44 protein-coding genes and 2 pseudogenes (1 of these 46 only partly in view) are annotated in these 57,671 nt (G+C 71.3%); 15 read left to right on the top strand and 31 right to left on the bottom strand.

Annotated features, from left to right (window positions below):
* Both ASE20_RS03925 and ASE20_RS03920 read right to left on the bottom strand, forming a co-directional pair.
* On the bottom strand, window positions 1–1,122 hold the 5' portion of the coding sequence (locus ASE20_RS03925) for a DUF429 domain-containing protein (protein WP_056893235.1). 609 nt of this gene lie to the left of the window's left edge; the window shows 1,122 of its 1,731 coding nt (coding positions 1–1,122); it begins with the start codon at window positions 1,120–1,122; the stop codon falls past the left edge of the window.
* 3 nt (window positions 1,123–1,125) lie between these two features.
* Window positions 1,126–1,467 (bottom strand): DUF1801 domain-containing protein, encoded by a 342-nt coding sequence (locus ASE20_RS03920; RefSeq protein WP_056893234.1) that lies wholly within the window; start codon window positions 1,465–1,467, stop codon window positions 1,126–1,128.
* Between the two features lie 120 nt (window positions 1,468–1,587).
* On the opposite strand from ASE20_RS03920, the gene ASE20_RS03915 reads away from it, so the two are divergent.
* Complete coding sequence (locus ASE20_RS03915) at window positions 1,588–2,982, top strand: purine-cytosine permease family protein (RefSeq protein WP_056893233.1); 1,395 nt, start codon at window positions 1,588–1,590, stop codon at window positions 2,980–2,982.
* 31 nt (window positions 2,983–3,013) lie between these two features.
* Here the strand turns inward: ASE20_RS03915 and ASE20_RS03910 are convergent, their stop codons facing one another.
* Genes ASE20_RS03910 through ASE20_RS03890 form a run of 5 tightly spaced genes read right to left on the bottom strand, consistent with a single transcriptional unit; the run spans window position 3,014 to window position 7,626 of the window.
* Complete coding sequence (locus ASE20_RS03910; RefSeq protein ID WP_056893232.1) at window positions 3,014–3,931, bottom strand: LysR family transcriptional regulator; 918 nt, start codon at window positions 3,929–3,931, stop codon at window positions 3,014–3,016.
* Window positions 3,932–3,951: 20 nt separating this feature from the next.
* Complete coding sequence (locus ASE20_RS03905; RefSeq protein ID WP_056893231.1) at window positions 3,952–5,382, bottom strand: aspartate ammonia-lyase; 1,431 nt, start codon at window positions 5,380–5,382, stop codon at window positions 3,952–3,954.
* A complete protein-coding gene (locus ASE20_RS03900) occupies window positions 5,379–6,509 on the bottom strand; it encodes a M20 family metallopeptidase (protein ID WP_056893230.1) in 1,131 nt (376 codons plus the stop codon). The genes ASE20_RS03905 and ASE20_RS03900 overlap by 4 nt, the downstream gene beginning before the upstream one ends.
* Window positions 6,510–6,511: 2 nt before the next feature.
* On the bottom strand, window positions 6,512–7,180 hold the full coding sequence (locus ASE20_RS03895) for a DUF1028 domain-containing protein (protein ID WP_056893229.1): 669 nt from the start codon (window positions 7,178–7,180) through the stop codon (window positions 6,512–6,514).
* Window positions 7,177–7,626, bottom strand: a complete 450-nt coding sequence (locus ASE20_RS03890; protein WP_056893228.1) for a RidA family protein — start codon at window positions 7,624–7,626, stop codon at window positions 7,177–7,179. The genes ASE20_RS03895 and ASE20_RS03890 overlap by 4 nt, the downstream gene beginning before the upstream one ends.
* Before the next feature lie 169 nt (window positions 7,627–7,795).
* Here ASE20_RS03890 and ASE20_RS03885 point away from each other — a divergent pair, with 169 nt between their 5' ends.
* The gene (locus ASE20_RS03885; protein ID WP_056893227.1) at window positions 7,796–9,043 is read left to right on the top strand and encodes a flavin-containing monooxygenase; all 1,248 of its coding nucleotides are present in this window, start codon (window positions 7,796–7,798) and stop codon (window positions 9,041–9,043) included.
* Between the two features lie 101 nt (window positions 9,044–9,144).
* On the opposite strand, the gene ASE20_RS03880 is transcribed toward ASE20_RS03885, so the two are convergent.
* From ASE20_RS03880 to ASE20_RS03865, 4 genes are all read right to left on the bottom strand, one after another.
* Window positions 9,145–10,131, bottom strand: a complete 987-nt coding sequence (locus ASE20_RS03880; protein WP_056893226.1) for a hypothetical protein — start codon at window positions 10,129–10,131, stop codon at window positions 9,145–9,147.
* Window positions 10,132–10,413: 282 nt separating this feature from the next.
* Entirely contained in the window at window positions 10,414–12,486 is a 2,073-nt protein-coding gene (locus ASE20_RS03875) for an FAD-dependent oxidoreductase (RefSeq protein ID WP_056893225.1), read from the bottom strand.
* On the bottom strand, window positions 12,483–14,009 hold the full coding sequence (locus ASE20_RS03870) for an APC family permease (protein WP_056893224.1): 1,527 nt from the start codon (window positions 14,007–14,009) through the stop codon (window positions 12,483–12,485). The genes ASE20_RS03875 and ASE20_RS03870 overlap by 4 nt, the downstream gene beginning before the upstream one ends.
* A 34-nt stretch (window positions 14,010–14,043) precedes the next feature.
* Window positions 14,044–15,528 carry an aldehyde dehydrogenase gene (locus ASE20_RS03865; RefSeq protein WP_056893223.1) on the bottom strand — a complete coding sequence of 495 codons (1,485 nt, stop codon included), beginning with the start codon at window positions 15,526–15,528 and terminating at the stop codon, window positions 14,044–14,046.
* Between the two features lie 99 nt (window positions 15,529–15,627).
* Between ASE20_RS03865 and ASE20_RS03860 the strand changes: the two genes are divergently transcribed.
* Window positions 15,628–16,266: a TetR/AcrR family transcriptional regulator gene (locus tag ASE20_RS03860; RefSeq protein WP_056893222.1), complete on the top strand. Its 639-nt coding sequence runs from the start codon at window positions 15,628–15,630 to the stop codon at window positions 16,264–16,266.
* 90 nt (window positions 16,267–16,356) lie between these two features.
* On the opposite strand, the gene ASE20_RS03855 is transcribed toward ASE20_RS03860, so the two are convergent.
* Entirely contained in the window at window positions 16,357–19,782 is a 3,426-nt protein-coding gene (locus ASE20_RS03855) for a glycosylhydrolase-like jelly roll fold domain-containing protein (RefSeq protein WP_056893221.1), read from the bottom strand.
* A 141-nt stretch (window positions 19,783–19,923) separates the two neighbouring features.
* Window positions 19,924–20,364, bottom strand: a complete 441-nt coding sequence (locus ASE20_RS03850; RefSeq protein WP_412778606.1) for an Lrp/AsnC family transcriptional regulator — start codon at window positions 20,362–20,364, stop codon at window positions 19,924–19,926.
* Between the two features lie 167 nt (window positions 20,365–20,531).
* Between ASE20_RS03850 and ASE20_RS03845 the strand changes: the two genes are divergently transcribed.
* The 4 genes and pseudogenes from ASE20_RS03845 to ASE20_RS25430 form a co-directional block, all read left to right on the top strand.
* The gene (locus ASE20_RS03845) at window positions 20,532–21,701 is read left to right on the top strand and encodes a spermidine/putrescine ABC transporter substrate-binding protein (protein WP_225869206.1); all 1,170 of its coding nucleotides are present in this window, start codon (window positions 20,532–20,534) and stop codon (window positions 21,699–21,701) included.
* Complete coding sequence (locus ASE20_RS03840) at window positions 21,685–22,833, top strand: ABC transporter ATP-binding protein (protein WP_056893218.1); 1,149 nt, start codon at window positions 21,685–21,687, stop codon at window positions 22,831–22,833. Before ASE20_RS03845 ends, ASE20_RS03840 begins: the two co-directional genes overlap by 17 nt.
* Window positions 22,833–23,681, top strand: a complete 849-nt coding sequence (locus ASE20_RS03835) for an ABC transporter permease (protein ID WP_056893217.1) — start codon at window positions 22,833–22,835, stop codon at window positions 23,679–23,681. The genes ASE20_RS03840 and ASE20_RS03835 overlap by 1 nt, the downstream gene beginning before the upstream one ends.
* A gap of 74 nt (window positions 23,682–23,755) precedes the next feature.
* Window positions 23,756–24,462: pseudogene (locus tag ASE20_RS25430) on the top strand (ABC transporter permease); the annotation flags it as partial.
* A 129-nt stretch (window positions 24,463–24,591) separates the two neighbouring features.
* On the opposite strand, the gene ASE20_RS03825 reads toward ASE20_RS25430, so the two are convergent.
* Window positions 24,592–25,986 (bottom strand): aspartate aminotransferase family protein, encoded by a 1,395-nt coding sequence (locus ASE20_RS03825; protein WP_225869204.1) that lies wholly within the window; start codon window positions 25,984–25,986, stop codon window positions 24,592–24,594.
* 124 nt (window positions 25,987–26,110) lie between these two features.
* Between ASE20_RS03825 and ASE20_RS03820 the strand changes: the two genes are divergently transcribed.
* The 3 genes from ASE20_RS03820 to ASE20_RS03810 are packed head-to-tail and all read left to right on the top strand — an operon-like array spanning window position 26,111 to window position 30,155.
* Complete coding sequence (locus ASE20_RS03820; protein WP_056893216.1) at window positions 26,111–27,550, top strand: gamma-aminobutyraldehyde dehydrogenase; 1,440 nt, start codon at window positions 26,111–26,113, stop codon at window positions 27,548–27,550.
* Between the two features lie 5 nt (window positions 27,551–27,555).
* On the top strand, window positions 27,556–28,782 hold the full coding sequence (locus ASE20_RS03815; protein WP_056893215.1) for a saccharopine dehydrogenase family protein: 1,227 nt from the start codon (window positions 27,556–27,558) through the stop codon (window positions 28,780–28,782).
* Window positions 28,779–30,155: an NAD(P)/FAD-dependent oxidoreductase gene (locus ASE20_RS03810; protein WP_056893214.1), complete on the top strand. Its 1,377-nt coding sequence runs from the start codon at window positions 28,779–28,781 to the stop codon at window positions 30,153–30,155. Before ASE20_RS03815 ends, ASE20_RS03810 begins: the two co-directional genes overlap by 4 nt.
* 14 nt (window positions 30,156–30,169) lie before the next feature.
* Here the strand turns inward: ASE20_RS03810 and ASE20_RS03805 are convergent, their stop codons facing one another.
* Together ASE20_RS03805 and ASE20_RS03800 are read right to left on the bottom strand one after the other, a co-directional pair.
* The gene (locus tag ASE20_RS03805) at window positions 30,170–31,534 is read right to left on the bottom strand and encodes an aspartate aminotransferase family protein (protein WP_056893213.1); all 1,365 of its coding nucleotides are present in this window, start codon (window positions 31,532–31,534) and stop codon (window positions 30,170–30,172) included.
* A gap of 11 nt (window positions 31,535–31,545) precedes the next feature.
* On the bottom strand, window positions 31,546–33,036 hold the full coding sequence (locus tag ASE20_RS03800) for a CoA-acylating methylmalonate-semialdehyde dehydrogenase (RefSeq protein ID WP_056893212.1): 1,491 nt from the start codon (window positions 33,034–33,036) through the stop codon (window positions 31,546–31,548).
* Between the two features lie 59 nt (window positions 33,037–33,095).
* Between ASE20_RS03800 and ASE20_RS03795 the strand changes: the two genes are divergently transcribed.
* The gene (locus tag ASE20_RS03795; RefSeq protein ID WP_162261035.1) at window positions 33,096–34,442 is read left to right on the top strand and encodes a PLP-dependent aminotransferase family protein; all 1,347 of its coding nucleotides are present in this window, start codon (window positions 33,096–33,098) and stop codon (window positions 34,440–34,442) included.
* Here ASE20_RS03795 and ASE20_RS03790 read toward each other — a convergent pair whose 3' ends face one another.
* From ASE20_RS03790 to ASE20_RS03745, 10 genes are all read right to left on the bottom strand, one after another.
* On the bottom strand, window positions 34,443–35,024 hold the full coding sequence (locus ASE20_RS03790; protein ID WP_056893210.1) for a zeta toxin family protein: 582 nt from the start codon (window positions 35,022–35,024) through the stop codon (window positions 34,443–34,445).
* Window positions 35,021–35,362 (bottom strand): TA system antitoxin ParD family protein, encoded by a 342-nt coding sequence (locus ASE20_RS03785; protein ID WP_200954856.1) that lies wholly within the window; start codon window positions 35,360–35,362, stop codon window positions 35,021–35,023. Before ASE20_RS03785 ends, ASE20_RS03790 begins: the two co-directional genes overlap by 4 nt.
* A gap of 42 nt (window positions 35,363–35,404) precedes the next feature.
* Window positions 35,405–36,556 carry a DUF3322 and DUF2220 domain-containing protein gene (locus tag ASE20_RS03780; protein ID WP_162261034.1) on the bottom strand — a complete coding sequence of 384 codons (1,152 nt, stop codon included), beginning with the start codon at window positions 36,554–36,556 and terminating at the stop codon, window positions 35,405–35,407.
* Window positions 36,553–40,002, bottom strand: a complete 3,450-nt coding sequence (locus tag ASE20_RS03775) for an ATP-binding protein (protein WP_056893208.1) — start codon at window positions 40,000–40,002, stop codon at window positions 36,553–36,555. The genes ASE20_RS03780 and ASE20_RS03775 overlap by 4 nt, the downstream gene beginning before the upstream one ends.
* Window positions 39,999–40,700 carry a DUF4194 domain-containing protein gene (locus ASE20_RS03770; protein ID WP_056893207.1) on the bottom strand — a complete coding sequence of 234 codons (702 nt, stop codon included), beginning with the start codon at window positions 40,698–40,700 and terminating at the stop codon, window positions 39,999–40,001. Before ASE20_RS03770 ends, ASE20_RS03775 begins: the two co-directional genes overlap by 4 nt.
* The gene (locus tag ASE20_RS03765) at window positions 40,697–42,202 is read right to left on the bottom strand and encodes a DUF3375 domain-containing protein (RefSeq protein WP_056893206.1); all 1,506 of its coding nucleotides are present in this window, start codon (window positions 42,200–42,202) and stop codon (window positions 40,697–40,699) included. Before ASE20_RS03765 ends, ASE20_RS03770 begins: the two co-directional genes overlap by 4 nt.
* Before the next feature lie 123 nt (window positions 42,203–42,325).
* Window positions 42,326–44,662, bottom strand: coding sequence for a DUF262 domain-containing protein (locus ASE20_RS03760; RefSeq protein WP_056893205.1), 2,337 nt, complete (start codon window positions 44,660–44,662; stop codon window positions 42,326–42,328).
* Window positions 44,659–46,458 (bottom strand): DUF262 domain-containing protein, encoded by a 1,800-nt coding sequence (locus ASE20_RS03755; protein WP_164483663.1) that lies wholly within the window; start codon window positions 46,456–46,458, stop codon window positions 44,659–44,661. The genes ASE20_RS03760 and ASE20_RS03755 overlap by 4 nt, the downstream gene beginning before the upstream one ends.
* A gap of 90 nt (window positions 46,459–46,548) precedes the next feature.
* Window positions 46,549–47,994 carry an ADP-ribosylglycohydrolase family protein gene (locus ASE20_RS03750; RefSeq protein ID WP_056893204.1) on the bottom strand — a complete coding sequence of 482 codons (1,446 nt, stop codon included), beginning with the start codon at window positions 47,992–47,994 and terminating at the stop codon, window positions 46,549–46,551.
* A complete protein-coding gene (locus ASE20_RS03745) occupies window positions 47,994–48,947 on the bottom strand; it encodes a TY-Chap domain-containing protein (RefSeq protein WP_056893203.1) in 954 nt (317 codons plus the stop codon). Before ASE20_RS03745 ends, ASE20_RS03750 begins: the two co-directional genes overlap by 1 nt.
* A gap of 65 nt (window positions 48,948–49,012) precedes the next feature.
* Here ASE20_RS03745 and ASE20_RS03740 point away from each other — a divergent pair, with 65 nt between their 5' ends.
* Window positions 49,013–49,714: an NUDIX hydrolase gene (locus tag ASE20_RS03740; protein WP_056893202.1), complete on the top strand. Its 702-nt coding sequence runs from the start codon at window positions 49,013–49,015 to the stop codon at window positions 49,712–49,714.
* Window positions 49,715–49,763: 49 nt separating this feature from the next.
* On the opposite strand, the gene ASE20_RS03735 is transcribed toward ASE20_RS03740, so the two are convergent.
* On the bottom strand, window positions 49,764–50,960 hold the full coding sequence (locus ASE20_RS03735; RefSeq protein ID WP_056893201.1) for an esterase-like activity of phytase family protein: 1,197 nt from the start codon (window positions 50,958–50,960) through the stop codon (window positions 49,764–49,766).
* Between the two features lie 10 nt (window positions 50,961–50,970).
* Window positions 50,971–51,402, bottom strand: coding sequence for a hypothetical protein (locus ASE20_RS03730; RefSeq protein ID WP_056893200.1), 432 nt, complete (start codon window positions 51,400–51,402; stop codon window positions 50,971–50,973).
* 119 nt (window positions 51,403–51,521) lie between these two features.
* Between ASE20_RS03730 and ASE20_RS03725 the strand changes: the two genes are divergently transcribed.
* Window positions 51,522–53,642 carry a fibronectin type III domain-containing protein gene (locus ASE20_RS03725; protein ID WP_082612130.1) on the top strand — a complete coding sequence of 707 codons (2,121 nt, stop codon included), beginning with the start codon at window positions 51,522–51,524 and terminating at the stop codon, window positions 53,640–53,642.
* On the opposite strand, the gene ASE20_RS03720 is transcribed toward ASE20_RS03725, so the two are convergent.
* The 3 genes from ASE20_RS03720 to ASE20_RS03710 are packed head-to-tail and all read right to left on the bottom strand — an operon-like array spanning window position 53,639 to window position 55,484.
* On the bottom strand, window positions 53,639–54,361 hold the full coding sequence (locus tag ASE20_RS03720) for a lysophospholipid acyltransferase family protein (protein WP_056893198.1): 723 nt from the start codon (window positions 54,359–54,361) through the stop codon (window positions 53,639–53,641). The genes ASE20_RS03725 and ASE20_RS03720 overlap by 4 nt on opposite strands.
* The gene (locus ASE20_RS03715) at window positions 54,361–54,717 is read right to left on the bottom strand and encodes a UBP-type zinc finger domain-containing protein (protein ID WP_056893197.1); all 357 of its coding nucleotides are present in this window, start codon (window positions 54,715–54,717) and stop codon (window positions 54,361–54,363) included. The genes ASE20_RS03720 and ASE20_RS03715 overlap by 1 nt, the downstream gene beginning before the upstream one ends.
* A 26-nt stretch (window positions 54,718–54,743) precedes the next feature.
* Entirely contained in the window at window positions 54,744–55,484 is a 741-nt protein-coding gene (locus ASE20_RS03710) for an endo alpha-1,4 polygalactosaminidase (protein WP_056893196.1), read from the bottom strand.
* Between the two features lie 109 nt (window positions 55,485–55,593).
* Between ASE20_RS03710 and ASE20_RS03705 the strand changes: the two genes are divergently transcribed.
* Both ASE20_RS03705 and ASE20_RS24950 read left to right on the top strand, forming a co-directional pair.
* Window positions 55,594–56,598: a 5'-3' exonuclease gene (locus tag ASE20_RS03705; RefSeq protein WP_082612129.1), complete on the top strand. Its 1,005-nt coding sequence runs from the start codon at window positions 55,594–55,596 to the stop codon at window positions 56,596–56,598.
* Between the two features lie 311 nt (window positions 56,599–56,909).
* Window positions 56,910–57,671 (top strand): annotated as a pseudogene (locus ASE20_RS24950) (13E12 repeat family protein); the annotation flags it as partial.

Below are 57,671 nucleotides of genomic sequence, written 5' to 3'. Positions count from 1 at the left end.
CTCGCTCGCGGTCTCGCGCCCCATGTCGCGGTCGTCGAGCACCACGACCTGGTCGGCCAACAGCTCGGCGACCGCCTGGACGTCGCTGTGCACGTAGGTGATGACGCGGATGCCGATCTGGTCGGTGATCTCGGCCAGCGGGTCGGAGAACACCGGGTGGCCGCCGCTGGTGCGGGCGGCCTTCGCGGCGAAGGAGGTGATCGACTTCGCGCGCCCGGTGACGGTCAGGTAGTTGATGCCGGCCTCGTCGAGGATGCTCGTCACGAGGCGGACGTAGTCGTCGGTCGCTGCCCGCACCTCGGCCCAGCCGTCGGCGTACGCGCGGACGGCGGCGCCGATGTCGGGGCCGGCCGGCGTGGTGGCGGTCCGCTTGCGGCGCGGCGTCGGCGCCAGGTCGTCGGGCAGCGCGGGGGTGACGATGTAGCCGGACTCGAGGTCGCCGTACACGACCGTGTCGTTGCGCCGCAGGTCGGCGAACATCGCGACATAGGCGCACACGACGGCATCGACCTGGTCCTCGACCACGCGCAGCTCGCTCTTGCGGGCGGCGTCTGCGACGCCCTGGCGCAGCGCGCGCCACGCGGGGACGTCGACGTGCAGGGCCGGCTCGGCGCTGGCGAGCCCCTCGACCAGCCGCATCAGCACGAACAGCTCGGCGCGCAGCTGCTCGAGGTCGCGGCCGGGCTTGTCCTTGTACTTCAGCGTCCGGCCGAGCCGGAACAGCGCGACGGTGGCGGGGTGCGGGTAGACCTCGATCCCCCGTCGCTGCCGGCCCGACCACGGGTTGATGTCGAGCCCGAGCAGCGCCGCGACCCGCGCCGCGCGCGGCTGCTCGGCGAACTCCGGCTTGCCCGTGTTGGACGGGTGCGCGCCGGCGTCGAAGCGCGCGAAGTCCTTGTTGAGCTGCTTCTCCGCGGGCCGGTTGCCCGTGGGGTTGCGGACGATCAGCGGGGCGTCGATCGCGACCAGGCACTCCTCGGCGACGTACGGCGCCAGCGCGGCCACGATCTCCTCGTCGGTCCGCACCGCGCTCACCGCCAGCAGGTGCCCGGTGGCGTCCAGCACCGCGAGTCCGGTGGGCTTGCGCTCACCCCAGGCGAGGTCGACCCCGACGTAGTGCACGGGTCACCCGCGGTTGAGCGCGACGGCCTCGCGCACCAGCGCGACCAGCGCGTCGCCGTCGAGCTCCTCGCCCTCGAAGACGTCGATCGCGCGGCGGGTGCCGGCGTCGAGGCTGGCGTTGAACAGCCCGGTCGGATCGGCGAGCGAGGCGCCCTTGGCGAAGGTCAGCTTGACCTTGTCCTTGTAGGTCTCCACGGTGCAGATCAGGCCGTCCGCGCTGAAGGTCGGGACGCCGTCGGGATTGGAGGCCTTCTTCCACTTGGCCTCCTCGACGACGGCGGGCTCCGCCTCGACGATGAGGGACCGCACCCGGTCGACCAGGTCGCTGCGCCAGTCGTTGCTCATGCCCTGAACCCTAGTAGGCATCACCAGAACCGATGACTTGCGCCAAAAGGATTCGTTTGCCAGAGGACCGGGACCGTCACGACCATGGGTGGTGCGCCTCACACCCCTTGGAGAACAACCATGACCGACCAGTCCGTCGTCGAGAAGCACACCATCGGCTACGTCCCACCGGAGGACCGCCACGGCAAGGTGCGCGACCTCTTCACCCTGTGGTTCGGGACGAACATCGCTCCCCTGCCCGTCGTCACCGGCGCCGCCGGTGTCACCGTCTTCGGCCTCGACCTGTTCTGGTGCCTCGTCGCCATCGTCGTCGGCCACCTCGTCGGCGGCGTCTTCATGGCGCTGCACTCGGCCCAGGGCCCGCAGATGGGCATCCCTCAGATGATCCAGAGCCGCGGCCAGTTCGGCTCGTTCGGCGCCCTGATCGTCGTGGTGATCGCCGCGGTCATGTACCTCGCGTTCTTCGCCTCGAACATCGTGCTGGCGGGCCAGTCCCTGCACGGCATCACCGACCCGGTCCCCGTGGAGGCGGGCATCGTGCTCGGCGCGCTGGGCTCCGGCCTGATCGCCGTCATCGGCTACAAGGTGATCCACTCGCTCAACAAGGTCGCCACCTGGGTGCTCGGCGTCGGCATCGTGCTCGGCACCGCCGCGATCTTCGTCGCCGGCGTCCCGGCGGGCTTCTGGACGCAGGGCGGCTACAGCACCGCCGGCTTCCTCGCGACCGTCTCGCTCGGCGCCCTGTGGCAGATCGCCTTCGCACCGTACGTCTCCGACTACTCGCGCTACCTGCCCGCCGACGTGGGCGTCCGCGCGACCTTCAACGCGACCTACCTGGGCTGCACGCTCGGCTCGATCCTGCCCTTCGCCTTCGGCGCGATCGTCGCCCTGGCCATGAAGCCCGGCGTCGAGGTGATGACCGGCGTCCGCGACACCACCGGCGCCTTCGGCACCCCGCTGCTGGTCCTGTTCCTGCTCTCGGTCATCAGCCACAACGCGCTGAACCTGTACGGCACGGTGCTCTCGATCATCACCTGCGTGCAGACCTTCGTCGCCCGCTGGATCCCGACGGCGCGCAGCCGCGCGGTCCTGTCGGTCGTCGTGATGGCCGCGTCGACGTACTTCGCGATCGGCGTCTCCGGTGACTTCATCGGGCACTTCGTCGACATCGTGCTCGCGCTGCTCGTCGTGCTGGTGCCGTGGACCGCGATCAACCTGATCGACTTCTACCTGATCCACCGCGGCAACTACGACCTCGACTCGATCTTCGCAGCCGACGGCGGCATCTACGGCCGGTTCAACGGCCAGGCGATCCTCGCCTACGTCATCGGCATCCTGGTCCAGATCCCGTTCATGGCCACGCCGCTCTACACCGGCCCGATCGCCGACAGGCTCGACGGCGCCGACCTGAGCTGGATCATCGGCCTGGTCGCGACTGCTCCGGTCTACTGGTTCCTGGCCCGCGGCCGGAAGCTGGCCCCGAGCGAGCTGCACCCGGTCGCCGCACCCGCCTGATCACCAGCAACAGCCCGGAGGGCAGGTCGCGTCAGCGGCCTGCCCTTCGTCGCGCCTCCCGGGTCGAGGAGCGCACGAACGCCTGCGCCCGCGCGGTCAGCCGGACGCCCTTCATCGACGCCAGCACGATCTCGAGCGGCTCGACCGGGTCGGTGATCTCGAGCGTGACGACCTCCGCGCCGTCGTACGTCGTGGGGCTGGCGGGCCGCTGGTTGAGGACGGACCAGCCCTGACCGTTGGCGACCATCGCCCGGACCGTCTCGAACCCGGCGGTGCGGTGCCGGATCTCCGGTCGTACGCCGGCGGACTCGACGATGCGCTCGAGGTACTGCCCGCTGTGCGGGAGGTCGAGCAGCACCATCGGCTCCCCCGCGAGGTCGGCGAGCGCGACCTTCTTGCGGCGGGCGAGGCGGTGCCCCCTGCCGACGAGGACGTACGGCGCCGCGACGCCGATCCGCACGTGGTCGATGTCGTCGTCGAGGTCGTAGCCGTAGAGCAGCGCGAGCTCGATCCGGCCCGAGCGCAGCGCGTGCTTGAGCGCGGCGTGCTCGTCCTCGACGACGGAGACGTGGATGCCCGGGTGGTCGGCCTCGCAGGCCGCGAGCAGGCGCGGCAGCTCGAACGGGCCGAGGGTCGTGAAGCAGCCGACGGCGAGGTCCCCGACGAGCGCCTGGCCTGCCGAGCGGGCGACCTCGACCAGCTCGGTCGTGTGGACGAGGTAGCTGCGCAGCTCGCGGTAGAACTCCTCGCCCGCGGACGTCAGCGTCAGCCCGCGCGCGTGGTGGCGCAGCAGCAGCTGGACGCCGAGCTCCTTCTCCAGCTGCGCGACCGCCGTCGAGACCGCGGACTGGGAGACCATGAGCTGCTTCGAGGCGGCGGTCATGGACCCCAGCTCCGCGGCCGCGGCGAAGTACCGCAGCTGGGTCAGGGTGAAGGACGGGTCCGCCATGGCGGCCATCCTGCCGGATGTCACGCTCCGGCGGGGCCCGGCGCGTCCAGGTTGGCCAGCACCTCGGGCCGCAGCAGCGCGTCGAGAACGGCCGCGTCGAGCCCACCCGTGGCGAGGGCGAGGTCGCGGACCGCACCGGCGCCGCTGAGCGCGGCCTTGGCGATCTCCGCGGACCGTACGTAGCCGAGCAGCGGGGTGAGTGCGGTGGCGAGGCCGGCATTCGCGGCCGCCGCGGCGGCGAGCTTGGGCGCGTCGACGGTGATGCCGTCGACGCACAGCGTGCGCAGCGAGTCGAAGGCGGCAGCGGTCCAGGTGAAGCCCTGGAGCAGGCCGTGGCCCATCACCGGCTCGAAGGCGTTGAGCTGGAGCTGTCCGGCCTCCGCGGCCATCGTCACGGTGACGTCGTTGCCGATCACCCAGAAGGCGACCTGGTTGACCATCTCGGGGATGACCGGGTTCACCTTGCCGGGCATGATGCTCGACCCCGCCTGGCGCGCGGGCAGCTGCAGCTCCGCCAGGCCGGCCTGTGGTCCGGAGCCCAACAGCCGCAGGTCGTTGCAGATCTTCGAGGCCTTGACGACGATCCGCTTGAGCACGCTGGAGACCTGCACGAACGCGCCCGTGTCGCTGGTCGCCTCGACCAGGTCGCCGGCGCCCACGACGGGCAGGCCGGTGATCTCGGCGAGGTGCTGGACCGCGAGCCGGCGGTAGTCCGGGTGCGCGGTGATGCCGGTGCCGATCGCGGTGGCACCGAGGTTGATCTCGCAGAGCAGGCGGCGGGAGTCGGCCAGCCGGGCCAGCTCCTCGCGCAGCGTCGTCGCGAAGGCGCCCAGCTCCTGGCCGACCGTCATCGGTACGGCGTCCTGCAGCTGCGTGCGGCCGATCTTCGGCACCGCGCGGAACTCGGTCGCCTTGCGCGCGAACGCGCCGGCCAGCTCCTCCGTCGCCACCGCGAGACGGTCGATCGCCGCCACCAGCGCCAGCCGTACGGCGGTCGGGTACACGTCGTTCGTCGACTGGCAGCGGTTCACGTGGTCGAGCGGGTGGATCTCGTCGTAGCTGCCGAACGGCAGCCCGAGGAGCTCCAACGCCCGGTTGGCGACGACCTCGTTGGCGTTCATGTTGGTCGACGTACCGGCACCGCCCTGGATCACGTCGACGACGAACTCGCCGTCGAGGCGGCCGTCGCGGACCTCCTGCGCCGCCGCGGCGATCGCGTCGTGGCGGCGGTCGTCGAGCAGGCCGAGGTCGTGGTTGGCGCGTGCGGCGGCGAGCTTGACCGCGCCGAGCGCGGCGACCAGCTCGCGGTGGGCGCCGACCGGGGTGCCGCTGATCGGGAAGTTCTGCACGGCCCGGGCCGTGTGGACGCCCCAGTACGCCGTGGCCGGCACCTCGTGCGGGCCGAGCGAGTCGTGCTCGGTGCGGGTGGTCGGAGCGTCGGTGGTGGTCATCGTGCGGTCGCCTCCCCGGCGACGTCGAGCGCGGTCCACGCCAGTGCGGTGGCGGCGTCGAGGATCGCCTTCTCGGCGTCCCCGCCCACGCAGTGCGCGGCGAACTCGGGCTGGTGGTTGAGGGCGGACCCGGAGTTGATGCCGATGTAGGGGTGGATGGCCGGCACGACCTGCGACACGTTGCCCATGTCGGTCGAGGCGCGGTTCATCCGGCGCGCGGGGGTGCCCGGGTCGAAGACGCGACCCAGCTCCTCGGCGTTGCGCCGGTACGACGCCAGCGCGGGCGCGAAGGTGCGGAACTCGGCGTACGGCTTGCTCTCCGGCTCGACCGTGAGCGTGGCGCCGGTCGCGAGCGCGCCGGCCTCGAAGCAGCGCCAGACCTTCTCCTCGGTCTCGGCGAGCTGGGCGAGGCTCTCGGCGCGGACGTACCAGCGGCCCTCGGTCAGCGCGGGGATCGCGTTGGGCGCCTCTCCCCCGTTGGTCATCACGCCGTGGACGCGGACGGTCGGCGGGAGCTGCTGGCGCAGCAGCCCGATCGCGACCTGCGCGATGGTGAAGGCGTCGGCAGCGTTGACCCCCTGCTCGGGGTACGCCGCCGCGTGGGCCGCCTTGCCGCGGTACTCCACGTGCGAGTGCGACACGGCGAACGGCTCGGCCTCTGCGACGTCGACCGGCGCGGGGTGGGCCATCATCGCGAGGTCCAGGCCGGCGAAGGCGCCGCGCTCGAGCAGCTCGATCTTGCCGCCGCCGCCCTCCTCGGCGGGCGTGCCGTAGACCTCGATGGTCAGGCCCGCGTCGTCGGCCAGCGGCGCCAGGGCGCGCGCGGCGCCGACCGTGATCGCGGAGATCAGGTTGTGGCCGCAGGCATGGCCCAGACCCGGCAGGGCGTCGTACTCGGCGCAGAGGCCGAGGCGGAACGGGCCGCTGCCGAAGGTCGCGAGGAAGGCGGTCTCCAGCCCGAGGTGGCCCGGGGTCACGGTGAACCCGGCCTCCTCGAGCGACTCCGCGACCCAGCGCGAGGAGTTGTGCTCCTGCCAGCCGGTCTCGGGGTGGGCGTGCAGCTGCTCGGAGAGCCGGATGAGGCGCTCGGCGTCGCTGCGGACGGTCGCGGCGGCGTGTTCCTTCACGGTCACTCGTCCCCCGGCACGCCGTACGACGGCGCGGTGGTCGGGTCGAGACCGCGAGTCACGTAGTCGTCGCGCTGCGGGAGCCAGACCTCGACCAGGTCGCGGAGGTCCTCGATCGGCCGGTCGCTCCAGTCGACGCGCAGGTCGGTGACCCGCCAGGCGACGTCGCGGACGACGGACAGGCCGGCCGAGCGGACCGGTCCGGCTTCGCCGCCGGCGGCCAGGCCGGCCTCGAGCGCGGCGAGCAGCCGCTCCTCGAGCTCGCCGGTGGCGGTCGTGAACGCCGCGGCGACGGCGTCCACGACCGCGGTACCGGCCAGCAGGTTGCCGGCCGCCACCACGTCGGGCGCAACGACGTGGTGGTGGACCCCGAGCGAGCCGGTGCCACTGAACGCGGCGCCGGTGCCGTCCGGGGAGAGCACGGTGAGCTGCCGGTGCTCGACGTGCTCGCGTCCCTCGGTCACCGCGGCGAGCGCGGCACGCGGGTCGAGCCCGCTCTCGAGGGCGTCGAGCAGCGCGGTGCCCAGGCGCGGGTCGGTGATGTTCTGCGAGGACGCCCCGCCGACGCCGGGCCGCAGGTGGATGCAGCGCGCCGCCACCGCCGGGCTCGAGGAGGTGACCGCGATGCCGACGGCGCCGCGGCCGTCGGTGCCGAGGACGGAGAAGGTCACTTCGTGTCCTCTGCGGCGTCGTCGTCGGGGATGACGGCGATCGCGTCGACCTCGACCAGCCACTCGGGGCGGGCCAGGGCGGAGACGACGATGCCGGTGGAGATCGGGTGCACGCCCTTCGTCCAGCGACCGATGGTGCGGTAGACGGCCTCCCGGTAGCGCGGGTCGACGATGTAGATGGTGAGCTTGACCAGGTGCTCCATGCGGGCGCCGGCCTCCTCGAGAAGCATCTTGATGTTGCCCATCGCCTGCTCGGTCTGGGCCTCGACGTCGCCGATGCCGACGGACTCGCTGGTGTCGAGGTCCTGGCCGATCTGGCCGCGCACGTAGACGGTGTTGCCCGCCACGACGGCCTGGCACAGGTCGTTGTCGAGGTTCTGCTCCGGGTACGTGACGCTGGTGTTGAACGGACGGATGCGGGTGTGGCCGCCGACGACGATGCTCATGCGTCCCAGTGGACCCGAACGGGCAGCCATGTGTCCAACAGATGTTTCCGAGGACCTGCATTGACTGGATCGATGCAACTCGACCCGCGTCGATTGCATCGGTTGAACCGATGCAGAAGGCCGCCAACATCTGTTGGACAGGTGGCTTCCGGGGCCGCAGGATCGAGGCATGACCACCGAACAGATCGAGGTCCTCGTCGTCGGCGCCGGCCAGGCCGGTGTGGCGATGAGCGAGCACCTGAGCGACAACGGCGTCCCCCACCTCGTGCTCGAGCGCGACCGGATCGCCGAGCGCTGGCGCACCATGCGCTGGGACTCGCTGGTCGCCAACGGCCCGGCCTGGCACGACCGCTTCCCCGGCCTGGAGTTCCAGGACGTGGGTGCCGACGAGTTCGCCACCAAGGAGCAGGTCGCGGCCTACTTCGAGGCCTACGCCGAGAAGATCAACGCCCCGATCCGCACCGGCGTCGAGGTCACCTCGGTGACCCGCCACGAGGGTCGTCCCGGCTTCCTGGTCGAGACCTCCGCGGGCACCATCGACGCGCGGTACGTCGTCGCCGCGACCGGCCCGTTCCAGCGCCCGGTCGTCCCACCGATCGTCCCCGACGGCGCCGTCCCGGTGCAGATCCACTCCAGCGACTACCGCAATCCCGCGCAGCTCCCCGAGGGCAATGTCCTCGTCGTGGGCGCGGGCTCCTCCGGCGTACAGATCGCGGACGAGCTGCAGCGCTCCGGCCGCCAGGTCCACCTCTCCGTCGGCCCGCACGACCGTCCCCCGCGCAGCTACCGCGGCCGCGACTTCTGCTGGTGGCTCGGCGTCCTCAACCTCTGGGACCTCGAGACCCCTCCAGCCGGCGCCGAGCACGTCACGATCGCCGTCAGCGGCGCCCGCGGCGGCCACACCGTCGACTTCCGCGCGCTCGCCGCCATCGGCATCCAGCTCGTCGGCCTGACCGACGCCTACGACGACGGCGTGCTGAGCTTCCGCGAGGACCTCGCCACCAACATCACCGCCGGCGACGCCAACTACCTCGCCCTGCTCCAGGCCGCCGACGCCTACGTCGAGCGCAACGGCCTCGACCTCCCCGAGGAGCCGCAGGCCCACATCCTCGGCCCCGACCCGGTCGCCGCGACCGACCCGTTGCTCTCCGTCGACCTCGTCGAGGCCGGCATCACCTCGATCGTGTGGGCCACCGGCTTCGCGCTCGACTACGGATGGCTGCAGGTCGACGCCTTCGACGAGGCCGGCCGGCCCGCCCACCGCCGCGGCGTCTCCGCCGAGCCCGGCATCTACTTCCTCGGCCTGCCCTGGCTCTCCCGCCGTGGTTCCAGCTTCATCTGGGGCGTGTGGCACGACGCGAAGCACATCGCCGGCCACATCGCCACCCAGCGCAGCTACCTCACCTACGGCGGCTGACNCCACGAACCGTGCCTNCATGGCACCACGAACCGTGCCTCATGGCACCACGAACCGTGCCTCATGGCACCACGAACCGTGGGTGACGTACGGCGACCTGCCTATCGCCGCCGACGACGCCGCCATCGGTACGACGGATCGTCCGGCCCCCGGGCGTAGACCCGCTTCGCGGGTCGTTCCGGACAACGCCGGGCGATGGCCTCCTCGAGCTCGGCCAGCCAGGCCTCACGCTCGCGGGGCCCGAGGTCGCGCTTGGTGATCACCAGGATGATCCAGTCCTCGACATCCACCAGGTGCCCACGCCGGTCGTCGTCGTGCTCCACGTCGTCGTCCGAGGTGTGGTTCTCCTCGCCGTCGTACTCGACCCCGATGCGAAGAGCGGCATACGCGTTCTCGATCTTGAACCGTCGCCCGTCGGGCAGCCGCACCCACACCTGCGCCGCCGGCACAGGCAGCCCCGCGTCGTGGATGATGAGACGGATCCACGACTCGGGCGGCGAATCTGCCTCGTCAGTCGACAACGGGATCAGCTCGCGCAGCTGCCGACATCCGCGCCTTCTCCTGTAGCGCGGCAACATCAGGGTGAGGTCCAACATCGTGATGCCGTGCGCGCGACGAAAGGCATCCAGGACCGCGATCGCCCGCCAACGTCCCTTGAGGCACGCGAGGTCACACGCGGTCCTGATCGGCGTCGTGACACGGACCCCGCGCACGGTCATGATCTCGGACGGCAGGAGATCGCGCTCCCCTCCGAACACGTGCGATCGGGTCGACGCGTTCCCACCGGCTTCCGAGACGACGTCGATCGCCGGCAGTACGTCGTGCTCGGCCAATTCGAAGACATCGACGCCGTGCAGCCACGCGGCGGTCCGGTCGCACAGGACCGCGTGCGGAGCCATCACGCACGACACCGCGGCCACGCGCAGCTCGATCGTGTCGGGCGCGGTCGCATCGACGTACACGCCGATCAGCATGCGCCGCACCACGCCGTCCGCCAGCCAGGTGCGGAGCTGACCACGAGTGACACCGTGCTCGCGCGCGGTCGCCGTCGTGAAGGGCCGGCCTGCGGCCCACTCCAGGAAATCCATGCGCCCGACCGTCCAAGAACGACGTCCACCCCGCCAGCGACGTCGAGCCGTCCTGTGGACGACACCCGCCCTCCACAACCGCCGGCGCGCGCCACGGCCGTCCGAGCGACCGCTGTGAACCACGGAGGGCTGCTCGCGGAGCCATCTCCCACGGTTCGTGGTGCCACTACGCACGGTTCGTGGTGCCACTACGCACGGTTCGTGGGGAAATGCACCACACCCCGGGCTCCTGCGGAGGAGTCCCGGGGTGTGGCTCTGAGCCCCAGCTGGCACGGTTGCGCCTCACGCCAGCTGGGTGACCTCTCGCCGGAAGGGTACGACGTCGTTCGAAGGCAGCACGGCGTCGAACTCCTCGGCGGCGCGGCGCCCCGACCACACGGCGGCGGCGATGGTGCCGGGCGCCCAGGCGTCGCCGATGCCGCGGACCGAGAGCAGCTCGCCGGCGTCGCGACGCGCGACGAGCTCGAGGTAGAGCTCCTCCTTGGGCAGGCGGGCGGTGACCATCACGACGGCGTCGCAGTCGAGGTCGCGCTCCACGCCGGCGTAGACGTCGCGGACCGTCACGCCACCCGCGCCGACGGCGACCACGGCGTGGTCGGTGACGCGGGTGACGCCGTTCTCGATGAGGCGGCGCTGGATCCGGTTGACCTCGAAGGTGTTGTTGGTCCACGCCGAGACCTGCGAGGCGGTGGTGACGATCGAGACCTCGTGGCCCTTCTGGGCGAGCAGTTCGGCGACGACGCCGCCGAGGTAGTAGTGGTCGTCGTCGTAGACGACGACCTTCTTCCCGGACGGGAGCCGGCCGGCGAAGAGGTCGTCGGGCCCGAGCACCTGGGCGCCCTCGGCGATCGGGAGCGGCGTGGTGTGGAAGCGGGCCACGCCGTCGGTGCGCCAGGTGGAGCCGGTGGCGACCAGCACGTGCTGGAACCCGAACTCGACGATGTCGTCGGCGCTCATCGGGCTCTCGCGGTAGATCTCCACGTTCGGGAGCTCGGCCAGGGCCGCCTCGCGGTACTCCCTGACCCGGCCCCACGCGGACAGCCCGGGCAGTGCCGACTCCTGGGTGACCCGGCCGCCGAGGTCGCGGCGCGCCTCGACCAGCGCGACGTCGTACCCGCGGACGCCGAGGGCACGCGCGGCCTCGAGCCCGGCCGGGCCGGCGCCGACGACGAGGACCTGGCTGTCGCTCTCCTTGGCGCGGATCCGCTCGGGGTGCCAGCCCCGGCGCCACTCCTCGCCCATGCTCGGGTTCTGGGTGCAGCGGATCGGCGACATGGTGAGGTCGCCGGAGACGCAGATGTTGCAGCCGATGCACTCGCGGATGAGGTTGAGCTTGCCGTCGCGGATCTTGTTCGGCAGGAACGGGTCCGCGATCGACGGGCGCGCGGCGCCGATCAGGTCGAGGATCCCGGCCTTGATCTGGCGCACCATCGCGTCCGGCGACGTGAACCGGCCGACGCCGACCACTGGCTTGGTGGTGAGCTTCTTCAGGCCGGCGACGAACTCCTCCTGGCGGCCCTCGGGCGCGAACCGCGAGGTGACCGAGTCGCCCTCCCAGCTGCCCATCGCGAAGTCCCACAGGTCCGGCAGCTCGCCGAGCTCGCGCAGCACGCCCTCGATGTCCTCGCGGGTGATGCCGCCGTCGATCTCCTCCTCGACCGTGATCCGGCAGGCCACGGCGGCTCGTCCGGCGCACTCCTCGAGGGTGTCCTCCAGGAGCTCCTTCAGCAGCCGCATGCGGTTCTCGAGCGAGCCGCCGTACTCGTCGGTGCGCTGGTTGTAGCGCTGGGAGAGGAAGTGGTGGACGCCGCTGTAGCCGTGGGCGCCGTACACGTAGACGATGTCGTAGCCCGCCTCGATCGACCGTCGTACGGCGTTGCGGTGCCACCGCCGCAGGTCGTCGATGTCCTGCTTCGTCATCGCCCGCGCCTGGATCGGCGCGATCGTGTCGGGGGCGACGGGCAGGTGGCCGGGCCCGAGCGGGGTCTCGCGACTGAGCTGGTTCGGCGCGTTCATGCCGTTGTGGGCCAGCTCGATGCCGGCCAGGCCGCCGCCCTCGTGGATCGCGTCGGCGATCCGCTTCAGGGCCGGCAGGTCCTGGTCGTCCCAGATCCGCAGCTCGATGAACGGCGCGATGTCGGAGGTCGCGTGGATCTCGACCTGCTCGGTGCACACGACCGACCAGCCGCCCTCGGCCTTGATCCGGCGCATCGAGGCCTGCGCGCTGGGGTCGCGGTAGCCCATGCCGTTGCAGTGGGGCACCTGGTAGAAGCGGTTCTTCGTCGTGAACGGGCCGATCCGGACCGGCTCGAACAGGACGTCGTACGGCGCAGCGACGGTGGGCTGATCGGTCATCGGGCGATCTCCTCGGCGGGCTCGGCGGGCGGCACCGAGGGGGTGATGGTGGCGCCGGAGGCGCGGACGGGGGCGCCGAGCACGTAGCCGAGGGCGCAGAGGGCGAGCAGGAAGGCGAGCGTGCCCAGCGTGAACACCTCGAAGGTGGTCTGGCTGACGCCCCAGTACTCCGTGAACGGGTAGTCCTCGCCGAAGAGCCGCTCCAGGGTGCCCGGGAAGACGGCGACCCACGAGCCGAGCAGGACCCAGGCGAAGGCGGTCCAGCCGAGGACTGCGAACTGGCGGTCGGAGACCGGCACCCGGAAGGGGCGCTCGCGCTCGGGGTAGAGCGTGCGCAGCCGGATCGCCGCAGGGATGACCAGCAGGTAGCTCAGCAGGAAGGTCGAGATCGAGATGGTCAGCACGACGCCGAAGACGTCGGCACCGGAGCCCGTCATCTGCATCGCGGCCAGCATGAACGCGGTGCCCACGACTCCCGACAGCATGTTGACCCGCACGGGCGTGCCCAGGCCGGCGTGGAAGCGGCCGAAGAACCCGCCGAAGAACGAGCCGTCCGCGGCCGTCATGGCCTGCATCCGGTCCGAGATGATCATCCACGAGGCGCCCTGGCTCATCAGGATGTAGATGAAGACGACAGCGGTGATCTTGAGCAGGGCGTCCGCCGCTCCGCCGTACACCGAGTAGACGGTGCCGACCGCGTCGAGGAAGCCGCCGATGCCGGTGATGTCGTCGGACGGTACGACGAGCAGGATCGCGAAGATCGGGATCAGGTAGCACACCGCGGCGGTGGCGCAGGACCGGAAGATCGAGACCGGGACGTCGCGGGCGGGGTTCTTCATCTCCCCCGCCGCGCTGTTGCCGGACTCGAAGCCGAGGTAGGCGAAGAGCAGGATCGGGACGGACCCGAAGAGGCCGAGCAGCGTCGGGCTGAAGTCGCCGAGGGACAGTCCGACGACGCCGTTCTGCGCGGCGTACACGCCGGTCGTGAGGACGAAGAACGCGAGCAGGCCGATCTTGAGCAGGGCGCCGCTGGTGGGCAGCCACTTGCCCTTGCGCAGGCTGACGACGGCGGCGAGCACGGTGATCCAGATGAAGACGATCTTGAAGAGGTAGTCGCCGAAGGAGCCCTCCTCCAGCGGGGTGAGGTAGGTGCTGAACGTCTCGGCGGCGATGAACGCCATCGAGCCGCCGACCCACACCGGCTGGGTGATCCACGTCAGGATCGCGGCGACCGCGGCCGCAGGCCGCCCGAAGGCGTCGCGGACCCAGGTGTAGGCGCCGCCCTCCTCGCTGAACGCGGCGCCGGTCTCGGCGAAGATCAGGCCGTAGGGCACGAGGAAGAACACGGCGAGCACGAGCGCCCAGGTGAACGCCTCGGCGCCGAACAGGGAGACCTGCCCGAGTGTCTCGAGGCCGACCACCGCGGCGATCAGCAGGAAGATGATGTCGAAGCGGCCGAGCGTCTTGTGGAGCAGCGCCTGCTGCTCGGCCGCCAGCTCGGTCGGTCGGTTGGTCTGGGTCATGACGGTGTCCCCTGGGTCCTGGCCTCGGTGGCCATCAGTGGTTGATCCATACGGTCTTGAGACCGACGTACTTGTCGAGGGCGTGGAGGGAGAGGTCGCGGCCGAAGCCCGAGCCCTTGAACCCTCCGAAGGGCGTCCACGCACTGAAGGCGTCGACGCCGTTGACGGTGACCGTGCCGGCGTGGATCCGGTCGGCGAGGCGGTGGGCGCGGCCGAGGTTGCTGGTCGCGACGGAGGCGGCCAGGCCGTACGCCGTGTCGTTGGCCAGGGCGAGCGCTTCGTCCTCGGTGGCGAAGGGGGTCACCGCCAGCACCGGCCCGAAGACCTCCTCGCGGGCCAGCTCCGAGGCCGGGTCGACACCGTCGAAGACGGTCGGCTGGACGTAGCAGTCGCTGCCGTCACGGGTGATCCGCTCGCCGCCGGTGACGAGGCGGGCGCCGGACGCACGGGCGCCGTCGATGAACCGCATGACCTGGTCGGTCTGCTCCGGCGAGACGACCGCCCCCATCCCGGCGGCCGGGTCGAGCGGGTCGCCGGGCGTGTACGACGCTGCCTCGGCGGCGACCAGGGCCACGAACTCCTCGTGCACCTCGCGCTGGACGAGGACGCGGGAGTGGGCCGAGCACACCGCCCCCTGGTTGAACCAGATGCCGAAGGCGGTCGCCCGGGCGGTCGCGGCCAGGTCCTCGGCGTCGGCGAAGACCAGGTGCGGGCTCTTGCCGCCGCACTCGAGCCAGACCTGCTTGAGGTTCGACTGGCCGGCGTACTGGAGGAAGTGGCGACCGACCTCGGTGGAGCCGGTGAAGGCGAGCACGTCGACGTCGGGGTGCAGGCCGAGCGCGCGACCGGTCGTCTCGCCGAGGCCGGGGACCACGTTGAGGACGCCGTCGGGGATGCCGGCCTCGGCGGCCAGCTCCGCGATCCGCAGGGCGGAGGACGGCGACTGCTCGGCCGGCTTGAGCACGACGCTGTTGCCCGCGGCCATCGCGGGGGCGACCTTCCACGCCAGCATGTCGACGGGGTAGTTCCACGGGACGACCGCGCCGACGACACCGAGCGGGACGCGGCGGACGAGGGCCGTCGTACCGGGCGGGGTGGGGGCGACCTCGTCGTTGATCTTGTCGATCGCCTCGGCGTAGTAGCGGAAGAGGTCGACCGAGAACGGCAGGTCGAGGTCGTGGGCGTCCACGACCCGCTTGCCCATGTCGAGGGAGTCGAGCACCGCGAGCTCGGCGGCGTGCTCGGCCAGCAGGTCGGCGAAGCGCAGCATCCGCCCACGGCGGTACGACGCGCCGGCGCGGCTCCACGAGCCGGCGTCGAACGCCTCCCGCGCGGCCCGCACGGCCCGGTCGACACCGGCGGCACCGGCGTCGGCGACGTCGGCCAGCAGCGCGCCGTTGGCGGGGTTCCGGTTCTCGAAGGTCTCCTCCCCCGCCTCGATGAAGCGGCCGCCGACGAACGGGAGGGTGTGGAGGGTGGCCTTGCCGGCCTCCCGGACCCAGTCCTGGTGAGTGCGCACGAATAGTCCTTTCTTTGCGCTGCACCGCAAATATGACCCAGGGCACACCGGCTGTCAATGCTCGTCCCACGGAATTCCGCCAGGCGCTACGGTGGGCCCATGGCACGACGCAAGGACCAGGCGGCGCGACGCGAGCACCTCATCGCGGCCACCCTCGAGACGATCGCCGCCCACGGCCTCGCCGGCGCGACGATGAAGAACATCGCCGAGGCGGCGGACATCTCGCCGCGCCTGGTCGCCTACTACTACCCCGAGCTCGAGAGCCTGATCGAGGCCGCCCACCAGGCCGCGACCGACCGCTACTACTGGTCCCGCCAGCGCGACATCGAGGGCGACCTCTCCCCCACCGACAAGCTCGCCCGGCTGCTGTACTCCGGCCTGCCACGGGGCAAGGACCTGCTGCTGAGCCAGGTGCTCGACGAGATCTCGGTCAGCGCCAGCCGGAGCCCGATGCACGCCACCTTGATGACCCTCCTCTTCGACCGCGAGGTGTCGCTCTACACCGCGGTCCTCGAGGTCGGCGCCGCCCTCGGCACGTTCACCCTGACCGACGCCGCCGACGTGATCGCGCGCAACTTCGTGGCCCTCGAGGACGCCCTGGGCCTGCACCTGCTGGCCCGCAACTCCTCGCTCACCCTCGAGCGCGCCGAGCAGCAGCTGGCCAGCTACGCCTTCTCGGCCACCGGTGTCCGCGTGCTGCCACAAGCACCCGCAGAAGTTGCGCCCAAGCGCAACTGACGACGTCGCGCCAGTTCCCGAGCCCGAGCGACCGGAAGAACTCGTCGTTGTCGGGACGCCCCAGCTGGTGGTCCTCCGAACCGCGGAGTCCTACCGCAGCCGCACGTCCACCACCGCCTGCGGGCGCAGGACCACCGGACCGAGCAGGCCCGACGGCGGCGGGGTCTTGCTGCGCGTGTTGAGCAGCGTGTTGGTCACCCGCACCGCGATGGAGTTGCTCCCGGTCCGCAGGGCGTCGGTGACGTCGACGACGTATGGGCTCCAGAGCGCTCGCGGCAGGACCGTGCCGTTCACGGTCACCTGCGCGAGGTCGCGCACCTGCCCCAGGTCGAGCAGCAGGCGCCGGCCGTGCCGCTCGGCGGCGGTGAGGTCGATCGACGTCCGGTACGTCGCACTGCCGGAGAACTTCGGGTCGGTCACCGTCCACGAGCCCAGCTCCGTGGGCCGGGCGGCCTCACCGGCGCGCTCGAGCTGGATCGTCCACGGTCCGGCCAGGGCGATCGGCTGCAGCGCGTCGCGCACGGTCGCCGTGCCCCGAAACACCCGGCCGAGGTCCTGGCCGACCACGGGGAAGGTCCCCGGCTGGTCGCTCAGCACGGTCGCGGAGAGCGCGCCGCCGTCACGCGTGACGTCCTGCGCGACGACCGCCCCCGTCAGGTGCGGCGCGGCCTTCGTGCCCTTGCGGAACACGATCGCCACGGTCTCGTAGGGGTCGAGCTCGAGCGGGACCGTGGTCTCGTCGTGGCCCGCGTCGTCGTACGTCGCCGCGAGGGCGGTCCTCCCCGACCGCAGGTCCCACAGCTCGGGCACACCGTCGACCGGCAGGCTGGCGCTGGTGCGCACCGGCTGGCCGCTCTCGTTGTTGACCAGGAACGCGACGTCGCCGTCACGACCGGTCCGCAGCACGCGCACCGCCGGCGCGGCGGGCGACAGCACCGCCGCCGCGGCGTCCGCCTCACGGCTCAGCGCGCCGAGCGATGCGACGTCGTCGACGACCGCGACCCGACCGGCCTGGTGACGCGTCCAGGACGACGTCGCGCCACCGAACAGCTCGTCGAGCGCTGCGGCCAGGCGAGCGTCACGGCCCTTCGCCTCGTGCGTCGGCAGCGGCCCGACGACCACGACCCGGCCCCCGGAGCCGACCAGCCCGGCGAGGGTCTCGACGGTCTCGAGGTCGAGCACCGGGGTCCTCGGCACCACCACCATGTCGTACGACGCGGCGCCGACGTGCAGCCGGCCGGCCGACGGCTTCGCGTGGTAGCGGGTGTGCGGGTCGCCGGCGAAGGCACCGTCGCTGACCATGTCGAAGTCGACCTGGCCGCGCTCGAGGGCGTACGCCGTACCGCTCAGGTCCGCGTCCAGTCGGTGCTCGGCGTCGCTGGTACGGGTCTGCTCGGCCGCCCGCTGCGGCTGCAGCAGGGCGGTCCGGGCGAGGGAGGTGCCGCGGGCCAGCTCGCTGACCCGGCCGATCCACGCGTCGACGTCACCCATCGCGTCCCAGTAGGTGCTGGCGGGCCCGAACGGCGGGGCGAAGAAGATCTGCTGCTCGTCGGTCCACATCGCGTGCAGCGCGTAGTCGTTGATGCCCCGCGTCGTCAGGGCGCCGACGGTCTGGTGGATGAACTCGGGCGCCACGCCCCACCCGGAGTTGCCGAACACCTCGGACAGCGCGCGCTCGGCGCCGCTGGCATGGGCGGACGCGGCGGCGTTGCGGCCGAGCATGGTCTGCTTCCCGGCGACGTAGTCGGAGGTGATCATGTCGGTGCCCGGCACCTGGGCGTACTGGTTGTCCTTGGACAGGTCGCCGGTGCTGTGCATCCGCTTCTGGGGGCTGTCCTCGTCGAGGAGCGGGTTGGTGATCAGCTGCAGCCCGCGGTCCGCCATCCAGCCCGCCTGGCGCTGGAAGTAGTGGGTGGCGAAGGCGTTGTTGACGGCCCTCCAGTACGCCCCGGAGTACTGCTCCCCCGTCCGGCCGAGCTCCTCGAAGGCGGCCGTGTAGGCGACGCCCGGCGTCGAGCCGGCCTGCGTCACGAGGTCCTCGAGGCTGGCCGACCACGGCAGCCGCTTGAACGGCCACGGCTCCGCCGAGGAGATGAACGGCTCGTCGTCCCAGAACCCGGGGACCACGGTGCCCATCGCCCACCCGAACCGGCGGACGTACTCACCCTGCGCCACCTCGAACAGGCGGTCGGTCGCGACCGGGTCGAGCAGGTCGAGGTAGCCGCGGTGGTAGCCACTGGAGTCGTCGGTCAGCACGGCCTTGCCGTAGGTGTCGACCTGCCAGCGTCCGGCGGGCACCTGCCAGGCGCCGGTACCCAGGTTCGGGGTCAGCTCGACCAGCTCGGCCGCGTCGGTCGACCCGTCGGGTCGCGCCGCGGCGGCGACGGCGCCGTCGATCCGGACCAGCGGGCCACCCCACTCGTCGAGGTCGCTGGCGTCGTCGAAGGTGTCCGACCACAGCTCCTGGCCGGCCGGCGTCGTGACGGACAGGCCGTTCCACGACACCCGCTGCAGGCCGGGCACCGCGTCCTCGATGCCCTCGCCGCCGTACTCGGCACTGACGGCCGGCGCTCCGGTGGGGTACGTCGCGTCGACCGCGACCGGCTGCACGGTCTTGTTGATCACCGGCGCGATCCGGTCGCCCGTGACCGTGACGGTGATCGTCTGCTCGTTGCGCGGGTGGAAGCCCGGAGCCGGAACGCCCTGCGTGAGCCGGGTGCGGTTCGCCCCGTCGAGGCGCCAGACGCTGGCGCGGCCCTTCACGTCGACGTCGACGAGGTAGCCCTTCGTCCCGTCGGCCGACGCACGGACGACGAGCTGGGCACCGGACGCGGTCAGCCGCACCTTGCCTGTGACGGTGTAGTCGGTCCAGGCCGCACCGGCCACGAGCGGGTGCATGCCCTCGCGGATCGCGGCGTCCACGACCAGGCGGCCCTCGGCGACGCTGAGGCCGCTGGACTCGTTGGGGTCGATCGTGGCCGGCCCCTCGACCACCCGGGTCGAGCGCTGCAGGGCCTTGAGCCGCAGCTGCGGGCTCGGCTCGTAGGTCTTGTCCCCCACCTTGCCGCCGTTGGCGATGATGCCGCCGGCCTTGCCGCTCGGGAAGTTGCTGTCGTTGAAGAGCCAGATCCTCATGTCGGTGCGCTGCGCCTCGCGGAGCACGTGCTCGACGATGTCGAACCAGCCCTCGGTGAAGTAGGCGGGCTGCATGCCGGCGCCGCCGTAGGGGAAGAGGACGGCCTCGTGGATGCCCTTGGCGCGCATCTCGGCCATCTGGGCGTCCACGACCGCGGGCGTGACCGTGCCGGTCCAGTACCAGTAGATCATCGGCCGGCTCTCCGGCGGCGGGTCGGCGAAGGCGACCGGGTCGAAGCCGTCCGCGTGCGCTGCCGGGCCGCGCACCGGGCCGGCGTCGGCAGGCCCGGACGGCGTGACGCCGACGGTCAGGGCAAGGGTGGCGGCTGCCGAGGCAGCGCCGGCGAGCAGGGGGATCCCCCGGGACGTGAGTCGACCCATGAGTCGCATTCCTCCGAGTAGAGCGGTGGTCACAGCAGCACAGGGACAGTGGCTGTGACGCGCGACACTACGGATCGGCGCTGGGGATTGGAACGTTTCAGAGCAAGGTTGGCCGGAAGCGGCCACCGAGGGGTACGCCGGTCAGCGCACGCCCCACGAGTAGGTCTGTTTGCGCAGGCTGAGGTAGACGAGCGTCTCCGTCGACAGCACGCCCGGGATGGTCCGGATGCCGCTCGAGATGATCTGCAGCAGGTGCTCGTCGCTCTCCGCGACGACCTCCGCGAGGACGTCGTAGGACCCGGCCGTGATCACGACGTAGTCGACGTCGTCGAGGGCTGCGAGGGCGTCGGCGATCGGCTCCAGCGCGCCGGTGGCGCGGATGCCGATCATCGCCTGGCGGGCGAAGCCCATCTCGATCGGGTCCGTGACCGCGACGACCTGCATGACACCGCTGTCGACGAGGCGCTGCACCCGCTGGCGCACGGCCGCCTCCGAGAGGCCGACCGCCTTGCCGATCGCGGCGTACGAGCGCCGTCCGTCCTCCTGCAGCTCGGCGATGATCGCCTTGGAGACGTCGTCCAGCGGGGCGGCCTTGGGCTTGCTCACCCCCGGATCCTCACAGGTCCCACCCGTCCCACGCAACGCCCACGTTCGGATTTCGTTGCATTCTCGTCAACAGACCACGGAATCCCTTGTCATGTGACCTGCCTCATGTCACGATGCGCAGACCGTTTCCAGGAGGTGGGAGTTTGGCCGGCTCGTCCGGGATCAGCCGCAGGACTGCTCTGCGCGGTGGAGCGGGCCTTGCCCTCGGGGCTGCCAGCCTCGGCGTACTGCCGCTCTTCGGCACCCCCGACCGCAAGCAGGACCCGGCGTCGTGCACCACACGCGACCTGTCCGACTCCGAGCGTCGCCTGATCGTCTCGAACTGGCCGGGCTACATGGACGAGGACGACGAGGGCTACGTCTCGACGCTCACCGAGTTCCAGAAGCGGACGGGCATCAAGGTCGACTACACGGCCGACGTCAACGACAACCTCGAGTTCTTCGCCAAGGTCGTCAACCAGCTCGGCTCGTGCGAGACCTCGAAGCGCGACATGTTCATGCTGACCGACTGGATGGCGGCGCGGATGATCCAGATCGGCTGGATCCAGCCGCTGGACGCCAGCAAGGTGCCGAACCTGCATGCCAACCTGATCGACTCGCTCGCCGGCGTCGGCTGGGACCCGGAGCGGAAGTACTCCGCGCCGTGGCAGAGCGGCCTGACCGGGATCGCCTACAACAAGTCCAAGGTCAAGGACGTGCGCACCTTCGAGGAGCTGCTCACCCGCAAGGACCTCAAGGGTCGCGTCACGCTGCTCACCGAGATGCGCGACACGATGGGCCTCGCCCTGCTGTCCCAGGGCGCCGACCCGGCGCAGTTCACCCCCGACGAGTGGGACAACGCCCTCGACGCGGTGAGCAGGGCGCGCAAGGACGGCCAGATCCGCGCCTTCACCGGCAACGACTACATCCAGGACCTCGCGGCCGGCAACGTGCTCGCCTGCGAGGCGTGGTCCGGCGACGTGGCCGCGGCCGAGGACCCCAACATCGTCTTCGTCGCGCCCGAGGAGGGCCAGATGATCTGGGCCGACAACATGCTCGTGCCCAACCTCGCGTCCCACCAGGGCAACGCCGAGGAGTGGATCAACTACTACTACGAGCCCGAGGTGGCGGCGAAGCTCGCCGCGTACGTCTGGTACATCTGCCCGGTCAAGGGCGCCCAGGAGGCGATGGAGAAGGTCGACCCGAGCCTCGTCGACAACCCGCTGATCTTCCCGGATGCGAAGTCCCTGGCCACGACGCACTCGTTCATGGCCCTCGAGGAGTTCCAGGTCCGCGCCTACGAAAAGGATTTCGCCGATGTCTCTGGCGGCTGACTCTGCCATCTCCGGAGGGGCTCGCAACCTCCGGCTGACCGCGCTCACCAAGGAGTTCGCGACCTTCACCGCGGTGCGCTCCCTCGACCTGGAGGTGCCGGCCGGCTCCTTCTTCGCCCTGCTCGGCCCCTCGGGCTGCGGCAAGACGACCACGCTGCGGATGGTCGCCGGGCTGGAGACGCCGACGTCGGGCTCGATCCACCTCGGCGGCGACGAGATCACCTGGGAGAAGCCCTACCGGCGCCCGGTCAACACGGTCTTCCAGAACTACGCGCTCTTCCCCCACCTCGACATCCACGAGAACGTCGCCTTCGGCCTGCGCCGCCGTGGCGTCAAGGACGTCGACCAGCAGGTCCGGGAGATGCTCGAGCTCGTCGAACTGGAGGGGCAGGCACGCAAGAAGCCGCCGCAGATGTCGGGCGGCCAGCAGCAGCGCGTCGCCCTCGCCCGGGCACTGATCAACCGGCCCGAGGTGCTGCTCCTCGACGAGCCGCTCGGCGCGCTCGACCTCAAGCTGCGCCGCGCGATGCAGATCGAGCTCAAGCGGATCCAGACCGAGGTCGGCCTCACCTTCGTGCACGTCACCCACGACCAGGAGGAGGCCATGACCATGGCCGACACCATCGCGGTCATGAACGGCGGCGTCATCGAGCAGATGGGCTCCCCCACCGAGCTCTACGAGAACCCCCGCACCACCTTCGTCGCCAACTTCCTCGGTCAGTCGAACCTGATCGCGGGAACCGTGACGAGCGGCGAGGGCGACGTCGTACGGGTCGACATGCACGGCACCCAGGTCTCCATCCCCGCGGACCGCGCCCACACCCGGTCCGGCAACGGCTGGATCGGCATCCGGCCGGAGAAGGTGCTCGTCGCGCCGGCGGGCGAGCCGATCGACGCTCCCGGCAACCACCTGCCCGGCGGTGTCATCACCGACGTCAGCTTCGTCGGCGTCAGCACGCAGTACCTCGTCCAGATGCCCTGGGGACAGGAGCTGATGGCCTTCGAGCAGAACACCGGGCGCCGCGCGATCCTCGAGCACGGCACCAAGGTCGACCTGTCCTGGCGCCCCGAGTTCGCCTTCCTCCTGCCTGCGGACCAGGACGTCAACGCCGGCGCCCTGGAGGAGGTCTGATGCGCAGGGGCCGCTTCACCGGCTACTGGCTGATGCTGCCAGCGGCCCTGTGGCTCGGCGTCTTCTTCGTCATCCCGTTCTACTCGCTGCTCGCGACCAGCCTCTACGACCCGGAGGGCTCGGTCCTGACCGGGTACGACGTGACCTACCACGTCGCGAACTTCTGGGACGCGATCAGCGAGCACTGGGACGAGCTGTTCCGCTCGCTCTGGTACGCCGGCGCCGCGACGCTGATCTGCGCCGCGCTCGGCTACCTGCTCGCCTACGCGATCGCGTTCAAGGCCGGCCGGTGGCGCAACTTCCTGCTGGTGCTGGTGATCGCGCCCTTCTTCACCAGCTTCCTCGTCCGGACCCTGTCCTGGAAGCTGATCCTCGCCGACGACGGCTTCGTCGTGGACACCCTGCAGACCCTGCACCTGATGGGCGAGGACGGCCGCCTCCTGGCGACCCCGGTCGCGGTGATCGCCGGCCTGGTCTACAACTTCCTGCCGTTCATGGTGCTGCCGCTCTACGCCAGCCTGGAGAAGATCGACGGCCGGCTGGTCGAGGCAGCGAGCGACCTGTACGCCTCCCCCACCCGCGGCTTCCTCAAGGTCACGCTGCCCCTGTCGATGCCCGGCCTCGTCGCGGGCACGCTCCTGACCTTCATCCCGGCAGCCGGCGACTACATCAACGCCCAGCTGCTCGGCAGCACCAACCAGCGGATGGTCGGCAACGTCATCCAGGACCTGTTCACCGACACCGGCGACTACGCCGCCGCGGGCGCCCTCTCGGTCACCCTGATGGCGATCATCGTGGGGCTCGTCGTGATCTACATCCGCAAGGCGGGGACGGAGGAGCTGCTGTGAGCGGCTTGCAGCGCATCGGGCGGTGGATCGGCGAGCACCTGATCCTGGCCGCCGGCCTCCTGGTACTGGTCTACATGTTCGTGCCGATCGCCGTCGTGATGCTGATGAGCTTCAACGACAACAGCGAGTCGCGGAACGTCTACGCCTTCCGCGGCTTCACCTGGCACAACTGGACCAACATGTGCCAGCCCGACGGGATGTGCGAGGCGGTGGTCCGCAGCATCGGCATCGGCCTCGCCGCCACCCTCGTCGCCACCATCCTCGGCACCCTCGCGTCCTTCGCACTGGTCCGCCACGACTTCCGCGGCCGGTCGGCGATGAACACGATCATCTTCCTGCCGATGGCCTCCCCCGAGATCGTGATGGGCTCCTCGCTCCTCGCGCTCTTCGTCTCGTTCGGCTTCGGCGGCAAGCTCGGCCTGGTCACGATCTTCATCGCGCACGTGATGTTCTGCCTGTCCTTCGTGATCGTCACCGTGAAGGCCCGCCTGGCCGGCCTCGACGGCAACCTCGAGCAGGCCGCGATGGACCTCTACGCCAACGAGGCCACCACCTTCTGGCGGATCACCTTCCCGCTGGTCTTCCCCGGCATCGCCGCCGCGGCGCTGCTCAGCTTCTCGCTGTCCTTCGACGACTTCATCATCACCAACCTCAACGCCGGGCAGACCGTCACCTTCCCGATGTACGTCTGGGGCGTGAGCCAGCGCGGCGTACCGATGCAGGTCAACGTCATCGGCACGATCATGTTCCTGATCTCGCTGACCATCGTCGTCGGCAACATNNNNGCTGGCCGCGCGGAGGAAGCAGCCCGCCTGAGCCCTCGCCGGTGGACGAACGAAACGGGCCCCTGCCGCGCTGACCCACTCGTCGCGCGGCAGGGGCCCGTCCGGTNCCCCGGTTCGTGGTGCTCCTAGAGCAGGGTGGCCGCCTCGGTGAGCACGGCGCGGAGCTTCTGCTCGATCTCGTCGAAGTGCGACTGGTCGCAGATCAGCGGCGGGGAGAGCTGGATGACCGGGTCGCCGCGGTCGTCGGCGCGGCAGTAGAGCCCGGCGTCGTAGAGCGCCTTGGAGAGGAAGCCGCGCAGCAAGCGCTCGGACTCGGCCTCGTCGAAGGTCTCCTTGGTCGCCTTGTCCTTGACCAGCTCGATGCCGTAGAAGAAACCGTCGCCGCGGACGTCGCCGACGATCGGCAGGTCGAGCAGCTTCTCCAGGGTGCCGCGGAAGGCGCCCTCGCGCTCGCGCACGCCCTCGTTGATCTTCTCGTTCTCGAAGATCTCGAAGTTCTTCAGCGCGACCGCGGTCGAGACCGGGTGGCCGCCGAAGGTGTAGCCGTGCAGGAAGGTCTCGGTGCCGTGGGCGAAGGGCTCGTAGATCCGGTCGCTGGCGATCATGGCGCCCAGCGGGGCGTAGCCGGACGTGATGCCCTTGGCGGAGGTGATGATGTCGGGCTGGTAGCCGTAGCGCTCGGCACCGAACATGTGGCCGAGGCGGCCGTAGGCGCAGATCACCTCGTCCGAGACCAGGAGCACGTCGTACTCGTCGCAGATCTCGCGCACCCGGTCGAAGTAGCCCGGCGGCGGCGGGAAGCAGCCACCGGCGTTCTGCACCGGCTCGAGGAAGACGGCGGCGACGGTGTCGGGACCCTCGTTCTCGATGGCGACCGCGATCTGGTCGGCGGCCCAGCGGCCGAAGGCCTTCGGGTCGGAGCCGTCGAGGAAGCCACCGGTCATCTCGGAGGCGCGGTAGGCGTTGGTGTTCGGCACCCGGAAGGTCGAGGGCACGAGCGGCTCGAAGGGCGCCTTGAGGCCGGGCAGGCCGGTGATCGACAGGGCGCCGTGGGTGGTGCCGTGGTACGCGATCGAGCGGCTGATCACCTTGTGCTTGAGCGGCTTGCCGGTGAGCTTGAAGAAGTTTTTGGCGAGCTTCCACGCGGACTCGACGGCCTCGCCGCCGCCGGAGGTGAAGAAGACCCGGTTCAGGTCGCCGGGCGCGTAGCCCGCGATCTTGGCCGCGAGCTCGATCGCGGTCGGGTGGGCGTAGGACCACAGCGGGAAGAAGGCCAGCTCGGAGGCCTGCTTGGCCGCCGCCTCGGCGAGGTCGGTACGACCGTGGCCGAGCTGGCTGACGAAGAGCCCGCCCAGCGCGTCGAGGTACTTGCGACCCTGCGCGTCCCAGACGTAGGCGCCCTCACCCCGCACGATGACGGGGACGTCGGCGGTGTCGTAGGACGACATGCGGGTGAAGTGCATCCACAGGTGGTCCCGTGCGGACTGCTGGAGGGCGCTGTGCGCGGATTCGTCGTACACGGTCGACATCTTCCCCCGCATCGGCACGATGAGCAAGGGATTTCGTGGCTGTAACGAGAGATTGCTACGGATTTCGTCGCCAGAGTCCTTTCCTGCTGTCGAGATGCTGGCTAGGCTCCGCCGCATGACCCCCCTGCGCAACCTGATCGACGGCGCGCTCGTCGACGCGGCCTCCGGAGCGACGTACGACGTCGTGAACCCCGCGACCGGCCAGGCCTACACGACCGCCCCTTCCAGTGGCGCGGAGGACGTCGACCGCGCGATGCGCGCCGCCGACAGGGCCTTCGACGGGTGGGGCGACACCACGCCCAAGGAGCGGCAGGAGGCGCTGCTGCGGATCGCGCAGGCCATCGAGGACCGGGCCGAGGAGTTCGTGCAGGTCGAGTCCGAGAACACCGGCAAGCCGATCGGCATCACCCGCGACGAGGAGATGCCGCCGAGCGTCGACGAGCTGCGCTTCTTCGCCGGCGCCGCGCGGGTGCTGGAGGGGCGCAGCGCGGGCGAGTACCTCGCCGACCACACCTCGTGGATCCGGCGCGAGCCGATCGGCGTGGTCGCCCAGGTGACGCCGTGGAACTATCCGCTGATGATGGCGATCTGGAAGATCGCGCCGGCCCTGGCGGCGGGCAACACGATCGTCCTCAAGCCGAGCGACACGACGCCCGCGAGCACCGTTCTGCTGGCCGAGGTCGCAGGCGAGTTCCTCCCGCCGGGCGTCCTCAACGTCGTCTGCGGTGACCGCACCACCGGGCGCGCGCTCGTCGAGCACCCGACCCCGCAGCTGGTCGCGATCACCGGCTCGGTCCGCGCCGGGATGGAGGTCGCGGCCTCCGCCGCGACCGACCTCAAGCGGGTCCACCTGGAGCTGGGCGGCAAGGCGCCGGTCGTCGTGTTCGACGACGCCGACGTGGCCGCCGCGGCCGAGGCGATCGCCGGCGCCGGCTACTTCAACGCCGGCCAGGACTGCACCGCCGCGACCCGCGTGCTCGCGTCCGCGGGCATCCACGACGAGCTCGTCGCCGCGCTCGCCGAGCAGGCGCGCAGCACCCGCACCGGCATGCCCGACGACCCCGACGTCCTGTACGGCGCCCTCAACAACCCCGACCAGCTGGCTCGTGTCAGCGGCATGGTCGACCGGCTCCCGGACCACGCGACGATCCAGGCCGGCGGCGGCCGCCCGGTGGTGGCCGGCGGCGAGGGCGGCTACTTCTTCGAGCCGACGGTCGTGTCCGGGCTGAGGCAGGACGACGAGGCGGTGCAGCAGGAGATCTTCGGCCCGGTCATCACCGTGCAGCAGTTCGGCGACGAGGCCGAGGCGCTGCGCTTCGCCAACGGCGTGCAGTACGGCCTGTCCTCCAGCGTGTGGACCAGGGACCACGCCCGTGCGATGCGGATGTCCAAGCGTCTCGACTTCGGCGTGGTGTGGATCAACACCCACATCCCGTTCGTCTCCGAGATGCCGCACGGCGGCTTCAAGCACTCCGGCTACGGCAAGGACCTGTCGATGTACGGGCTCGAGGACTACACGCGCATCAAGCACGTCATGTCGTACACGGGCGAGTGACGGCCATGAGGATCCTGCTGGTCGGCGCCGGCGGCGTCGGCGGTGCCTTCGCCGCGATCGCTGCCCGCCGCGACTTCTTCGAGGCGATCGTCGTCGCGGACTTCGACCTGGCGCGCGCCGAGCGGGCCGCCGCGACCGATCCCCGGTTCACCGCGGCCCGGGTCGACGCCTCCTCCGCGGAGTCGGTGACGGCGTTGTGCCGCACGCACCGGATCAGCCACGTGATGAACGCGGTCGACCCGGTCTTCGACATGCCGGTCTTCAACGGGGCCTTCGCTGCCGGCGCGGACTACCTCGACATGGCGATGTCGCTGTCGAGGCCGCACCCCGAGGCGCCGTACGAGAGGACGGGGGTCAAGCTGGGCGACGAGCAGTTCGAGGTCGCCGGGGCCTGGGAGCAGGCGGGCCGGCTGGCGCTGGTCGGCATCGGCGTGGAGCCGGGCCTGTCCGACGTCTTCGCGCGGTACGCCGCCGACCACCTGTTCTCGGAGATCGACGAGCTCGGGACCCGCGACGGCGCGAACCTGGTCGTCACCGACGACGACGGCAACGAGGTCTTCGCCCCGTCGTTCTCGATGTGGACCACGATCGAGGAGTGCCTCAACCCGCCGGTCGTCTGGGAGAAGACGGTGTCGAATCCCGGGGGCGGCTGGTTCACGACTCCCCCGTTCAGCGAGCCGGAGGTGTTCGACTTCCCCGAGGGCATCGGGCCCGTGGAGTGCGTCAACGTGGAGCACGAGGAGGTGCTCCTCATGCCCCGCTGGATCGACTGCAGGCGGGCGACCTTCAAGTACGGCCTGGGCGCGGAGTTCATCACCATCCTGAAGGTGCTGCACACGCTCGGGCTCGACCGGACCGAGAAGGTGACGGTGAAGGGGGTCGAGGTGTCGCCGCGCGACGTGGTCGCCGCGGTGCTGCCCGATCCCGCGACGATCGGCCCCCGGATGACGGGCAAGACCTGCGCCGGCCTCTGGGTGACCGGCACCGGCAAGGATGGGGCGCCGCGCTCGACGTACCTCTACCACGTGGTCGACAACGAGTGGTCGATGCGCGAGTACGGCCACCAGTGCGTGGTCTGGCAGACCGCGGTCAACCCGGTCGTCGCCCTGGAGCTGCTCGCCACCGACGTGTGGCAGGGCGCCGGGGTGCTGGGCCCCGAGGCCTTCGACGCGGTGCCCTTCCTCGACCTGCTGACGGAGTACGGCGCACCGTGGGGACAGCGCGAGCAGTGAGTCCCTCCGAAGCCCACGCCCGCGCCGACGCCGCTGCACCCCGGGTGCTGTGGCTCGACACGCCCGGCCGCCCTGCCCCGCGCCCGGCCGTCACCGCGCCGCTGGACGTCGACCTGCTCGTCGTCGGCGGTGGCTTCACCGGCCTGTGGACGGCGTTGGGAGCGCTCGAGCGCGAGCCCGGCCGCTCGGTCCTCGTCGTCGAGCGCGACCGGATCGCCGAGCAGGCCACCGGCCGCAACGGCGGCTTCTGCGAGGCCAGCCTGACCCACGGCGAGGACAACGGCCGCGACCGCTGGCCCGACGAGTACGACGAGCTGGAGCGGCTCGGGCTCGAGAACCTCGCGGCGATCGAGGCCGCGGTGGCGCGCCACGGCATCGACTGCGACTTCCGGCGCAGCGGGCAGCTCTCCGTCGCGACGCGTGCGCACGAGGTGCCGGGGCTGGAGCCGTCGACCGACGGCTTCCTCGACGCCCCCGCCGTGCGCGCACTCGTCGACTCCCCCACCTACCTCGCCGGCCGCCTCGACGCCGAGGGGTGCGCGATGGTCGACCCGGCCCGCCTCGCCTGGGGCCTCGCCGACGCGGTCGAGTCGCTCGGCGGGCGGGTCGCGGAGGGCACCTCGATCACCCGGCTGCGCCGGCGGTCGGGTGCCGTCGAGGCCACCACCGCCGACGGTACGACGATCCGCGCCCGCCGCGTCGCGATGGCGACCAACGCCTTCCCGGGGCTGCTGCGCCGGGTGTCGGCGCGCGTCGTACCGGTCTACGACCACGTGCTCGCGACCGAGCCGCTCACGGCCGAGCAGCTCGCGTCGGTGGGGTGGGAGGCGCGCTGCGGGGTCGCCGACTCCGGCAACCTCTTCCACTACTACCGGCTGACCGCGGACGACCGCATCCTCTGGGGCGGGTACGACGCCGTCTACCACTTCGGCCGCGGCATCTCCCCCGAGCACGAGCAGCGGCCCGCCACCCACCGGGTCCTCGCGGAGCACTTCTACGAGACCTTCCCGCAGCTCGCCGACGTCGGCTTCTCGCACCGCTGGGGCGGCGTGATCGACACCTGCACCCGCTTCTGCGCCTTCTTCGGCACGGCCCGGCGCGGCCGGGTCGCCTACGCCGCCGGCTTCACCGGGCTCGGCGTCGGCGCCTCCCGCTTCGCGGCCGAGGTGATGCTCGACCTGCTCGCCGGCGCGGACACCGAGCGCACCCGGCTCGCCATGGTCCGCGACAAGCCGTTGCCGTTCCCCCCGGAGCCGCTGGCCTGGACCGGCATCCAGCTCACCCGGTGGGCGTCCGCCCGAGCGGACGCCACCGGGCGCCGGAACCTGTGGTTGCGGACGCTGGACCGGCTGGGGCTGGGCTTCGACTCCTGACCTTCTCCGGCGGTTCAGGCGCCGGTGTAGTGCTCGTCCGCGAGGTCGAGCGCCCTGTCCAGCACCGCGATCCCGGCGAGGGCGTCCTCGTCGGAGATCGTGCACGGCGGGACGACGTGCGTCCGGTTGAAGTGCACGAACGGCCACAGCCCTTCAGCCTTGCAGGCCGCGGCGAAGGCGGCCATCGGGGCGGCATCGGCGCCGGAGGCGTTGAACGGGACGAGGGGCTCGCGCGTCGTACGGTCGCGGACCAGCTCGAGGGCCCAGAAGGCCCCCAGGCCGCGGACCTCGCCGACGCTCGGGTGCTTCTCGGCGAGGGCACGCAGGGCAGGCCCGAAGACCTCGTCGCCGAGGCGGCGGGCATTCTCGACGACCTTCTCCTCGCGCATCACCTGGATGCTGGCGACCGCGGACGCGCAGGCCAGCGGGTGGCCGGAGTAGGTCAGGCCGCCGGGGAACGCGCGGTCGGCGAAGGTGGCCGCGATCCGCTCGGAGATCACGACGCCGCCGAGGGGGACGTAGCCGGAGTTCACGCCCTTCGCGAACGTGATGAGGTCCGGTACGACGCCCCACCGGTCGACCGCGAACCACTCGCCGCACCGGGCGAAGCCCGCCATCACCTCGTCGGCGATCATCACGATGCCGAACTCGTCGCAGAGCGCGCGGACGCCGGCGAGGTAGCCGTCGGGCGGGACGAGGATGCCGTTGGTGCCGACCACGGTCTCGAGCACGATCGCGGCGATGGTCTGCGGACCCTCGACGGCGACCAGGTCGCGCAGGTGCGACAGCGCGCGCTCGCACTCCTCGGCCTCGGTGCTCGCGTGGAAGGCCGAGCGGTAGAGGTACGGACCCCAGTAGCGGACCACGCCGGAGATGCCGGGCTCGGAGGCCCAGCGACGCGGGTCGCCCGTCAGCGCGATCGCGCCGGCGGTGGCGCCGTGGTAGCTGCGGTAGGCGGCCAGCACCTTGTGGCGGCCGGTGTGGACGCGGGCCATCCGGATCGCGTTCTCGTTGGCCTCGGCCCCACCGTTGGTGAAGAAGACCTTGTCGAGGTCACCGGGTGCGACCTCGGCGATCAGGCGTGCGGCCTCGGCCCGGACGTCGTTGCCGAAGCCGGGCGCGAGGGTGGCCAGCCGGCCCGCCTGCTCCTGGATGGCGGCGATGATCGCCGGGTGCTGGTGGCCGATGTTGACGTTGACCAGCTGCGAGGAGAAGTCGAGGTACCGCGTGCCGTCGGCGTCCCAGAAGAAGCTGCCCTCCGCGCGGGTGACCGGCAGCGGCGCGATCTGCGCCTGGGCCGACCAGGAGTGGAAGACGTGGGCCTTGTCGAGGCGGCGGATGGTCTCGGCGTCGTACGACGGGAGGAGGCTCTCGCTCATCGTCGGGCTCCTCAACGGGTCCGCGGGAAGCCGAGGTCGACGCTCGACGTGGCCGGGTCCGGCCAGCGCGAGGTGACGACCTTGCCGCGGGTGTAGAAGTTGATGCCCTCGGGGCCGTACATGTGGGTGTCGCCGAACAGCGAGTCCTTCCAGCCGCCGAAGGAGTAGTACGCGACCGGCACCGGGATCGGCACGTTGATGCCGACCATGCCGACCTCGACGTCGAACTGGAACTGCCGGGCTGCGCCGCCGTCGCGGGTGAAGATCGCGGTGCCGTTGGCGTACCGGTTGCCGTTGATCAGCTCGAGGCCCTGCTCGTAGGTCTCGACCCGGACCACGCCGAGGACCGGGCCGAAGATCTCGTCGCGGTAGCAGGTCATGTCGGGCGTGACGTTGTCGAGCAGCGTCGTACCGAGGAAGAAGCCGTCGGCCGGTACGTCGGCGGTGCGGCCGTCGACGACGACGGTCGCGCCCTGCTCCTCGCCGGAGTCGACGTACGACGCGACCTTGTCGCGGTGCTCGCGGGTGATGAGCGGGCCCATGTCGGTGCCGGCGTCCGCCCCGTTGCCCACGACGAGCTTGGGCAGGCGCAGGGCGATGGCCTCGACCAGCGGGTCGGCGATCTCGCCGACGGCGACGGCCACCGAGAGGGCCATGCAGCGCTCGCCGGCCGCGCCGTAGGCGGCGGACACGATCGCGTCGGCGGCGACGTCGAGGTCGGCGTCGGGCAGGACCAGGGCGTGGTTCTTCGCACCGCCGAGGGCCTGGACGCGCTTGCCGTGCGCGGTGCCGGTCTCGTAGATGTACTGCGCGATCGGGGTGGAGCCGACGAAGCTCACCGCGGCGACGTCGGGGTGCGTGAGCAGCGCGTCGACGGCCTCCTTGTCGCCGTGCAGGACGGTGAAGACGCCGTCGGGCAGGCCGGCCTCCTTCCAGAGCTGGGCGAGGAAGAGCGCCGACGACGGGTCCTTCTCGCTGGGCTTGAGGACGAAGGCGTTGCCGCACGCGATGGCGTTGGCGCACATCCACAGCGGCACCATGGCCGGGAAGTTGAAGGGCGTGATGCCGGCGACGACGCCGAGCGGCTGGCGGATGTTGTAGACGTCGACGCCGGTCGCCGCCTGCTCCGAGAAGCCACCCTTGAGCAGCTGCGGGACGCCGGTGGCGAACTCGACGTTCTCCAGGCCGCGGGCGATCTCGCCCAGGGCGTCGGAGTGGACCTTGCCGTGCTCGGCGGTGATGATCCGGGCGAGGTCGTCGGAGCGCTCGTGCAGGAGCTGGCGGAAGGCGAAGAGCACCGCGGCACGCTGCGACAGCGAGGAGCTGCGCCACTGCTGGGCAGCGCTCACCGCGGTCGCGACGGCGGCCGAGACCTCCGCGGTCGAGGCGAGGTCGACCTCGCCGGTGACGGCGCCGGTGGCCGGGTTGTGGACGGCAGCGGTACGACCCGAGGTGCCGGCGACGGTGCGGCCCTCGATCCAGTGCGAGATGCGGGTGCTCATGGTCCGAGGTTATGTTCTGCCATGCCGCCCGACAAAGAGGGTTTTGCTATGTTGCAATCGTGCGCGCCCTGATCTCCGCCCTCGAGACCCGGATGGACGAGCCGACCGCGAAGGGCCTCGCCGCCGCGATCGGCCGGGCCGTCCGCGACGGCGTGCTCTCCCCCGGTGACCGGCTCCCGCCCATCCGCGACCTCGCCCACGAGCTGGCGCTGTCCCCGACGACCGTCAGCGCCGCCTGGGCGCTGCTCACCCGCGCCGGCACCCTGCGCACCGCCGGACGCCGCGGCACGGTCGTCGCCGACACCTCCGCGCCGCGCGCCGGGCGCTACCAGCAGGCCCTCGAGCACCCCGCCGCCTTCCCGCTCGACCTGTCGACCGGCGTACCGGACGAGGAGCTGCTGCCCGCCCTCGGCGATGCGCTCCGGGCGCTGACGACCGCCGGCACCCCGCACTCCTACCTCGACGACCCCGTCCTGCCGGAGCTGCGCACCGCCCTCCTGGCCTCGTGGCCCTACGAGCCGGAGGCGCTGATCGTCGTCGACGGCGCGATGGACGCCCTCGAGCTCGTCCTGCGCCCCCGCATCCAGTACGGCGACCGCGTGGTCGTCGAGCACCCCGGCTTCCCGCCGCTGATCGACCTGCTCGAGGCGTTGGGTGCGGTGGTCGTCGGGGTCTCGCTCGACGACGAGGGCATCCTCCCGTCGGATCTGTCAGCGGCGCTCGCGGAGCCCGTCGCCGCGGTCGTGCTGCAGCCCCGCGCGCAGAACCCGACCGGCATCTCGATGAGCGCCGCACGTGCCGCTGCCCTCGCGGAGCTGCTCGCCGACGGCGACGTGCTGGTCGTCGAGGACGACTCCGCCAGCGCACTCGGCGGCCCGCCGCCCGTCACCCTCGCCGGCTTCCTGCCGGACCGCACGGTGCACGTCCGCAGCTACTCCAAGTCCCACGGCCCCGACCTCCGGCTCGCCGCCGTGAGCGGGCCGGCGCCGGTCATCGACGCGGTGCGGCACCTGCGCCAGCTCGGGCAGGGCTGGAGCAGCCGGCTGCTGCAGCGGATCCTGCTGCACCTGCTGACCGATCCGGAGTCGCGCGCGGAGGTGGACCGCGCGCGTGCGACCTACGCGGCTCGTCGTACCGCGTTCGTGGAGGCGCTGGCCGCCGAGGGCGTCGAGGTCGGCGGCGTCGAGGGCCTCAACGCCTGGGTCCCCGTCCACGACCAGGCCGCGGCACTCGTCCGGCTCGCCAGCCAAGGCATCGGCGTCGCCGCCGGCTCGCCCTTCCAGGTGCTGCCCGACAGCCCCCACGTCCGGGTCACCTGCGGCCTGGTCCGCGAGGACCTCGCCGAGGTGGCGGCAGCGGTGGCGGCGGCTGCCCGCACCGGCGGGTGGGGCAACCGGGCGCGCTGATCAGTCCGCGAGGGCGACGAGAGCCGGAGCGGTCCAGGTCGGCCAGGCCGCGGTCCCGACCAACCGTCCCCGGTCGAGCCTGGCCACCTCGCGGAAGGGGCGAGACGCCGAGGAGTTGTCGTAGAACGTCACGCGGTCCGCCTCCTTGGCCGCCTCTCCCACGAGCTCCCACAGCCGGTCATGGCGCTGGCGGATCTTGTCCTCAGGGACCGCGTGGCCGCCGCGGCGCACACGGTCGGCGACACGGGCAACGCTGAGCTCGACCGGCACCAGGACCACGTGCAGGTGAACGAGGTAACCCCGCGCCACCGCCGCGCGGACGAGCTCGACCTTGCTCGCGTGGCTGAAGACCGTCTCCGTGACGAAGGACCGCCTGGCAGCGAGGAGCTGCTCGCGCCGGAGCGCCGCCAAGCGGGAGGCGTCGTAGGCGTGCGCCGCCTCGTCACCCGGCCACCGGGCGGCAGCCAGGACATCGGCATTCACGAACTCGAGGCCGAGGACAGGGATCAGCACCCTCTCCGCCAGCGTCGACTTCCCCGCACCGTTGGGACCGGCGAGCAGGTGGAGGACCGGCGTGCTCACTCGACCGGCAGGGCGACCACGTTGCCGTCAGCGTCGATCTCCGACCAGGTGTCCCCGGCCGCGCGGAACTCTGCGGCCAGGTCGAGCTCGGCGAGAGCCGACTCGACGCGCTCGTCCCACGCTGCGCGCACGACCGCCTGCTCCGGGTCAGCCAGGGCGTCGTAGGCCCGCTGACCACCGAGTACGCGCGCGATCTCGTCCTGGCTCACGCCGCGGGCGGACTCGAGCTCGCGACCGAGCCGAGCCCAATGGCTCAACTGCTGGGCGGCGCTCCGGCTCATGGCGACGCCCGCGACCCTGGCTGCCTCGAACAGCTGGTCATCGATCCTTGTCGGCATCGTCGCCATGGTCACCACCTCCACGACCAGTGTAGCAATCTGCTACGCACGGCCGAGCCGTAGGACGGCGGCAGCGTCCGCAAGTGGGATCCGCTCCTGCTCGATGCGGCGGTGCCCGGTCCAGTCGGGAGAGCAGAGCGCCTCGTAGAGCTCCCGCTCGCCCGGCTCGAGGTCGACCTCCCGCACTGGCCGGGGCCCCAACCGCGCGCCGTCGTGGTCATGGTCGACGCCGAAGCGCTCCCACCTCCGATAGGACGTCAGGTCCATGAACATCGAGCGTGCCCGCAGGCCGGTGCCACGGAAGGCCGCGAGGATCTCCAGGCCCTTGACGTCCATGTCGCCCCAGTAGACGACGTCCGGGCAGGCGCGCACCCACGGCAGCTGCGGCACGGCGCCGGGTCCGTTGCCGTCTCCCTCGATCGCGATGCCGCCCGCGACGCGCGGGAACTGCTGCGCCGTGTCACGATTCTCCGAGATCAGGACCACCGACGGCCGGTAGGCCACCGTGTGCACGTCACCGACGGTGGCGACGTCGTGGCGCCGGCCGCCGGAGTCGAGATGGTCCGGGTCGAGGTAGGTGAGGTGCACGCGCGAGGGGCGGCCCGGCTCGAGGTCCAGGGACTCCAGGCCGGCGAGCCGACGGACGACGCTGGCGCGTCGGTCGAGCCACTTGGTGCCCATGCCCTCGACCGGCACCTGCCGGGCGGTCAGGCCGGCGGGATGCGGGTCGGCGAACCAGCGGGCGGCGCGGACCACCAGGTCGAAGTCGACGGCCGGGAGCTCGCGGGTGGCGCGCAGCATGCCCGCGGGATCGGCGTGGCCGGGGAAGTCCGCGGCCAGACGCGCGGCACGGGTGCGGGCCTCGTCGAGCCGGTCCGGCCACCCGTCCTGCAGGAGTCGGGCCGCCGTGTCGACGTCGGCGACCCTGAGCGTCGCCGGCAGCGGTTGACCGCTGCCGTACAACGTGGCATCGCGCCAGACGACCTCCACGCCCTCGCCTGCGGTCGCCGCCCAGCCCATCCACTCCGACCGGAGCGGGTGAATGTCCTCCCACGCGTCCGCGAGGCGCCGACCGGTCAGGCCGGAGGAGCCGAGAGCGATCTCCGGTGCCCAGACCGCGCCTGTCACAACCTGGCTCCACGTCTTCTCCAGACGTCTCCCCAGGTCGGCCAGTGCGTCGGCCGGCGACTTCACTCCGGGTCGGCCTCCACGACGTCCGAGATCGGCGTGATCCACGCCTGGTGCGTCTGCGCGTTCTTCGTGATCGCCAGCAGCTCGTCCATGTGCGGCTCGAGACCGGTCACCTTGTCGAGCGGGACGCCGATGATCAGCTGGAACCCGAGCCCCCGCCACGCCTGCACGGCGCGGCCGGCGAACTCGGAGTCCGCCTTCACGAAGCCCTCGTCGAGGAAGACGGGGGCGAACCGCGGCCGCGAGCGCATCTCGTCGCCGAGCCGGAAGCGCAGCGCGGAGCCGACAATGAACGCCACCAGCTCCTGGCTCTCGCCGCCGGACTTCTCCCCCAGCGTCCGGTACGTCGCCCGGACCTCGCCGCTGAGGAAGTCGTAGCGCTCGGCGCTGATCTCCACGTGACGCCGGACGTCGAGGAGCTTGTCGCGCTCGGTCGGGCCGTCGGTGCTGTGCTCCGAGCGGCGCAGCTGGCGCATGAAGCGGCTGAGCTCGGCGAACCTCCGCTCGAGGTCCTCCTCCTTCAGCTCGCTCGTCGTACCGGTCGACAGCTCGCGCAGGTCCTTCATGAACGCCTGCACGTGGGCCGGCGCCAGGCGGCGCAGGCGGATGCGCAGGCGGTCGCCCGAGGCGCCGAACTCCAGGCGCCGCAGGATCGCGTTGATCGGCTCGAGCCGGTCCTCGATCTCCTCGACGCTGGAGGACATCGCGCCGAGGAGGGGCACCAGGTCCTGGCCGCTCCACTCGGTGAGCCGGCGGCGCCACTCGGCGTGGCGGTCGGCGAGGCCCTTGCCGCGGATGTCGTCGAGGATGCGGGCGTAGTCGGCGTACGACTCCACGGTCGCGCCGAGGTTCGGCGACTCCCACGTGAACTTGTAGCTGCGGAAGATGTGCGCGAGGTCCTCGTCGCACCGCTTGATCTCCGCCTCGGCGTCCGCGAGCGCCGTGCGCAGCCGCTCGCCGAGCCGCTGGGAGTTGTTGTTGAAGCGGTCGAGGTCCTCGGGGTCGTCCGGTGCGGCCGCCGCAGCGAAGTCGGCCGCCAGGGCCGCCTCCTGCACCTCGTCGAGGACGACCACGCCGGCGTCCTCGATCGCGAACACCCGGTCCTTGATGGTGTCCTCGGCGTCGTAGAGCTCGCGCTGGTCGTCCTGGAGCTGGTCCTTGCGCTGGTCGAGCGAGAAGCGCTCCTTGCGCGCCTGGCCCAGGTCCGCCTCGAGCTGGTCGATCTGCGCCTGCAGCACCTGGAGCCGGTCGTCGGAGGCCAGGATCGCCGCCCGCCGCTCCTCCAGGTCGGCGATCCGCCGGTCGCTGCCCGCGACGTCGACGTCGTCGAAGCGCACCATCACGATGGCGTCGTAGGCCTTGCGCTGGAGGTCGATCAGGCTGGAACGGCGGCCCAGCTCGGCCAGGCGGCCGTCGATCTCGGCCAGTCGGCTCTCGACCTCGACAAGCTGCGCGTCGATCTCGGCGATCGCGTCCTCGCTGGAGAAGCCGATGATGTTGCGGACGTCGTTGCGACCGTGCGCGCCGCGGCGCCCGTTGCGCGTCTGGCCCGCGAGGGTGACGCGGAAGCCGGGACCGTCGAGGTCGGCGGCGTTGGCGACGCAGAGCGCGTTGCGGGAGGGGTCCTCGACGTGCTGCTGCACCCAGCCCGCGAACGGCGAGTCCTTGAACAGCAGCTTGCCGGCGATCCGCTCGGGGTCGGACGGCCCGGTCTCGGGCAGGTCGAGCTCGACGCCCTGGAAGGTCAGCCGGGCCGGCAGGCGCAGCTCGTCGATCGCGGACGAGAAGTCCTGCAGCCGGTCGAGCGGCACCAGCATCATCCGGGCGCTGCCGCCCAGCACCGTCTCGACCGCGGTGCGCCAGCGCGCCTCCTCGGGCGCGACGTCGATCAGCTCGGCGACGAACGGCAGCTCGTCGACCGACAGCCCGCTCGCGCGGGCGACGGCGGTGCGCAGGTCGTGGAGGTACGACGGCACGCGGCCCGCGCGGCTCTCCAGCGAGGCCCGCTCCTGCTTGAGCACCGACTGCTCCTGCGTGAGCGGGAACTGCTGCTCGCGCAGCACGGTCTCCCGCTCGGCCTGGAGACGCTTCTGCTCCTTCTCGCCCGCGACGACTCGCTCGCGGGCCTGCTCCTGGAGCACCGTGAAGGCGCCGGCGTCCTCCACGGCGGCCTCGAGGTCGGGCGGGTCGATGTCGGGCAGGCCGATCAGCGGGTAGACCCGGTCCTCGAGCTCGGCGAGCCGGTTGCCGCGCTCGACCCGCAGGTTGCGCTCCGCGTCGGCGAGCGCGGCCAACCGCTGCAGGTCGCCGCCGCCCGCGTCACGGTGCGCCTCCTTGGCGGCGTCGAGGTCGCCCGCCAGCTGCAACTCGGCCGCCTGCGCGGACGCGAGTGCCTGCACGGTGGCTGCACGCGCGTCACGGTTCGCGGCCACCGCGGACTCGATCAGGCGCAGGTGCGTGCGCAGGAGCCAGTACCTCAGCGGCGTCTGGTCGCCGGCCTGCGTGATGCCGTAGGAGTCCAGCTCGTCGAGACGCCTCGCGGCCGCCGTACGACGCTCGTACATGTCGGTGATCGGCTCGAGCAGCTCGAGCTTCTGCTGCTCGGTGCGCATCGCCGCGTGGGCTGCGTCGAGGTCGTCGAAGTGCTCGATCGCACGGTCGGCGGCGGCATAGGTCGCCGGCCGCTCGAGCACCATGTCCTTGTAGAGCTCGTCGACGCTGCGCACCTGGTTGCCGGCCTGGATCCGCGCCAGCAGGCGCAGCGCCTTGCCGCCGTCACCGTTGGCGCCGATGCCGAGCCGGGCGTGCAGGACGGCGGAGAACTCGGCGTACGTGCGGTGGACGCGGATGCCGGGAAAGAGCTTCTTGAGCGTGTTGGCGTGGAACTTCTCGGGGACGGCGGCCTCGAGCTTGTCGAGCGGGAGGGTGCCCTCGTGGGTCCACATCTGCATGTGGACGTCGCTGGAGCGCGCGGCGCGGCGCGGGACGTAGTAGGTGCGCAGCGCCGTGAACCGGCCGCCCTGGTCGCTGACGAAGGTCATCGCAACCGCGCCCCACGTGTCGGCGCCCTTGCCGCGCAGCAGCTTCTCGACCGGACGGCCCGTCTTCGGGTCGTCGATCACGTCGACGGCGCCCCGCAGGTACGACAGCAGATTGCGCTGCCCGACGCTGCGCGCCCGGCCGGCGACGGCGTCGTTGGACGCACCGTTGAACTTGGTGTCCGAGGGCATCATCAGCGCGGTGTAGGCGTCGAGGATGGTGCTCTTGCCGACGCCGGAGGCGCCGGAGATCATCGTCGCCTCACCCGCCAGCGGCACGGTCGTGAGGCCGCCGAAGCCGCCCCAGTTGACCAGCTGCAGCAGGGAGGCACGCCACTGGACGGTGTCGTCGGCAGGGACGGCGACGACCTCCTCGGCGAACAGGCCGGACACGGCCTCGTCGACACTCACTCGTCGTTCTCCTCGTCGAACAGGTCGGCGTCGGCGTCCTCGGGGGCCGCCTCTGCCGACTCGGTGCCGTTGGCCTTCTGCAGCGCCTCGAGCAGCTCCTGCAGCAGCTCGAGCGGCAGCAGTGGCTCGACGGCCTCGCTGATCTCGAAGCGGTCCTCGGAGGCGGTGCCGATCAGCAGGCCGGCCTTGGCCACGCTGAGGACGGCGTTGCGGGCACGCTTCTCGTCGCCGGACTCGTCGGTCGCGTGGGTGGGGCGGTAGCTGGCGACGTAGTCGATGATGTCGTCGCGGTCGACGTAGACCCGCAGGTCGCCGCCGGCCTGGCCGGCGCGCAACCGGTCGCGCAGGTGGACCAGCACGAGGGTCTCCTCGCGCGTCCACGACGTGTCGTGGAGCAGGGTCGGGAAGCGGCCGCCGCCCTCGGGCGAGGCCTGGCGCTTCCACGCGACCTCGCGGTCACGGTCGATCTGCAGGTCGAGGAAGAGGTCGTTGAGGCGCGATCGGAGCAGCTGCTCGTGCTCCCGGAGCGTGTCGTAGTCGCGGGGGTGCGTGCGGGCGCTGATGAACCGCTGCTTGAGCAGCGCGACGAGCGCCTGGCGCTGGACGTAGTCGAGGCCGCCCTCGTCGCCCTCGAACAGGGACACCGACGTCTCGTCGATGACCTCGTCGTACTCCACCTCGTCGGTGTCGACACTCATGCGTTGGACTCCTCCGGAGCAGGGACACGGTCAAGGTCGGGGTCCGGCAGCGGGGTGCGCGGCACCGCGAAGGTCCGCTGCGACCCGTCCGGACGTACGGCGGCGAAGGCCTCCAGCGCGTCGGCCTCGGTGCGCAGGTCGCGGTTGGCGGCGAGGTGCAGCAGGCCGAAGATCTCCACCGGGCGGCGCAACGCCGGCTCGAGCGACTCGAACAGCTCGCCCAGCGAGCCCGCCGGCAGCAGGTCGCGCAGGGCGTCGTCGAGCCGCTCGCGCAGCGAGCCCAGCTGGGGCCCGCCCTGCGCCATCAGCTCCGCCAGCGAGAGGCCCGGCGCGTCGGCGGGATCGGCCGCGCTGATCCGGTCGGGCAGCACGTCGTCGGCCGGGTCGTAGAAGCGCTCGCGCAGGTGGTCGATGCCGACCCGGCTCGGCAGCAGGCTGACGTCATGGGTGGCGCGCGGTCCGGTCTCGGCCATCCAGGTCATCAGCTCGGACTCGACCTGGCGCAGGGTCTGCTCCAGCTCACGGTCGCGCGCCGCGTCGTGGGAGACGATGTACTCCTTGAGCGTCGCCGTCACCCGGCTGCGCTGCGCCAGCACCCGGTCGAGGCCGTCGCGGACCAGGCGCACGGTCCCCCGCAGCTCGGCCCGGTCGGCGTCACCGAGGATGCCGTCGGACAGGGGGTGCTCGAGCAGCGCGGTCAGGTCCTCGCGCAGCTGGGTCACGAGCGCGTCGTCGCGCAACAGCGTGAACGCCCCCTCGAACGCCCGGCCCTCGTGGGTCGCGGTCATCAGCGCGTCAGCCCGCGCGAGGTACTCGTCGATCACCTCGCCCGCCGGCCGGTCCTCAGCGCGGAAGGCCCCCAGGATCTCGGCCCGGATGGTCGCGAACCGCTCCTCCACCCGCGCGAAGTCGCTCGGCAGCGCGCTGATCAGCGACAGCAGCTCGGTGAACCCCTCGACCATGTAGTCCTCGGTGGCGCTCACCATCTCGGCGCCGTCGACGAGCCGGTCGCGCTCCTCCTTCAGCCGCGCGATCTCCTCGTTGAGCAGGGTCACCCGTGCCCCACGGTCGGGGTTCGCCTCGGAGTTGAAGCGTCGTACGGTGCCGAGGATGGTGGCGATCCGGTGCTCGCTGAGCGTCGCCCGGTCACGCGCGAGGTTCTTGACCAGCTCCAGCGCCTGCTGCGCGTGCGAGGTCAGCGAGTAGACCTCGTTGCCCTGCTCGTCGAGCGAGCGGACCAGCCACTGCCCCCGCATCCAGCGCTGGCAGATCTCCTTGCCGGTGCCGTTCGGCACCTCCCCCTCCCCCACGAGCCGGATCTCGGCGAGGTGCTCCTCGACCTGGGTGTGCAACCGCGCCGTCGGGATCGGCTTGTTGTTGCGCCCGAAGGCGGCCCGGAAGATCGTGATGACGACGGGCGCCTGGCGCTGGTGAAGCAGGGTGAGGGTCGGCTGCGCGAAGGCGCCCTTGACGCGCGCCAGCTCGCCGGCGATGTCGCTCACTGCTGCTCCCCACCCTTCGGGTCGGCGGTCGTCTGGTGTGCAAGGGGAAGGGCCAGCATTCCAGAGGGGTGGGACGGAACCCGCGCGCACCCCCCGTTGGCAGGTCAGGCGTTCAGCCGGGCCTCACAGCCCAGCGTCGATGAGCGCGCGAATGATGTCGGAGCCATGCTGGATCCGATCTTCTGCATCCGGCCCGGTCACCTCACTCGACGCCTTCGGCACCGTGACCAGGACACGCGATTCATCCTCGCCGATCGCCACCGCGCCCAGGTCGAACGCCGCGGGTGCGAACACATGGTTCTGGCCGCCGGCCGGCGGCGCGAGCAACTCGAACCCCGCGGGGACGCAGCGAACACCGGTCCTGCTCGCAGAGAGGAGCATCCACCGAGGATCCCATTCGTAGCCGCTGAACGACGGTCGGACGACGGTGTCGGGAGCACCAAGTTCGTGGTAGATCGTCAACAGGTAGGGGTCGTGGAAGTAGGCATTGCGATACTTCTTGCCTCCCGGGAGGTTTGTCAGGCTGAAGCCCATGGTGCGTCCGTGGGCGTAGTACAAGCCTGATGCTCCCTCGCGCATGTGCCGGTACTTGACGACGTAGTACCGCCAGTCGAAGCTGCTGGACTCCTCGCGGGCTTGGAGCCACGTGGCCTGCAACTGCTCGAGCGTGACCGGGAGCGGAGTGTCCGATGAGGCGACAGCGTCGAGCAGGTCGGCGAGCACGGCGCACGTGCCGCTCGCCTGCGGCCGCGAGCGGCCAACGAGCACCTCCCGCCACGTATCGCTGTACTTCGCGTCCCAGGTGCCGAACTGGAACGACTCCGAGTCGTCGAGCGTTCCGTTGCGCTGACGCGGCCATTGGTAGTCGCCGAAGGTGAGGAGCGCGCCCGTCAGGTCCCACCAGAGACTCGGGTCACCCATCAGCTGCTCGAAGACGGCCACGCGAGCAGGAAGTGCCTCAGCATCCAGCTCGAACGCCGTCGTGGAACCCTTGAGGAGAGCATGGTCCTCCAGACGATGGATCTCCGTGGCAAGTGCGGGATGCGTCTCAAGGAAGGCCCGTTTGTCCTGCTCATCCTCGATCTGAGCGACGGCGAAGGTGTTGCCAGCCTCGGGGAGTTCTCCGTGCAGGACCAGAGCACGAGAATCCGCGAGCAGCCTCGGCATCCGCTCGGCGCGCATCTCGTACTGCGAGCCCTCGACCAAGTTGCGCAGTGTGCGAAGGCGCCCCGGAAACTCGTGCTCGTGGTCGTCCGGCGCGTCGGCAAGGCTCAGTACGACGGCGTAGAGGAGCAGGGTCTGGCCGAAGGTGAACAGGCGATTGCCGCCACCTGCGGTATCGCCGTACCTACGGCACGCCGCATGGAACAAGTTGATCTCGGGATCCCTGAAGAACAGGGGAAGCCCGCCGGCACCGGCTGCCGCAGCAGGTTCTGCGAAGAGCTTTGCGAACGTCTCGTCGACGTCCCGGCCCTGCCAGACGTCGAAGGCGGCGAACAGGAAGCTCAGGTTGTCAGCAGCCGACGGGTTGTTGGCACCATAGACGTTCGTCGCCCGCTGGAGCCGGGTCATCTCGCCTGCACCACCGGGAGTCAGGTCGCCTCGCCATTCGCACACCTCGGTCACGAAGTCGAAGTAGCGCAGGAACTCGTCGTCGACGAGGTCGTCGTCCCCGCGGTACGCCCACAGGACGTCGGACCACACTGTGTCCGCCCGCAGCGCGAACTCGGCACTCTTGTCCGACCACTCGATGACCTTCTCGAACCGGGCCTTGAAGTTCTCGAAATCTGTCAGCGGCTTCCCGCGCGAGTTCATCTTCACGTAGAGGTCCTCAGCCGAGCCCATGTCGGGCAGCGGGAGGAGGTGGAAGGAGATCGCGGGCTCGTCCGGGTCCGTGAGGCGCTGCCAGGCGAGACCTGCATCAACGTCCGCAAATGTCTCGTCGATCGCGTCGAGCATGACCAGCATCGAGTTGATGGTCGGGTCGTAGCGCCACACGAACAGGTACCACGGCTGGTCCTGGACCCACTCGGACAACCGACTTGCACCAAGGGGTGGCGTGGACGCGACCAGCCGCTGGCAGAAACGGCGTGCGCTCGGACGGGTCTCGTAGGTGAACCGTGTCCATCCGAGGTCGTCACCGAGTTGGCCGGTGCGCGCCGCGAGGTACCAGTGCAGGAGGAAGAGCGTGGTGAGTCGTTGCTGTCCGTCGAGCGGTTGGAGCGTGCCGTCCGCCTTGAGCTCCCCGTAGACGAAGTCAAGACTTGCGGGCTTCGGCGCGCTTCCAGCGAGCGCCTCACGCAAGTACTCGAGGAAACGGGCGCGGATGTCGTCGATCTTCTCCCCCCGCCGTCCCTGGGCGTAGTCGCGCTGGATCAGCGGAATCTCGACGCGCGTGATCACCGCACCGTGCGCCGTGTCCGGCTCGAACATCCGGGTGAAGGACTCGATACGGCTCACGACGCGAGCTCCGTCTGGGTCGAGGGCAGAAGATAGGGGGCGAGCTCTCGCTCGACGGCCTCCACGTAGGCCAGCCGATCCTGGAGGCTCCAGAAGTGAAGCTGTTGCACGTGGCGATCCGTGTAGTACTTGAGGAAGACGTTGCGGGTGCAGACCGGGATGTAGGAACCGGCACGATCGAGCTCGAGGACGCGTTGCCGTTTCACCTCGAACACCGCGTTGTTGAGCACGCTGTTGTCGTTGCGCTCCAGCAGAGCGAGGTTGCTCAGTGCGTGCTCTTCGGGAACTCCGGCTGTCTCTGGCGGCGCGTAAATCGCGCGGAGTTCGGTCTCGAGCACCTGGAACTTCTCGAGCGTGATCCCCTGCAACGCCTCGTCGATCCGGTTCGTGAGGTCGTCCACCTCGCCAGGGGTCAGGTCGGGCATCCCCGACAGCGCGTCCCGATGCTGTCGGAGCCACGTCGTCCACTGCTCCGCGGTGTTGAGACCGTCCGAGTTCTGTGCGTGGATGTGCTCCAGCGACCAGGTCCGCGCGGCGTAGGTGTGGAACGAGAACCGCTCGGTCGACCCCGTGATCTTTCGCACGGCTTCCACGTTCATCAACAAGAGAGCTCGTTTGATCCGTGCGTCATCCTCACCGTAGGCAAGGCTGCGCAGGTCTTGGGCGGTCATGCGCAAGCCCACGCCACTGCCAGCAGCGATCATCGTGTCGAGCCGGTCGATGAACTGACTCCGGGTCGCCGATTCGGCGAGACCGAGCACGATCTCGAAGGGAAGACGGCAGGCAGTCAGATACCCGATCTTGTGGAAGGTCTCCCGCTCCTCGAACCACCCGGCGACCAACGAATGGAGATCGACGACGTGGTCCCACAGGTGCGCAGCGCCCTCGCCGTCCTTCACCTCGTGATCGCACAGCACGCCCTTCAACTCACCCGCCTCGACGACGGCACGTCGGAGGGTCTCGAACGTGTGGAAACTCGGGCGGTCTCGGCCGCGAAGTGGCTTCAGGCCGTCGCTCGCCCGGATCCGGTCGGAGATCTGGTCGGCGATCGTGTCGAGGAGGAGGCTGATGTGGGTCGCCTCCTCATCCGACCTCGCCGTGAGGAATGCCCACAGCTCAGGATCACGCAGGTCCCTCTCGATCGCGTCCCACTCTGCCGCAACGCTCAGCGCGCGGTCGGTCCCATCCATCTCTCTGCTCCGTGACAGCAGGAGGGCCTTCACCAACTCCGCGTCCGTCAACGGGATGCGGCCGGTGTTGAGGTCGGTGAACAGCTTGACAGCCTCGGTCTCCGCCGGCGCCTCGTACCAGATCACTTTGACTCTCCGCGACAGAGCCGAATAGATCTCGAATGCCGAGGTCGACGGGTCTTCCTGACCGTCGAGCCATTCCCCGATGGCCTTCCACGCCTCGTACATGTGAAAGAAGTCGATGTTCTCGTTTGCAGTCGCTTCGTCCGGTTCCAGCAGAAACTTCTCACTCTGCGGCCTGGTCTCGTACTCGATCGTGTACTTCACGTCGGCCATCGGGACGTACTTCTTGAAATACCGAACGATCAGGGCGAGGGTCGTCAACCGTTGCTGTCCGTCGATCAGCTCCCAACGACCGTCAACCATCGCCTTCACGACGATGGGCTGCAGGTAATAGGTGACCGTGCCGCTGTCGTTGATGTCCTGGAGGAGACGCGCCACCTCGAGCCCGGTCCACCGGTAGCCGCGCTGATAACGAGGCACGAAGAAGCTCCCCGAGATCTTGCCGACCTCCCGTCCCTCGAAGGCCCCTGCGTCGTCCGTCATCTGTGTCTCCTTCAACCCGGCAGGCCCGACGAGCGACTCCGTGCGGCCTCTGGGCGACCGTAGAGGACCCGTCCGACTCATGAGGCGCTTTCAGCTCGACAGCCGCTCCAGTGCCGCCCGGAACCCCCGGTTCGGGTACGCCGACGGCAGCACCCCACACACCGCACCGAACGCCTCGTCGAGCGGCACCCCGCGGTGCAGCGCGTAGGCGATGCCGACGGTCGGCGTACGACTCTGCGCGGCGACACAGTGCACCAGGACGCGGTGCCCCTCGTCGCGCAGCGCGGCGACGGTGGCGGCGGCGTCGGCGAGGAGGAAGTCGAGGTTCGGGTTGACCTCGGGGTCGGGGACGTCGATCAGGCGGTAGAAGACGTGCTCGACGCCCGCGCGGACCTGGCCGGTGCCGACGAGGCAGAGACTGACGACGGCGGTGATGTCGGCGGGGAGGTCGTCGAGGGCGCCCGCGTCGCCGAGGAGCACGCCGTCGTCGTAGGGGTGCGGGACGAGGGTGCCGGCGATGCCGTAGCCGGAGTAGTCGATGTGGGTGGCGGTGGGCCAGCCGTGGACGCCGGGCCCGCGGTGGGCGGCGAGGTGGGCGAGCCGGACCAGGTCCTCGCCGCGCAGGCCCGGGTAGCCGTGGAGGATCCGGCGCCAGGCGGCCGGGACGGCGGACGCGCCCCAGCGGGCGCCGAGCAGGGCGCCCGCGATGGCGGCGACCGTGTCGGTGTCGTCACCGATCGCGATGGCGGTCGCCAGGCCGTCGGTGAGCTGACGGCAGGCGTCGGCGCCGGGCATGACGGGGGTGTGGGCGATCGCGGACCACGCCGCCTGGAAGGCGGCGACCACCCATCCGTTGGGGTTGAAGTGCCCGGGACGGCGGGTCTCGGCCTCGTCTATCCGTGCGGACCAGTACGACGCGGCCTCGTCGTCGAGCAGGTCGAGGCCGACGCGCACGTCGAGCTCGGCGTGGAGGATCGCGTGGCGGATCGCGAGCGACCACAGCACGCAGGCCTCGCCGGCGCGCGGGTCGTAGTGGGTCAGTCGGCTGACGGCGGCGGCCGCCTCGGCGACCGCGGCGGCGTCGTCGAGGTGGGGCAGGGCGACGGCCGCGGTGCGCATCAGGGAGCCGTTGCCGGCGGTGTGGCCGGTGCGCGCGTGGAGGTCGTAGGACGTCGCGAGCAGCGCACTCCCGGTCGGCGCCTGGCCGGCGGAGCGCAGCACCTTGCTGGTCTGGATGCCGATGTCGGCCGGACCGGTCTCGAACCAGTCGCGGAACCGGCGCGCGATCGCGGTCAGGCCCTCCTCGGAGCGGAGGTCGACGCCGGACGCTGCGACGTCGGCGATGCACCACGCCATCGTGGTGTCGTCGGTCCACTCCCCCGGCGCGAATCCGCCGAGGCCACCGCCGATCATGGACGGGCCGTCGGGGCCGAGCCGGGCGCTCCCGAACTCGTAGCCGGCGCCGAGGGCGTCGCCGGCGGCAGAGCCGAGCAGGGCACCGCAGGCGCGGTCGAGCTGTGCAGGGGTGAGCTTCATCAGGCAGTCCTCCCACCGACCCGGAGGGCCAGGTCGTCTCGGGTTGCGGTCATCGCCGCCTCGAACACGTCGAGCATCGCGGCCAGGTGGAGCGGGGCGAACGGGAAGCCGGGAACCACGAGCGTCTGGAAGACGGCCCGGTCGCGCAGCTCCCACTTCACCCACAGGTGGTCGCGGTTGAGGATCCCGATCTCGACCGCGGTGCCACGGAGGGACCGGACGTCGTGGGTCACCCGCGCGAGGATCTCGACGGCGGGCTGGTCCTGGCGCACGCGCACCCAGACCGGCTGGTCGAGGTGGCGCAGCAGGTAGTCCTCGTCGTCGTCCAGCGGCGACGCGACGCCGTACCGCTCCTCGAGGGCCCGCCCGACGAGGCGGAGCAGCCTGGCGCGCGTCTTCGGCTTGTAGGCCGTCTTGCGGAGTCCGGTGCGCGGAGCCTGGTCGGCACCCTCGCCCTCCACCGGTACGTCGGCCGTCGGGCACAGCCCGAGCCGCCGCGCGCCGCTGGCGGCCGGACCCCAGGCCTGGTAGGTCATCAGGTGCGGATGGGCAATCCCGAAGACCTGGCGCAGCGCGAAGACCACCCGGCTGGCGAGCGCCCGGACCACGGTGACGTCCTCCTCGGAGGACCAGTTGGCCGGAGTACCGTCGTCGTCGGCCAGCACGAAGCCCGCGTCGTCGAGCAGGAGCTCCTCGTCCTCGTCGAGCAGGAACGCCGCGCCGAGGTAGGCGTTGCTGGTGACCTCGCCATGGACCGTGGAGCCGTCGCCACACCCCGCGAACTGTGCGTACGGCGCGGTGCCGGACGCACCCCCGTCGGGGATCTCGACGATCAGGTGGTCCTCGACGTCGAGCATCGTCGCGAGGTGGTCGCCGAGCAAGACCTCGAACGCGGACCAGGCCTCGGAGCAGGTCTCATCGGCGGGCGTTCCGCCGTGGCTGGGGTTCGTCATCACAGCCTCCTTTAGCATGTCATCGTCGCTATACATTAGCACGCCAGTCGCGCTAATCTGCGGGAATGGCTCGACCTCGCGGACTGGAGTCCTACCCCCGCCCGGGCGTCACCGTCGACCTCGCACTGCTGACGGTAGAGGGGGCCTCCGACACAAACCCCGAGCTGAAGCTGCTCGTGCAGGACCGGGCCGATCCAGAAGGGCGCGCGTTACCGGGCGGCTTCATCCGCGAGCGCTGGACCGTCGCGCAGACGGTCGAGGACGTGCTCCGCCGCAAGGTCGGCATCGAGCCGCGCGACGACATCCACCCCCGCCTGCTCCGACTCTTCGACGACCCCGAGCGCGACGACCGCACCTGGGCGATCTCGGCCGGCCACTCGGTCTCTCTCCACGAGTCCGACCTCGCCGCCGCCACCGGTGACCTCGTCCCCGTCTCGACCACTGGGAACCTGATCGGCGAGGACCCGCTGCTCTTCGACCACGACGAGATCGTTGCGACCGCCGTCCACGAGCTCCGGGACCGCTACGAGATCCGCTACCGGTACGTCGACATCCACCCCGATCCCGACGGATTCCTCCCCGAGCCGTTCACCCTCCACCAGCTGCGGAGGGTGCACGAGGCCGTCGTCGGCGACGAGCTCCACAAGGACAACTTCAACCGCCGCATGAAGCCGATGCTCGAGCCCGTGCTGCGCGGCGGCGAGCCGGTCCTGGCGACGCAGCTGCGCGGACGCCCGGCCGCGCTCTACCGGAAGGCCGCGCGATGAGCTCCCCGATCGGGTCCCGCCTCGCCGTCACCTCCTGACCCGACCCGGGTCAGTCCAGCTTCACCTCGACGTACGTCGTCCGCACCCCCGACTGCTCGACGTCCTCGTCGAGCCCGTAGGCCCGCGGCACGAAGCCGAAGTCGTTGTCGCTGATGATCGCCAGCGTCGACCGGTTCTTCAGGGCGGCACCCTCGATCTTCCCGGGGACGCCCGCGACGCCGGCGAGGTTGACCAGCAGGGTCTTGTCCTCCTCGGTGATCAGCGGGTCGGCCGGGTCGAGCTCGACCGTGTGGAAGCGGGCCTCGGTGTCGGTGCGCTCCTCGACGACCACGTGGGTCTGGTCGACGGGGACCAGCGCGGAGATCTTCAGGTCGCGACCGCGGGTGCCGGCGGCGAAGGTCGAGGGGGCGTCGAAGCGGTAGCCGTACTCGTGGAGCGTCGTCCCGGTGCGGGTGTCGAAGGACACCAGCTCGGTGATGATCCGGTCCCGGTCCCCCGGTACGACGACCGAGCTCTGCAGCGCGACGACGACCGTGCGGCCGTCGGGCAGCAGGGCGATGTCCTCGAACCCGCGGTTGCCCCGGCGGGCGGACAGGCCGGCGGGCAGCGAGCCGCTGATCGGGTAGTCGGCGCCGGCGGCGACGTAGTCGTCCTCGAGGCCGGCCGGGACGTGACGGGCGACGACGTGGCCGGAGGCGTCGACCTCGACGATCGAGGGGCCGTACTCGTCGACGAGCCAGAAGTGGCCGTCGGGCGTGCGCACGACGCCCTCGGTGTCGAGGCCGTTGGCGTTGTAGGCGACCGGGGTGACGCCGTCGGCGAGGACCGGGGGCGGGTCGCCCGCGACGGCGAAGTTCGGGAGGCCGGTGACCGGCTCGCCCGCCGGGGTGGTCAGCAGGAGGGAGTCGAGGACCTGCAGGTCGTTGCCGCGGGCGCGGACCTTGACCAAGGAGGGCGTGAACTCCGGGACGATGAAGGTCCGGGCATCGCCGACCTCGCCGTTGGGTCCCCGGTCGGTGACGGTCCAGTACTCGTTCCTCCCCAGCGCGAACAGCCCGCTGCCGAGGCCGCCGAGCTCGACGCCGTGGTCGTCGACGACCGTCGACTGGAAGTCGCCGAGCGGCACCGCGTCCAGAGTCACCCGCTTGTCGACGGTGGGAGCAGAGGGCGCCGCGGTGGCGGCGAGGGCGGGACCGGCGAGGAGACCGGTGACGCCCATCAGGGCGACGGCAGGCAGGAGGCGCATGGGCCGGACGCTAGGGGTCCGGTACGACGCCCGGCTGATCGGCAGATGTCCGGTCCGTGAACGCCGGCGCGGCCACCAGGGGCGGCGCGGCGGCGGTGACGACGCCGACCACGTCCCAGGTCGGCCCCAACCACAACCCGCCGCGGTCCCAGCGCAGCACGGGACGGCCGAAACGGACGTCGTAGACCCCGACGACGGCCTGCTCCCCCGACCTCGCCAGCACCAGGTCACCGCGCAGCGGGCGACGGCCGCCGGCGCGGACGGCGACCTCGGTGCCGGCCGGCAGGCCGCGGGAGGCGAGGGTGTCGACAGACAGGCGGTGGCGCAGGCGGTCCTCGGCGCGGGCGGCCCGCGGGCGGCGTACCGGGGCGGGGGCCGGGGCGGGCGCCGGGAGGTCGAGCGGCAGGCAGGCCTGCCCGTCGCCAGCTCGCTCCGAACGCATGTTCGAAAGGGTAGGGCATCCGCGCTGCCGGGTTGCAGCGATCCCCCGCGGCGTGGCGCCGACTGGACTAGGTTCCGAGAAGAGGTTCCGGGGTGTCACCGAAGGAGTTGGAGTCCGCGATGAGGTTGCTCGCTCGTGTGCTGGCCGCTGTCCTGATGGCGACGGTGCTGTTCCACGCCGGCCCGGTCGCTGCGGCCACCAAGCCCTCCGCTCCCCGCGCCGTGAAGGCGACCCCGCTGAACAAGGCGGTCAAGGTGACCTGGGCCGCGCCGGCCTCCACCGGCGGCTCCCGGATCAACGCCTACGCCGTGCAGCGGCGCAACACGACGACGGCCCCGTGGGTGACGGTGAAGTACACCGGCGCCGCCGCCCGGGCCTGGACCGAGACCGGGCTGGTCAACGGAGCGCGCTTCTACTACCGCGTGATGGCGCGCAACGGGGTCGGCTGGGGCCCGACGAGCCCCCAGGTGAGCGCGGTGCCGCGCACGGTGCCGTCCTCGCCGCGCCTCCTCGAGGCCGACGTGCACCCCGGTGCTCTCGGCGTGTACTGGTCGGCGCCGTCGAGCAACGGCGGAGCCTCGGTCGACGGCTACCGCGTCGAGTGGTCGACCGACGGATCGACCTGGACCGGAGCCACCACGTCGGCGCTGCCCAGCCAGGCATCGCCCTTCCTGGTCCCCCTGAACCTCGGCACCCGGTACTGGCTCCAGGTGCGTGCCCACAACGCGGCCGGGTACGGCGCCACCACCGGCGCCGGGCCGTACCGCGTCTACACGACACCAGGCGCCGTGACCGGCCTCGCCGCGACCGTCAGCAGCGGCCAGGTGCAGCTGACGTGGACGGCGCCGGCCTCGAACGTCGCGCTGGGCGTCCCGGCCGCGACGGCCTACCTCGTCGAGGTCAGTGACGACGGCGGGGACACCTGGGCGACCGACAGCAGCACGGCACAGTCGCCCTGGGTCGTGGACGACCTGACGAACGGCATCGACTACACCTTCCGGGTCAGCGCACTGACCGGCTTCACCAAGCTCGGCCCCGGACTCGCCACCGAGATCGCGCCCGGGGCGCCGGTCGGTCCGCCGCCCTCGCCGCGGAGCCTCGCGCTCAACTGGGACGAGGTCGCGGGCGACCACCGCCTGTCCTGGCAGCCGCCGGTCAGCGACGGCGGCAAGCCGCTGACCCGCTACGTGGCCGAGTACTGGAACCAGGCCACGCCGCCCCCGTACCCGACCTTCACCTACTCCGACCCCAGCCAGACCAGTGCGATCGTCGGCGCCTTCGCGCTCGACCACCAGATCAGGCTGCGCGCCTGCAACGGCCCCACGGACGCGGACTGCAGCCCCTGGACCGATCCCGTCGGACCGATCACCGGCCCGGTGACCGGACTGGTCGCGACGCAGTCGACCGCCGGTGCGACGCGCACGGTCGTCGTGGACTGGGACCAGCCGGACAACGGACTCGCCACCTCCTACGACGTGCTGCGCAAGGCCGCCGACGGGGACTACGCGTCCCTGGCCACCGGAGTGACCGACACGCAGTACGCCGACGCCAGCACCGTGGCGGCGACGGACTACACCTACAAGGTGGTGCCGCACGGCGGGGGCACGGGGGCGCCGCGCACGACGTCGATCACGACCGGTGCCGACCAGTCCCTCACCCTGCCGACCGGACCCACCGCCCTCACCGAGGGCGGGGCCTCGGCGACCGTCGCGGTGTCCATCGGCGTCGTGTCGACGACGGACGTCGTCGTGACACTTGCGTCGGACAGCCCGGCCGTGGCGGTCGAGTCCCCGGTCACGATCCCCGCCGGATCCCTGTCGGTCGACGCCGAGATCAGCGCCGTCCAGGACGCCAACGCCGTCGGCGAGCACGTCGTGCTGACCGCGACCGCGCTGGGCGGCCTGCAGACGACGACCGCCGTGGACGTCACCGACAACGACGTCCCCGCCATCGTCGTCAGCAGCTCGGACGTCGCCATCCCCCTCGGCACGACGGACACCTCCGTCCTGGTCAGCCTCGACCGGAAGCCGGCCGGGACGGTGACGGTCCTGGCGACCGCGGACCCCTCGCCCGCCCGGGCCTCGGTGCCGGCCGAGCCCCTGGTGTTCGGCCCCGATGACTGGAACGTGCCCCAGGCCCTCAGCATCACCGGAACGGCCAAGGGCGGCACGAGCGTCACCCTGTCCTCGGCCGGGCTCGCCGACCGGGTCGTCAACATCTCCGTGACGAACGCGCCCTAGCGGCCCCGACGCCGCCAGCCGAGCCACGCCCCGAGACCCAGTGCGGCTGCCCCGGCGGCGATCACGCCGGGACGGTTCTGCCAGCGCGTGTACTCCTCGGTGACCTGCGGCCAGGCGGCACCGATCGCCGAGGCGGCGTCCTCGGGCGTGGCCTCCAGACCCTCGACCGAGACAGGCGTGCCGAACACGATCCGCACCCGGCGCGGCAGCGGCCAGCGGCGCTTCTCGGTACCGGTGATCGTCGCGGGGACGATCGGGGCGCCGGCCTCGATGGCGAGCCGGGCGGCGCCGCGCTTGGGCGCACCGAGGCCCTCCTCGCGGACCCGCGTGCCCTCGGGGAAGAGTGCGAGGGCGTCGCCGCGGCGCAGGATCGCCCGCGAGGTCTCGAGCGCCTCCTCGTCGGACGCGCCGCGTCGTACCGGGAAGGCACCCAGGCGCAGGAAGATCCGCGCCATCGGGCCCTCGAAGTGCTCGGCCTTGCCCATGAAGTGGACCGGCCGGCGCAGCACGATCGCCACGAAGAACGGGTCCCAGAAGCTCTTGTGGTTGGGCACGATGACGACCGGCCCCTTCTTCGGGACGTTCTCCTTGCCGGTCGCGGTGAAGCCGCAGAGGATGCGGAAGACGATGGCGGCGAGGTACTTCACGACCAGGTAGAGCGGCCCGCTGACGCCCTCCTCGCGGGCGATCCGGTGGGCCTCCTCGTTGGTCGTGGCCATCAGTGGATCAGCTCCCGCCAGTTCAGCGGTACGGCGCCGCGCGGGCCGGGCGTCGGCTGGTCCTCCGGGTGCGCGAGGGGCGGCGCGAGCTCGGGCCCGGCGTAGTAGTCCTGCGCCTCGAAGTCCCAGAACCAGTCCTCCCCCGGCTCGAACGACCGGATCAGCCGGTGCCCGGTCTCGCGGAAGTGCGCGGTCGCGTGCTGCTCGGGCGAGCTGTCGCAGCAGCCGACGTGCCCGCACGCCGCACAGCGCCGCAGGTGGACCCACCAGCCGCCGGCCGCGGTGCACTCCGCGCACCCGGTGCCGCTCGGCGTGGCCTCCACGTCGATCTGGACGTCGATCTGGTCGTCGCTCATGACCCGACGCTAGTGCGCGGAACGGCTCAGCACCACGAGCGCACGCCGCGCGGCGACAACGCGCGGTCGCGCAGCACGATCCCCAGTTGGGCGCCCCACCGCGCGCACGCCCGCTGGAAGTCGGTGCGCCGATACTCGATCACCAGCACCCGGTTGCCGTACGACGCCCGGTAGCGCCCGCACTCGGCGTACCGCCCACACTCCTCGGCCACCGCGAAGTCGAAGCCCAACGTGGTCCCGTCGAGCTCGGGCCAGTTCTTCTGGCCGACGGCCAGGCCGTCGGCGTGCGCCCGCCGGACGAGGAGCCGCGCGAAGGCCTTCGCCTGCGCGCGGGTGACGAGACCGTGGCTGCGCGACCACGAGTCGAGGTTGTCGAGCTCGACGGCGTCGTAGCCGTTGCGGGCGCAGCCGTCGATCCAGCGCCCGACGATCCGGGCGAGCGCAGCCCGCTTCGTCGGCGTACGGATGTCGAGGAGCCACTCGCCCCACGCCTCGTCGAGCACCGGGCGGCCGCCCCGCTTGAGGACCAGGCTCCAGCGCTGGCGCCAGAAGCGCGCCTCGTCCGGCTGGGTCTGGAAGCCGTTGACGTAGCAGACGTTGTAACGCCCGCGGGCCGGTGCGGCGTTGCGGTCGCGGACCACGATCTCGACCCGGGGGTCGGGCCGCACCGCTCCCCCGAGCTGGTAGTCCACGTCGCCGCCGCCCGGTGGCGGGGTGACGGTGGGCGCCAGCGCGAGGACGACGGACAGGACGAGGGCCGAGATCACCCGCCCAGTGTGCCCCGGGGTCCTACGCTCGTGCCGTGGACAGCCTGGCCGAGCCGCGCTCCGACCGGTTGCCCCGCAAGGACTCGCCCCTCAACGCACCCGAGAGCTGATGCACGCCCGTCCCGGCCGCCCCCGCAAGCTGCTGCTCGCCGTCGACGCGCCGTCGCTGCTGCACCGCCACCACCACGCGCGGGCGCACACCCGGCACCGCGACCGCGGCGGACGGCCGGCGTGGGCGCTGCACGGCATGCTGCGCCAGATCATCGAGTCGATCGACCAGTTCGCCCCCGACGCGGTGATCTTCGGGCTCGACGACCGCGTGGCGTCGTACCGGCGGGACCTGTACCCCGACTACAAGGCCGGGCGGGCCGAGAAGGACCCGGACCTCGTCGACCAGCTCGACCGGGCCGGGGCGCTGCTCGACGCGCTCGGGCTCGCGACGCTCACGCCGCCGGGTCTCGAGGCCGACGACGTGAACGCCTCGGCCGCGACCTGGGCCGGCGAGAACGGCTGGGACTGCGTCGTGATCACCTCCGACCGCGACTCCTTCGCCCACATCAGCGAGCACACCAGGGTGCTGCGGCTGATCGACGGCGGCATCAACGGCTCGCCGCTGCTGACGTCCAAGGCCCTCGAGACCATGTACGGCGTGCCGGCGGAGCGCTACCTCGAGTTCGCGGCCGTGCGCGGCGACTCCAGCGACAACCTGCCCGGCGTGCAGGGCATCGGCGAGAAGACCGCGGCCATCCTGCTCAGCCACATGGGCTCCATGCAGGCGGTCTGGGCCGACATCGAGCACAACGAGGGTGCGGCGCTGGTCGCCGCGCTCGACTCCTGGAGCGAGGAGACCGGCGCCCGCCGGATCAGCGCCTCGACCCTCAGCCGCCTGCAGGCACCCGACGCCCGCCGCCGCTACGAGTTCAACCTGCAGCTGATGGCCGGGCGCACCGACCTCGACCTCGGGCTGACCCCCGACATCCCCGGCACACCGGGCCTGCTGCCGCTCGACATCGAGCGCGTCGAGCGGGTGGTGGGGCACCTCGACATGGCGTCCACGACCGCCCTCGCGCTGCGGGTACTCACCGGCGAGCCGGCGTCGTACGGGCGCGACTGAGGCGTTGGGCCCCTCCGTCGGGTTCCGTCGGTCGAGGACGTCACGCTGCGACCGGCGGCTCCGGTGGTTGAGGTGCGAGGCGCCCTGGCGCCGAGCCTCGAAACCTCTGGCCATGGTGCTGGGATCCTCCCCTTCGGCTCGCCTCGGTCGTCGGTTCCGCTTTCAAGCGGCAGCGACGAGAAGGCTGGGCGGACGGCTGGGTTCGCGCGTCGGGTTGCGGTTCGGAGGGGTTCGCTGAAACCCTCTAGAAATAAGGGGAAACTCGGCAATCCACGCTTGATTCGAACAGGTGTTCGATGTACCATGGGTCCATGAAACACCCCCTCGCCACCGCCGAGCTGGTCGCCACCTGGCGCGACCAGCTCGCCCGCGGTTGCGAGGGCGACGCGGCCCAGCTGATCGACCTGATCGCGGCCCTCGAGGAGCTGACCTCGACCGCCCGCGCGGTGCAGGCCGAGGCTGCGGTGCACTACGACGCCGCCCGCCGTGCCGACGAAGCCGCACGCGGCGTGCCGGCGCGGTTGCAGGGGCGCGGGGTCGCCGGTGAAGTCGCGCTCGCGCGCAAGGAGTCGGCCCATCGAGGACAGTCGCTCCTCGGGTTGGCGAAGGTCCTGACGGCGGAGATGCCGCACACCCTGGACCGGCTGCGCGACGGCACGCTCAACGAGTTCCGCGCGGTCCTCCTGGCCCGGGAGACCGGCTGCCTCGACAAGGATCTCCGTGTCGCCGTCGACGAAGAGCTCTGCGCCGACCCGTCGGCGCTGCACGGCGTCGGCACCCGGGAGCTCGCGGTCCTGGTGCGTCGTCGGGTCGCGGCCCTCGACCCCGCTGCCGTGGCGAAGCGGAACCGACGGGCCGAGTCCGAACGACGGGTCTCGCTGCGGCCGGCGCCGGACACGATGGCCTACCTCACCGCCCTGGTCCCGATGGCCCAGGGCGTCGCCGCCTACGCCACCCTGACCCGCGAAGCCGATGCCGCCAAGGCAGCAGGCGACGAGCGCAGCCGCGGACAGATCGCCGCCGACCACCTCCTCGCCCGCATCACGGGCCTGCCCGACACGGGCACCAGGACC

The organism is Nocardioides sp. Root240 (assembly GCF_001428825.1).
Lineage (GTDB): Bacteria > Actinomycetota > Actinomycetes > Propionibacteriales > Nocardioidaceae > Nocardioides.
This window is presented reverse-complemented; position numbering and strand designations above follow the sequence as displayed.

What these genes read in the sequence shown, in the direction of transcription:
- ASE20_RS03920 (WP_056893234.1), bottom strand. Translation starts at nt 1,467, where the DNA reads ATGAGCAACGACTGGCGCAGCGACCTGGTCGACCGGGTGCGGTCCCTC.
- ASE20_RS03915 (WP_056893233.1), top strand. Translation starts at nt 1,588, where the DNA reads ATGACCGACCAGTCCGTCGTCGAGAAGCACACCATCGGCTACGTCCCA.
- ASE20_RS03910 (WP_056893232.1), bottom strand. Translation starts at nt 3,931, where the DNA reads ATGGCGGACCCGTCCTTCACCCTGACCCAGCTGCGGTACTTCGCCGCG.
- ASE20_RS03905 (WP_056893231.1), bottom strand. Translation starts at nt 5,382, where the DNA reads ATGACCACCACCGACGCTCCGACCACCCGCACCGAGCACGACTCGCTC.
- ASE20_RS03890 (WP_056893228.1), bottom strand. Translation starts at nt 7,626, where the DNA reads ATGAGCATCGTCGTCGGCGGCCACACCCGCATCCGTCCGTTCAACACC.
- ASE20_RS03885 (WP_056893227.1), top strand. Translation starts at nt 7,796, where the DNA reads ATGACCACCGAACAGATCGAGGTCCTCGTCGTCGGCGCCGGCCAGGCC.
- ASE20_RS03880 (WP_056893226.1), bottom strand. Translation starts at nt 10,131, where the DNA reads ATGGATTTCCTGGAGTGGGCCGCAGGCCGGCCCTTCACGACGGCGACC.
- ASE20_RS03875 (WP_056893225.1), bottom strand. Translation starts at nt 12,486, where the DNA reads ATGACCGATCAGCCCACCGTCGCTGCGCCGTACGACGTCCTGTTCGAG.
- ASE20_RS03870 (WP_056893224.1), bottom strand. Translation starts at nt 14,009, where the DNA reads ATGACCCAGACCAACCGACCGACCGAGCTGGCGGCCGAGCAGCAGGCG.
- ASE20_RS03860 (WP_056893222.1), top strand. Translation starts at nt 15,628, where the DNA reads ATGGCACGACGCAAGGACCAGGCGGCGCGACGCGAGCACCTCATCGCG.
- ASE20_RS03855 (WP_056893221.1), bottom strand. Translation starts at nt 19,782, where the DNA reads ATGGGTCGACTCACGTCCCGGGGGATCCCCCTGCTCGCCGGCGCTGCC.
- ASE20_RS03840 (WP_056893218.1), top strand. Translation starts at nt 21,685, where the DNA reads ATGTCTCTGGCGGCTGACTCTGCCATCTCCGGAGGGGCTCGCAACCTC.
- ASE20_RS03835 (WP_056893217.1), top strand. Translation starts at nt 22,833, where the DNA reads ATGCGCAGGGGCCGCTTCACCGGCTACTGGCTGATGCTGCCAGCGGCC.
- ASE20_RS03820 (WP_056893216.1), top strand. Translation starts at nt 26,111, where the DNA reads ATGACCCCCCTGCGCAACCTGATCGACGGCGCGCTCGTCGACGCGGCC.
- ASE20_RS03815 (WP_056893215.1), top strand. Translation starts at nt 27,556, where the DNA reads ATGAGGATCCTGCTGGTCGGCGCCGGCGGCGTCGGCGGTGCCTTCGCC.
- ASE20_RS03805 (WP_056893213.1), bottom strand. Translation starts at nt 31,534, where the DNA reads ATGAGCGAGAGCCTCCTCCCGTCGTACGACGCCGAGACCATCCGCCGC.
- ASE20_RS03800 (WP_056893212.1), bottom strand. Translation starts at nt 33,036, where the DNA reads ATGAGCACCCGCATCTCGCACTGGATCGAGGGCCGCACCGTCGCCGGC.
- ASE20_RS03785 (WP_200954856.1), bottom strand. Translation starts at nt 35,362, where the DNA reads ATGCCGACAAGGATCGATGACCAGCTGTTCGAGGCAGCCAGGGTCGCG.
- ASE20_RS03770 (WP_056893207.1), bottom strand. Translation starts at nt 40,700, where the DNA reads ATGAGTGTCGACACCGACGAGGTGGAGTACGACGAGGTCATCGACGAG.
- ASE20_RS03755 (WP_164483663.1), bottom strand. Translation starts at nt 46,458, where the DNA reads ATGACGGACGACGCAGGGGCCTTCGAGGGACGGGAGGTCGGCAAGATC.
- ASE20_RS03750 (WP_056893204.1), bottom strand. Translation starts at nt 47,994, where the DNA reads ATGAAGCTCACCCCTGCACAGCTCGACCGCGCCTGCGGTGCCCTGCTC.
- ASE20_RS03745 (WP_056893203.1), bottom strand. Translation starts at nt 48,947, where the DNA reads ATGACGAACCCCAGCCACGGCGGAACGCCCGCCGATGAGACCTGCTCC.
- ASE20_RS03740 (WP_056893202.1), top strand. Translation starts at nt 49,013, where the DNA reads ATGGCTCGACCTCGCGGACTGGAGTCCTACCCCCGCCCGGGCGTCACC.
- ASE20_RS03735 (WP_056893201.1), bottom strand. Translation starts at nt 50,960, where the DNA reads ATGCGCCTCCTGCCTGCCGTCGCCCTGATGGGCGTCACCGGTCTCCTC.
- ASE20_RS03730 (WP_056893200.1), bottom strand. Translation starts at nt 51,402, where the DNA reads ATGCGTTCGGAGCGAGCTGGCGACGGGCAGGCCTGCCTGCCGCTCGAC.
- ASE20_RS03725 (WP_082612130.1), top strand. Translation starts at nt 51,522, where the DNA reads ATGAGGTTGCTCGCTCGTGTGCTGGCCGCTGTCCTGATGGCGACGGTG.
- ASE20_RS03720 (WP_056893198.1), bottom strand. Translation starts at nt 54,361, where the DNA reads ATGGCCACGACCAACGAGGAGGCCCACCGGATCGCCCGCGAGGAGGGC.
- ASE20_RS03715 (WP_056893197.1), bottom strand. Translation starts at nt 54,717, where the DNA reads ATGAGCGACGACCAGATCGACGTCCAGATCGACGTGGAGGCCACGCCG.
- ASE20_RS03705 (WP_082612129.1), top strand. Translation starts at nt 55,594, where the DNA reads ATGCACGCCCGTCCCGGCCGCCCCCGCAAGCTGCTGCTCGCCGTCGAC.